Genomic DNA, 55732 nt, shown 5'->3' with positions numbered 1-55732 from the left:
CGCGTAAACGAGGATCGTCACCAGCGCCCAGGTCTCTTTCGGGTCCCAGCCCCAGTAGCGGCCCCAGCTCTCGTTGGCCCAGACCCCACCGAGGAAGTTCCCGACCGTCAGTGTTGCCAGACCGACCATGAGGCTCATCTCGTTGATGGCGTTGAGCTCCCTGATGGAGAGCGAAATGCTCTTGGAACGTTTACCCGAGTTGAACATGAAGAGGATCAGCGTAATGAAGCCCAGCAGCGCCCCCAGCCCCAGGAAGCCGTAGCTGCCGGTAATCATGGAGACGTGGATGCTCAGCCAGTACGACTGCAGGACCGGGACGAGGTTCGTCACCTGCGGGTCCATCCAGTTGAGGTGGGCGACAAAAAGGATCAGCCCGGCAAGGATGGAGGTTGCCGCCAGGGTGATCGGCGAATTGCGCGAGAAGATGAAGCCCGCCAGCACCGACGCCCAGCCGATATAGATCATCGACTCGTAGCCGTTGGACCACGGCGCGTGCCCGGAGATGTACCAGCGGATCGCCAGGCCGACCGTATGGGCGAGGAAAAAGAGTACGAGCAGACCGTAGGCCCCCTTGGCCATCAGCCCCAGCTTGACACGCGGGTTGATGATGTGCGCGAAGGCGAAGACCAGCAGCACGAAACCGACGAGGAAGTAGAGCGGCCAGAGGCGCTCGAAGATGTTGGCGTGGTTGTACCAGATCTCCAGCTTCATCTTGCTCTCGTCCGGGTAGACGAGTGCACCCGCTTTTTTCTGGTGCCCGGTGATCTGGACCAGGGCGGCATCCGCCTTGCTCCAGTCGCCGCTCTTGACCGCGTCGTCGATGGCGGAGAAGTACTGCGCCGCGAGGTAGCGGACCACCATGCTCTCCTGCGGCGTGAAGCCGTTGATCGCGTCGATGGTGGCCACCCATTTATGGTTCGTGTCCGCCGCATCCGGCCAGAGGCGCAGCAGCGCGCCCGTATAGACCATGTAGGCGACGTTCACGCGTTCGTCGACCTTGATGACGGCCTTGTCGAACTTGTCGCGTTTGCCCGGGGCCTTGCGGATGGCCTCTTCGACGTACTTGTTGAGTTTGTAGCCGGCCAGCTCCTCGGGGTATTCGAAAAACTGGTTGAAGGCGAGCGTTTTCTCACCGGCGTCGATTCCCAACTCCTTGTTGACGAGCTTGTCGCTGCGGATCATCTTGATGTCGCGCCACGCTTCGGGCATCAGCATCATCGACAGCAGGATCTGGTTGGGGTTGAGCCCCAGAATGGTGTCGCCGCGGTTGATCTTGTGCAGGATCTCCGTACTGAGCGTATCCACCGGCTTCATCCGCCCGTTGCTGTCCTGGACGACCAGCGCCCCGAACATATCGGCATGGGTTTTGTCGAACGAGGTGATCTCCTTGATCATCGGGTTCGTGTCGGCCTTGGCGTTTTGCGGAGCAAAAGCGATCAGCACTGCCGCGACAAAGGCGGCGGCCAGCTTCTCTTTCGCTTCAGCGGCACGCTTGGCGATCTTGCCCAGCTGACGGAAACGCCCTCCTTTGGCGAAGAGCGCACCGAACATTCCCACGGCCAGCAGGAAGTAGCCGAGATAGGTCGGCAGGGTTCCCGGGTCGTGGTTGACGGAGAGGACGGTCCCTTTTTCGTCACGGTCGTACGAGGACTGGAAGAAACGGTAGTTGCGGTGGTCAAGCACGTGGTTCATAAAGATGCGATACGGCATTTCGATGTTCTGCTCCTTGTCGATGAGGACGACCTCGCTCGCATAGGACATCGGCGACTGCGAGCCCGGGTAGCGGTCGAGTTCGAAGTCCGTCAGTTTCAGGGCGAACGGCAGGCGGATCAGTTCGGCGCCGTAGCTGACCGACATCGGGATGCCCGAAAGCGTCAGCGGTGCCGGGACGCCGACCTGGCCGGACGTACCCATCACGACGATCTCTTTGGTCTCGCTGCCGTCGCTGAACTGCAGGCGCATCGCGTCCTGCGTGGCGCTGCGCATCATCGGGCCGCTCTTTTTCGCCTCCTGGGAGACGACGGTCTTCTTCCCTTTGGCCAGGAAGCTGCGGACGACGAAGTTCGCGCCGTTCTCCGTCGTATAGAGCGTACGCGTCGACGCGTCGTTCTCCAGGGACGGGGCGACCGCGCCGCTGCTCTGGTCGTCCATCTTGAGGTAGGTCATCGGGAAACCGTTGGCCATCTTGAGGCTGTCGCCTTCCATATAGAGGCGGACCACCGGTTTGCCGTCATGCAGCGGCTTGCCGGAGTCGAAATCGATGATGAGCTTCTCGTTCTCGTACTGTTCGCCCAGGGAGAGCTGGATCTGGTCGGGGGCACCGCCGCCCGTGATCATCATGTTGGCAATCGGCTTGCCGTCGGGGGCTTCGACAACGCTGTAAACGGCGTCGGGGATGTATTCGAGCAGCTTGACGGTGACATGCTTGCCCGCAGCGTCGAACGCCGTATCGACGTCGTTGCCGCCGAGCTTGGAGAGGTAGAGCCCCTGCTTGTACTCACCGACGTTTCCGTTGTCGTCATAGACGATTTTGAGGTAGCTGGACGAGCTGGTGATCTTGTCTTCGATCTCCCCCTCGCGGATGTGCATCATTCCCTCGTAACCGACGTATCGGGTGATCGCCGCGCCCAAGAGGATGACGAGGAAAGCGAAGTGGAACAGGAACACCAGCCCTTTGCCCTTCTTCCACATCTTGAAGCGGACAATGTTGAGTACGAGGTTCACCGCCAGGAGGCCCAGCAGCACCTCGAACCAGCGGGCGTTGTAGATCATCGCCTTTGCCGTCGGAGTACCGAAATCGTTTTCGACAAAGGTCGCGTATCCGACCGAGACGGCAAAGACCATCATAAGCACGGCCATGGTTTTCATGGAGCCGATAATGGAGAGGAGGTATTTCATCTCATTCCTTTTCATGCAGTCGGGAGCGCGCAGCCCCCAAAGTGCGTAATTGTAGTCATTTTCGGTTAACGAAGGCTTTCAATGCAAGAGCGCGTTTGAATAAGTGCTGCTTATTCAGAACCTATTTCAGTTCGCCCCAGTGCGTACCGATGTTCAGCGACGCCCGCAGGGGGATGTGGAGGGGGAAGATCTCTTCCATGATGGACTGGAAACGCGCCCCCAGCGCATCGGCCTGCGCCGCATCCACCTCGAAGATCAGTTCGTCGTGAATCTGCAGCAGCATGGTAGCAGGGAGGCGTTCCTTTTTTATCACATCGTCGATGTGATTCATCGCCATCTTGATCAGGTCGGCCGCGGAGCCCTGGAAGACGGTATTGACCGATTCGCGCTCATAGGCGGCTTTGAGCATCGGGGTCGCCTTGTCGTAGTCGAAATAGCGGCGGCGCCCCAGCAGGGTCTCGACGTACCCCTGCTCCTTGGAGCGCTCGACGATGGAGGCGAAGTAGGATTTGACCGTCGGGAAGGTCTCGAAGTAGCGGGTAATGATGTCGCGCGCCTCCTTCGTCGGAATTTTCAGGGTGTCGGAGAGCTTCTTCTGCCCCATCCCGTAAAGCAGGCCGAAGTTGACGGTCTTGGCAATGCCGCGCTTCTTCGGGGCCTCCTCTTCGCCGAACAGGGCGGTCGCCGTGCTCAGGTGGATATCCCTGTCATGTTTGAAGGCGTCGACGAGGGTCGGGTCCTCGCTGAAGTGCGCCAGCAGCCGCAGCTCGATCTGCGAATAGTCGATACCGATAAGCTTCTTGCCCGGTTCGGCGACGAAAGCCTCGCGGATGCGCGCCCCCAACGGGGTGCGGGTCGGGATGTTCTGCAGGTTCGGGTTTTTCGAGCTGAGCCGCCCCGTCGCCGTCCCCGTCTGTACGTAGGAGGTGTGGATGCGCCCGTCGGGACGCTGCGCGCCCAGCTGCAGGAGCGGGTCGAGGTAGGTGGAGACGAGCTTGTGCAGCTCGCGGTACTCCAGCAGTTTCTCGATGACCGGGTGGGCGTCCAGCAGGGAGCTCAGCACCTTCTCGTCCGTCGAGTAGCCCGTCTTCGTCTTCTTGGCCGCCGGCAGTTCCAGCTTCTCGAAGAGCACCTCCCCCAGCTGCTTCGTGGAGTTGATGTTGAACTCGCTGCCCGTGAGCTCGTAGATGCTCTGCGTCAGCTCGGAAAGACGCGTTTTCGCCTCCTCCAGGAAGGTCGCGAGAACCTTTGTATCGACCTTGATCCCCGCCTCTTCCATCGCGGTCAGCGTCAGGGAAAAGGGGAACTCCACCTCCGCGGCCTCTTCGAGCAGGTGCTCGCCGCCCTGCAGTTTCAGCAGTTCCGAAAGTTTGGCGTAGAGCCTGAAGGTCGCCCAGGCATCCTCCGCGGCGTACCCGCAGGCATCGGCGAGATCCACCCCGGAAAAATTCTCCCCCTTCTTGACCGTCTCCTTGAAGCTGATCATCGTATGGTTCAGGTGCGACTGCGCCAGCTTGTCCAGGGAGAGCGCGCTCTCGGGGGCGGCGAGCCATGCCATGATCATCGTATCGGCGTAGAGTGAGGGTTCGAACCCCTCCAGGTAATGGTTGACGAAGTGGAGGTCGAATTTGAGGTTATGCCCGACGACCCGGCCCGAAAAGATCTGCCGCAGCGCCGCTTCGGCCGCGGCTTTGCCGACCTGCTGCGGTACGCCGAGGTAGCTGTGCGCGACGGGGACGTAGTAGGCCTCCTCGTCATTGAGGCAGAAGCTGAAACCGACCAGGGTATCGTCGAGGTAATCCAGTCCCGTCGTCTCCGTATCGAAAGCGACAAGGGTCTCTGCGGTGATCGCGCCGGTGATCGCGGCGAGCTCTGCTTCGTCTATTACCAGTTTCGCGGTGAAACCGGCATTGGCCGGCAGCGGGCACTCCTCGGTCTGCACGGCGCTCTCGGCGGCGATCTCTTCCTCGCCGATCAGTTTCTTCGCCTTGAGCTTCCGGATGATCCCGTGCATCTCGTAGCGCAGCAGCTCCGGCACGATCGGCACGAAGGGGTTGCGGTCGTCCATGTCGAATTCGTGCCACTCCACCGTCTCGAAGAGGTCGTCGCGCAGGGTGACGAGCTTCTTGGACATCCAGGCGTTCGCTTCGTTTTCGCGCAGCTTCTTCTGGACCCCGGCCGGCTTGACGGCGTCGATGTTCGCGTAGACATTTTCGAGGGTCTCGTACTCGTTGAGCAGCTTCTGCGCCGTCACCTTGCCTATGCCCTTGACCCCCGGCACGTTGTCGGCGCTGTCGCCAAGCAGCGCCTGGTAGTCGGTGAACTGTTCGGGGCGGATGCCGTACTTCTCCAGGCACTCCGTTTCGTTGACGTCCCTGCGCTTGATGGCGTCGACAAGGACGACACGGTCATCATCGATGAGCTGGTAGAGGTCCTTGTCGTGCGAGACGATCCGCACGACCATCCCCGCTTCGACCGCCTTTTTCGTAATGGAGGCGATCATGTCGTCGGCCTCGAACCCGCTCTGCATCAGGGTTTTGAAGCCCATCTTCTCGATCCACTCGATGGCGATGGGGAGCTGCGCCTTGAGCTCGTCGGGCGGCGGCGGGCGGTGCGCCTTGTACTCGGGGTCGATCTCGTTCCTGAAGGTAGGCCCCTTCGCGTCGAGGGCGAAAACGATGTAGTCGCTGGAGTGGTCCTGGTGCAGGCGGTCGATAAAGTTGACGAAGCCGGTCAGCAGCCCGGTCGGGAACCCCTCTTTGTTCGTGAGCGGCGGCAGCGCGTAGAAGCTGCGGAAGAAGAAGCCGAAGGTATCGATAACGGTAATGGTCTTGGACATAATGGTAAATCTTTCGTTGGTGTTAAAAATGCACTTACGGTGATATGAGCAGTACCCTTAAGCTTTAAACGGAGCCATTTTAACGAAAACGGGATTAATCGGGCTGCGCTATAATCCCGTCAAAAAATTTATATAAGGTAGTGATTGATCCATGTTCAGAACTAAAGAGCTGATTCTCTTCGATTTCGACGGTACCCTTATCGACAGTGTCCCGGATCTCGCGGCGGCGATCAACCACATGCTTTCCGGGTTGGGAAAACCCGCCTTTGAAGAGTCACTTGTCCGTGGCTGGGTCGGCAACGGTGCTCGGACCCTCGTCGAGCGGGCCCTGCGCGCCGCCTACGGCGAGCACGGTTACCCCGCCCCGGCTGACGTCGACGCGGCGCTGGACGTATTCCTGCACCACTATGCCGAAAACCTGGCCGTCCATACCGCCGCCTTCCCGCACGTACCCGAAGTGCTGCAGCAGCTGCATGCGCAGGGCTACCGCCTGGCCATCATTACCAACAAACCCTACGCATTCATAGAACCCATCTTGCAAAGCATGGGCATGGACACGCTTTTCGAACTCACCCTCGGCGGCGACTCGCTGCTGCAGAAGAAACCCGATCCCCAGCCCCTGCTGCACGCCTGTGAAACCCTCGGAGTCGCCCCGGACAAATGCATCATGGTCGGCGACTCGAAAAACGACATCCTCGCGGCCAAAGCGGCGGGGATGCAGAGCATCGGCGTCGGCTACGGCTACAACTACGACGAAGCCATCAGCGCCTACGACCCGGACCTGGTCTGCGAAACCTTCTGCGCCCTCGCCGCGCCGTTCGGGGTCTCCTGTGGCTAGGGTCGCGATCATCGGCGGCGGCATCGCCGGGGCGACGGCGGCACTGACGCTGGGGCGGCTCGGCCTGGACGTCACCCTCTTCGAAAAGGGAAAGAGCCTCGTCTCCGGCCCTCCCTTTTGCCACCTGCACGCCGGCGGCAATCTCTACCGCGAGATCTCCGACGAGCAGTGCGTCACCCTGCTGCGCCAATCCATCGACCTCCTGCGATTCTACCCCTACGCCGTCGATTTCCGCCCGACCGTCATCGCCGTGCCGCATACCGATTCGGGTGCCCCCGAAGCGCTCTATCCCCGGCTGCGCAGACTCCAGGACGAATACCGCCGCTTTATCGCCGAGGACGGGCGCAACCGCGTCCTGGGCGATCCGGAGACCTACTTCCGCATCTACGACCGCGAAAGCGTCGAAGCCCTCCGCACACGCGAACCCGTCAAGATGCCGCAGACGCCCGACGAGTGGATGATCCCCGTCGCCCGCGAGGTCGACCTCTCCACGGTCAAGTTCCCGCTCATCATGGTCCAGGAGTACGGGCTGAACCTTTTCCGCCTCGGCGCAGGCGCCACGCTGTCGCTGCAGGGCCTGACCAACTGCGACCTCCTGCTTGAGACAACCGTGACGGCGGCACAGCGGACCGAGGACGGCAGCGGCTTCCTCATTACCGCCGCATCCGGCGGAGAGAGCGAGACGCAGCGTTTCGACTACCTCGTCAATGCGGCCGGTTTCCGTACCGGGGAGATCGACGACATGCTGGGCTACAGGCGCGAGCGGATGGTCGAATTCAAAGCGGCCTACGTCACCCAGTGGAAAGAGGCAACCGTCTGGCCCGAAGTAATCTTCCACGGCGAGCGCGGCACCCCCAACGGCATGGCCCAGTTCACCCCCTACCCCTGCGGGCTGATCCAGCTGCACGGTATGACGAACGACATCACCCTCTTCGACGAGGGGCTCGTCGGCAGCACGCCGTCGAGTGCGCAGCCCAACCTCGACGAGCGCTTCATCGAGATGATCGACCGGGAGTGGGAGTGGTCCTGCGTCGAAAAACGCAGCCGCCGCGCCATTGAGCACATGGCCCGCTATATCCCCGCCTTCATCAATGCCGAGGTCGCCTCCAAACCGCTTTTCGGCGCCCAGCAGATCCCCGGCGACGACCCGACCCTGCGCGCCGCGGACGTCTCCTTCGTCGGCGAGCGCTATGCCCGTTGCGAGGTCGTCAAGGCCTCGTCGGTGCTCAGTATGAGCGACGCCATTGCCGCCCAGCTCGCGGCGCTCGGCTATGTCGCCCCGCCGGTCCATGGCATACGCCGTTTCCAGGAGCGCCCCGCCCCGTCCGAGTCGCAGATCCAGTCCGAGGCCTCCTCCATCTGCGAGGCGCGCTCCTACCCCTCCTGCCTCTCCCGCCGCACGGTACGCGGCGACATCCCTGCCGGCTGAGCCGCGCATTTCTTACAACCCGCTAGAGCATTTCTTAAGTTTTTCTGCCTTATCATAGGTTATTCCAAGAGCGAAGGAGCCTAAGATGATCGACAAGAAAAAAGTCAGCAAGTACGTCAAGAAAGAGCTCAAGAATATCCTGAAAAAAGAGCTGAAGCAGGAAGTCAAGAAGCACATCAAAGACTATAAAGTCAAAGAGCGTGCCGACAAAAAACTGAAAGCGAAGTAGTAGGGATGATGCGTTCTTAGAGAGGAGAACAGATGCATACTTATATCTTCAATACAGACCTGGGGACGTTCGAGATTACGAACAGCCGCCACCACCGCATGTATGAACTCTGGCTGGAGTATGAGAAGCTCGGCGAATATGCGACGGCGCGGGATGCGGCGGATGACGTCGCATCATTCAATACAGGTCATATCGAATGGGACAACCTGGAGAGCGAAGCCGTGCGGGTCCCTGCCGGCATCGAGGCGTGGACGGAAGTGGGAGACTCGGCGGTGCAATCCGCTGTCGACCTGCGCCAGCGCGCCGAACTGAACAACCCCTACCTCGTCGGCGAAGAGGGGTGAAAAAGCGGCGGCGAAAACGGATCGCCGCGTCCCATTGCGCTTTTAGAACATAAAATGTACAAAGTCCGTATGACTTTGGATGCTTTGACCCTCGACACCCCCTACCTTGCACTCGATCCCCTGTTTTACGATCCCACCGAACCGGACCCGCTGAAAAATCCCTATCTCATCAGTTTCAACCCCGATGCGGCCGAACTGATCGGCCTCTCCCCGGACACCGAGACGGATGACAAACTCGTCGGCCTGCTCAACGGCACCTTCATCCCCGAAGGCGCCAAACCCTTTGCCATGTGCTACGCCGGCCACCAGTTCGGGATGTTCGTCCCGCGCCTCGGCGACGGGCGGGCCGTCAACCTCGGTAAAACCGGGGAGTGGAACCTGCAGCTCAAAGGGAGCGGCGAGACCCTCTACTCGCGCATGGGCGACGGGCGGGCCGTCCTGCGCTCTTCCGTGCGCGAGTACCTCATGAGCGAGGCGATGCACCACCTCGGCATCCCGACGACCCGCGCACTTGCGCTGATCGGATCGGAGACAAAGGTCGTGCGCGAACGCCTCGAGCGCGGGGCGGTCGTGTTACGGATGTCGCCGACCTGGGTCCGTATCGGCACGTTCGAGTACTTCTACTACACTAAGGAGCACGACAAACTCGAACCCCTCGCCGACTACGTCATCGCCGAGAGCTATCCGCACCTGAAAGGCGAGGAGGATGCCTACTTCCTGATGTTCGCCGAGGTCGTCGAGCGCACCGCCCGCCTGCTGGCACAATGGCAGAGCGTCGGGTTCAACCACGGCGTCATGAACACCGACAATATGTCCATGGGCGGCCTCACCATCGACTACGGCCCCTACGCCATGCTCGACGACTACGACATCTCTTTCATCTGCAACCACACCGACACCCACGGCCGCTACGGCTTCGGGCAGCAGCCCCATGTCGCCTACTGGAACCTCTCGATGCTGGCCGAAGCCCTCTCCCCCATCGTTTCAAAGGAGCGGATGGAGAAGAAGCTCGAGGATTACGGCCCCGTCTACACCCAAACCTACGTCGAGATCATGTGCGCGAAAATGGGCCTGGCGACGGTGCAGGAGGATGACATCATCCTGCTCAAAAAACTTCTGAGCGCGCTGCAGAAGTCGCAGGCGGACTACACCCTCTTTTTCCGCACGCTCAGCCGCTACGACGGCGACGGCAGAGCACTGCTCGACATCTGCGTCGACCGCGAACCCGTCCGCGAATGGCTGAAGGAGTACGACGCCCGGCTGCAGCAGGAGCCACGCAGCAAGGAGGAGCGCCACACTGCCATGCTGCGGACGAACCCGAAATACGTGCTGAAAAACTATATGCTGCAGGAGGCAATCGCAAAAGCGGAGAAGTTCGACAACAGCGGGGTCGCCGACCTGCTGACAATCGCCCGCAACCCCTTCGACGAGCTGCCGCAGTTCGAGCGCTACGCCAAAGCGACGCCGAACGAACACAAGAACCTCAAGCTCTCCTGCTCCTCTTAGGAAGGAACCAGAAATTACGCTTCTCATTCTTTTCTTTTTCATAAGAAAAGAACCAAAAGAAAATCGGTCTTTCGCGAATCGCTCGCCCTTCTCGTCTTTATGCCTTCAGGGCGGCTTTCAAGGAGCACTCAAGGCCAACTTCAGATTTATTTGATTGCGCTTTGTCGATACAAAGCGCTTGATACGAGCTTCGACACGTCGAAGCGCATAAAATCAATAGGCGACCTGTCGTTAAGCGTGCCTTGAAAGCCGCTGCGGAGGCCCAAAGCCGGGAGCGGCGTGCGATTCGCGCAACGACGATTTTCTTTGGTTTCGTTTCTTTGTAAAAAGAAAGGAAAAGGAAAAACTCTTTGCCACTTTTTTAGAAAAAGTAGCGCAAAAAGCGGCCTTTCGCGAATCGCTCATCCCTCCCGGCTTTATGCCTCCGGGATGGCTTTCAAGGTGCGCTCAAGGCCAATTTTCAATTCAATTGAATGCGCTTCGGGAACCGAAGCTATTATAATTTTATAGGAAGAGCCAGACGAGGAAGGCGAAGCCGATGCCCAGGTTCACCCAGCTGCCGCCCTCCTCAAAGAGCATGACCAGCAGCTCGTACCAGGTGGCCAGCGGTTCGGCGGGGACGTCGAGCATCTGCGCGTGGGCGTAGGCGGTGATGTCGGCACCCCAGATAAATGCAACAATCTCGGGGACAAAGAAGAAGAGTACTATTCCCAACAAGCCCCACACCGTTTTTTTCGGCTTCATCTGCGCGAGGCTGCGGCGAAGGGCGGGACTGTGTTTCAGGCGGTAGGCGGCGGTTGCGATTTTTTCTCGGATCATTAGGATAGAATTTTACCAAAAAGGCAAAAACAATGTCGAAAACGAAACTCCTGATCGTCTGGACGAACGGCGACAAAGAGGTCGCTATGAAGCTCCCTCTGCTCTACGGCTCCGTGATTTTGGAACGGGGCTACTGGGAGGAGGCACACCTCATGATCTGGGGCCCCTCCATCAAACTGGCCGCCGCCGATGAAGAAGTACAGGCACGCCTGAAGCAGATGAAAGCGAGCGGCGTCGCCATGAGCGCCTGCATCGTCTGCACGGAGGATTATGCGGCGACGGATGTCCTCGCGGCACTGGGGGTTGAGAACACCCACACCGGCGAGATGCTCACCGCGTGTCTCAAAGATGACAGCTGGGCCATAATGACGGTATAATCTTCCTTATTGGCACCAAGGAGGAGCAGATGAGGAACTATCTTTTCAACACGGACATCGGGACCTTCGAGATACGACAGGCCGGCCATGAGCGCTACGAGCTCTGGATCGAGGAGGAGATGCTCGGCGAGTACGAGAGCCCTGAAAAAGCGGCCGAGGACGTCGCCGCGTTCAATACCGACTATCCCGAGTGGGACCGGCTGGAAAACGAGTACAGCAACGTCCCTGCCGGCCTGGACGACTGGAGCAGCGTCACCGAGACGATCCCCGAGGCATGATGGGCAGTACGCTTCAAGACGGTACGCACCGTTTTATCGCGGACTGCCACCTGGGCAGGCTCGCCAAGTACCTTCGTTTCATGGGCTACGACACCCTCTTCTTCCCGACCATCCCCGACACCGAAATGATCAAAATCGCCCGCGATGAAGAACGCACCGTTCTCACCCGGGACACTGCCCTCGCCCGCCGAAAAAATGTGCCCGTATACCTGCTGGAAGCCCTCGGGCTCCATGACCAGTTGCGCGAACTGGCGGTGCATTTCGGGTTGAACCCAGGTGATGATGCGCATCGGCGCTGCCTCATCTGCAATGCCCCGCTCGTGCGTGTCTGCGCCGTTGCTATCCGCAACGCCGTGCCAGAACAGGTCTATGCGACCTTCGACACCTTCAGGCAGTGCCCCGAATGCGGCCGTATCTACTGGCACGGCGATCACTACCGCAAGATGCTCCGTTTCCTGAAGACGGCCCTGGAGCAGACTGCTCGCAGCTAAACCCTAGCTCTTTTCCTGCACCTAAAAGGTGTCTCAGGCGGCTTCTGCCCGTTCCTTGTACTTTGCCAACCGGTAAGCCTGATCGAGGTTAGCGCCGATCATTTCCACGACGGCTTTGTCGATCTTCCCGGCGTCGGCCATCTCCCGCAGGATGGCGAAAGCCGCATCAGGTTCCATCGCTTCGCGGTAGGGGCGTGTCTGTACCAGCGCCTGGAAGATGTCGGCAACGGTCACGATCCGTGCCTCGAGGGGGATCTCCTCCTTCTCAAGGCTGTAGGGGTACCCTTTGCCGTCGAGCATTTCGTGGTGCAGCGAGGCGATACGGGCGATCTCCCGGAAACCGTGGATGCGCCGAAGGATCATGTTCGAATCGAACCCATGCCGGTTCATGAGCATCTTCTCCCCGTGGTTGAGCTGACCCTTCTTGTTCAGGATGTCATCATCGACCCGCAGTTTTCCGAGGTCATGCAGCAGGGCGCCTATCTCCACCGTCTCGCGGGTATGTTCGTCCAGCCCGAATCCCCGGGCCAAGAAGTTGGAGAGCGCTGCAACCCCGAAGGAGTGTTCGAAAGTGAAGGGGCTTTTGGCATCGACGACGTCGGCGAACATCTGGGCCACCTCTCTTATTTCCGTAAAGGGCAGATGCAAGACATCCCCCCGACCGACCCACTCGAGCAGCTGTTCCTCCAGCGGCTCGTCCGCCAGGTAGAACCAGAACGAGTTCCGACGTGCGGCGGCCACAAATGCATCGACCAGCTCCGGGGCGAAAAAGTTTCCCTTGTGCTCCAGGATGATCCGCTCGATCTCGTCGCTTTGCTCCAGGTCGGAACCCTCAAGCTGTACCCGCAGCGCATCGATCCGGTCGGCGAGGTAGATCAGGTTCGCCTTCTGTTTGACACGCGCGTCGACCGGCAGGTGTTCCAGGATATCCCAGTGCGTATGGTGATAGTAGATCGGCTGGGAGAAACGTGCGAAAAGTTTTACCTTTCCCAGCAGGATGGCGCCGCGCTCGCAGTGGAACTGCTCATCCTTCCACTCCAGCTGTGTCACCAGGCTGCGGTGCGTTTCGGTCTTTGAAACACCGCAGTCGTGCAGCATGCCTATACTGATGATTTCATCGATAAAGTCATCATCGAAACCGGCCTCTTTCGCACAGGCGGCTGCCATGAAGGCCACCCGTTTGCCGTGGCGCGTATCGTCGATGCCGACAAGGTCTAAGGCTTCTGAGAGGGCGTAGATGACTTCGCGAATATTGAGTTCATATTCCATCGTTAACACTTTTTGTTAGTACTTTTCTATTAACAAGATCATAACACACCCACGGACAAAATGTATGGACACGGACGAAATTTTGATGATTTTATCCGTGGTGCCGGATAGGATATAATGCCTCCATGCCTGCATGCTTCCCGAGCCGTATCCTTTTTGCCCCCGCCAAGGCGTTCTGCCGATGACCGAGCGCTACAGTATCGACAGCAGCCGTTTCGAAGAGGATGAAGAACCGCTGTGGCAGCGCCGGCAGCGCGAAGATGCCGAACGCGCCGCGGCACTGGCCATGCGAAATGAAAAAACCGTCTACCGTGAAGGCGACCAGGTCGGCAATTTCCTGTTTGTGCGCTATATGAAGGCCAAAAACCGTGCCGTTTTTGCCTGCCCCGACTGCGGCAAGAAGTTTCAGTACAACATCTATACCATCAAGCAGAAAAAACGCTGCAAGTGGTATAAGGGGCACGCGGCCCTGAAAGGAAAAAGATGACCGACGAAGAGAAACTGTTCGAGATGGTGGAGCGCTGCGTCGCCGACGCCGTGCTGGCCCTGGAAAACGACTGCCCGCTCGTTCCCTTTGCCAAGCTGCTGATCCAGGACGGCACCGTCCGCGATATGGCCTGCGACGACGGGGAAGAGAAGCAGTGCTACGAAACCCTGCTCGAACGTCTCCGGGGCGAGGTGAAGATGGGCGATATCGACGCCGTCGCCCTCGTCGCGCGCGTCACCATTCCCGAGCAGTACAACGCCCCTTCCCCCCAGGGGATCCGCATCCACCTCGAAGAGAAGGCCCAGGCGCAAAAGAAGATCTCGGCCCGTCTCCTCTACGTCCCCTACGACCTCTTCGTCGCCGACGGCGACGCCAGACGCAGTGTCATGCTGCACAACCCCATCGCCATCGGGATGCCGATGGAAATCTACGCCGCGGTAAGCTGACCGGGCACGCCGCATGGCAAAAGCGATCCTCCTCACCACCTTCGCCCCGTGGCTGCCGCACCATACCTCCAATGCCTCGGACGACCTGCTGCAGCATTTCATCGATGCCAGAGGCGACGCCTGCGACTACCTGCGGCATCTCCCCGTCGACCCGGTAGCGGCACCCAGGATGGTGCTGGACGCCTTCGAACGGTTACGGCCGAAGGTGCTCGTCTGCTGCGGCATGGCCGAAACGCGCAGCCGGCTCGAGCTGGAAACGCAGGCCGTCCTGGATGGAAGCGTCCTGCACAGCGACCTCAATCTTCCCCGCCTCGCCGACGGGCTGACGCTGACGGCCGTCAGCGACGACGCGGGAGACTTTGTCTGTAACGCCCTTTACTACCGCTGCCTGGAGCATGTGCAGGCTACCGCGGGAGAGCATCACTGCCTCTTTGTCCATGTCCCCGTGCTGACCGCCGAAAATACGGCAGCGCTGACGCAATCCTTCGCCGCCATAATCAACCGACTGACGGCAGAGATCTGATTCTCACTGCCGTAGTGCCGGGCGTCACAGCTTCTCGGGCTTGCAGAGCGCACCCTTCTCCGCCGCCGCACGCAAACACTTCCGGCAGTAATATTTCGGCGAAGCCAGCAGTTTCCGGAGGCTTTTATCCGGCTTTTCATCCGGACCCAGCCTGATCTTGCACAGCGTTTTCATCCTCTCTCTCCTTTCCGTACCGTCCCTGTTTTGACCCTCTTCACACTTTGTTCCATTATAGCACCGCCGGCAATGATCAGCGGGAAAACCGCAATAATAGGTATGAAATTAGTATAAATATTTATTATGAATGAAAGCGAAGTTTCTGCTAGAATATAGAAAACGGCGTGCAAAAAGGAGTCCCTATGACAACGACGGTCAACGGTATCGAAATCAGCTATGATGACCTGGGGCCCATTGACAAACCCGCACTGATCTTTCTGCACGGTTTCCCCCTCAACCGTTCCATGTGGAAACGGCAGGTGGAAGCGTGCCGGGGAGCGTGCCGGGTCATTGCCTACGACTTGCGGGGGCACGGGGAGAGTGAAAGCGGAGAGGAGCCCTTCTCCATCCCCCTCTTCGTCCAGGACCTGCTCGGGCTGATGGACGCCCTCCGGATCGACAAAGCGATCCTCTGCGCCCTCTCCATGGGCGGATACGTCGCCCTGAAAGCGGCAGAGGAGCATCCCGAACGTTTCCGTGCTCTTGTGCTCTGCGACACGCAGTGCGCTGCCGATACGGATGAAGGTCGTGCCAACCGTCTTAAAGCCATCCATGCCATCGAAACGGACGGCGTCGCCCCCTTTGCCGAGGGGCTGCTGGGCAAACTCCTGGCCGAACAGACCTTTGAACAGCAGCCCGGGACGGTGGATGCGGTCAGGGAGATGATCACCTCAATGCCTCCGCACACCCTCGTACGCTCCCTGCGCGCCATGCGCGAGCGCGACGAGACCTGCAGCGAGCTTTTCCAGCTTACCCTCCCCGTCCTTATCCTCGTCGGCGAAGCGGACAGGATCGCCCCGCCGGACGCCTCCGTCTACATGCATAACGCTCTCCCCCATGCCGAACTCGTCGTCATCGAGGGTGCAGGGCACCTGAGCAACCTCGAGAACCCTGATGCGTTCAACACGGCCCTGCTGCGCTTTTTGGAAACGCACTGCGCCTAGGGGCCGTACTCAGCCCGAGATCATCTTCGAGGTGATCCCCTTCTGGTCGCGGTTGTCGGCGACGAAGACCCCGACGATGTGCAGTGCGACAAAGGCGACGATGGCCCAGGCGACAAGTTCGTGCAGCTCCTTGACGGAGCCCGCAATGTCCTTGGCCAGACCGATATCCTTGTAAAAGTGGATAACGAGCCCGCTGACGGCCATGAACGCCATCACGGCATAGATCACTTTGTAGCCTCTGTAGACCCACGCCATGTGGCTGTTCTCCGGCGCGTAGCCAAACCCCTCTTTGACAATCATCACCAGCCGCCACAGGACAAGAACGGCGAAAACGTAGCCGAGGATGATGTGCCACTCCCACATCGGCGCCCGCACCGCCTTGGCAAGGGCGGCCGCCTGGTCCGTCGTCACCGTGATGCCGAACCCGGCCAGCTTGTCGAGTAGGATCTGCGAATTCGTATGCCAGCTCAGAAAGGTCTTGCGCAGGAAAAAGGTCCCGAGCAGCCCCAAAACCACGACGGCGTTGGCCCAGTGCCAGACACGCAGTTGCAATGAATAGTTTTTCATGTTCTCCCTCCCGGTTAAATAGGAATATTATACGTCAGATTTCTCAAACCTGTGTATCCGCGGCGTAAATGAATGTAAACCGGAAAGAGCGAAAGAGGAAGGGTCAGCACGCTTCCGCGGCTGCGGGGATGCGGATCGTAAAATGGGCTCCGTGCTCGTCATTTGTCACCGAGATCGAGCCGTTGAATTTCTGCTCGATGATCTGCTTCGTCATGTAGAGCCCCAGCCCGGTCCCCTGGCTCTTATGCCCGGTCGTAAAATAGGGGTCGAACACCTTGTCAATGATCGTTTTGTCGATGCCGCCGCCGTTGTCGCAGACCTCGATGACGTAGTTGCCTCCTTCGACAAAGCCGCGGCACCGGATGACGCCCGCTTCGACCCCGTGGTTCTTTATGGCGTTTGCCGCGTTTGAATAGAGGTTGATGAGCGCCTGCTTGAGGTTGTTCAGGTAGCCGTTTATCCGGACATTTGCAAGGTCGGTTTCGTAGCGGATGCGGTTACCCATGATGGAGCTTTTGACGAGATTCTGCAGCGATGTTTCCAGGTCTTTCATACAAAACGTGTTGTCGCCGTCTTCCCCCCGGTAGTAAAAACGGAAATCGTCGATGGTGTCCGAGAGGTACTGGATGATCTCGCTGCAGTTCGACTGGAAGAGTTCAAAATCGCCCTCAAGCGCTTCACCTCTGTTCACCATCATCTTGACCGACATATCGGTCATCAGCAGCCCGAGGGTGTTCAAAGGCTGCCGCCACTGGTGGGCGATGTTGCTGATCATCTCCCCCATCGCGGCGAACTTGTTCTGCTGGTAGAGCATATTGTCTTTTTGTCGGCTCGCCTCGATCTCCTCCGAGATCCGCGCCTCGAGGTTCTTGTTGATCGCTTCGAGCTTGCGTTCCGCTTCGAGCTTTTCGGTCATATCGAGACTGATGCCGACCAGGCCCATGACAGCGTGCGTTTCATCCTCGACCCGGGTTTTGACGATCAGGACGTCGTGCACCTTGCCGTCGGTAAAAGGGATCTTCTCATAGCTCAGGTGGGGATCGCCATGCTGCAGGGCCGCGGCGTCCGAAGACATGCAGCTCTGCGCGATTTCCGGCGGGTAGAGCGATTCATAATGGGGGACGGAGAGAAAACGTTCCTCGCTGATGCCGATGGCGTCGCAGAAGGCCTTGTTGACGAACTGCAGCCGCCCGTTCACATCCTGGGACCAGATCCCGATGGGCGCCGTATCGAGGATGGTCCTGAAGGTGAGGCGCTCGTTCGGGGCCATGATCTCCCTTGCGCGCTCCTCCTGCACGCCCATGCAGCGCGAAACGATGTGCCCGCTGGAGAGCCGGTAGAGGTACCCCTCCTGCCAGAGACTGGTCTGCCCGAAACAGGGGACCAGTGTGATCTCCTGCGGATTGCCCGTGCGGTAGACCTCTTTGAAGAAATCGATCAGGGGGCGGGTCGCATTGACCGGGAAGAGCGTGGACAAGGCTTCGGCGACGGGCTCGCCCTTCTCAAAATGGCAGAGGCCCCTCCCCTTTTCATTGATGTAGACGACCTTGAAGTCATCGCCCTGCGCTATCGGTTCAAACACGGTGATCCCGACATCGATCAGGCCGAAAAGCTCTTCAAAATTGAACATGCATCTCCTTAAACAATAGTATATTTTATCGTAAAGGAGGCACGGTGAAGGAACAACCGCCAAAGCATCCATGCAGCCCTGTCACCAGGCGCCACACCCTGCCCTGGCGGAGCCTACAACATCACCTTTTGCACGGTTGGCAGCTGCCCTTCTTGATGGACGGCCATGACAAAAACAGGCGGCAGGCAGGCGGCACAGTAGTCGATATCTTCGGCGTTGAACTCGGGGCGGGCGGGATCGAGGAATTTCACGACCGTCTCGCAGCCGTAGATGCGCCGCCGGACCTCATCGGCATCCATCGTCTCTCCCAGGAGCTGCGAGCGGATATACTCTGCGCAGGCGAAGTCCTCGTCCCCCGTGGGGTGGGAAGCGACGAGGTTTATTTTCGCATCGCTGTCGCCGTAATGCGACTTGAGGTACAGCGCCGTCGCCTCGGCGTTGGAGAAGCCCGTCAGCAGCACCATAGGAGCCCCCAGCGAATGCAGCGCCGCCTTGACGCCGTTCGTCGTCTTCTGCACGATGGTTTTCCCCTCGAGTTTGGCAGCAGCGAAACGGACGGGGGAGTTATCGAGGTCGAAGCCCGCGATGGGCAGGCCGCCGATCTCGCCGGCCAGCAAGACCTCCGGCCTTTGATTCCGCACACTAAAAGCCGTTTCAACGTCGGGGACGAGGAGCATTTCAGCCGCACCTCTCATGAAGGCGTAATGCGCCACGGTAAAGGCCCGCACGACATCGATGACGACGTTGACCTCCGAGGCAGGGAGCGTGAGGTCGTTGCCTCTGAATATCTCGACACGGGGGCTCACTGGTTCTCTCTTCTCCTATAGGTAACTGATGCTCTCCGACTTGATCCGTTTCATATCCTCTTCGTCCAGTTCATCGTAACTGTAGACGAAACAGGCCGGCTTCTCTTTGACCGTTTTATGGACGTCCCAGAATGTCTCCATATCCTTGACGATGATGACCTTCTCGGCGCGCAGCTCCTCCAGCGGAAGTCCGACGAGCCCGTGGGAGAGTGTGATCGTAATAAGCTCCATCATTTCGCTGTTGATGATGATGGGACCGTTGCCTTTGAGAAGAACGACTTTGGGACGCGTTTTGTTTTTCACTGTAGAGAACCTTTTTTTAGTTTCCCTATTACAATAACCGTTCTACCCCAACCCTCAGTTGCCGAAAACCTTCTGCAGGAGCTCTGTCGTCCGTGCAGCGGGATCGGTGCGGATCTTCTTCTCTTCCTCGGCGATGACCGTAAAGAGGCCGTCGACCCCCTTGGCCGTGATGTAGCCGTCGAGGTCGCGCGGGTCGTACGTCGTTGCATTCGATTCACCCGACAGAGAACCAAGCAGTGCAGTCACCCCCGTCTGTTCCAGCACCGGCGCGCCGTAACTGTCGTAGGTATCGACCATTGTTTTGTAGTACTGCGTCACCTCGGTCTCCTGGGTGTACTGCTGCACAATGGGCAGGATCGCCGCCTGCAGCGCCGGGCCGGAGTGCTCGCGGAAATACTCCGTCGCCGCGTTGTCAGGCCCCGTCAGGATCTTCTTCGCATCCTCGATGCTCATTGCGGAGATGGTGTCGGCAAAGATCTTCGCCGTCTCCGGCACCGCCTTCTCCGCCGCCCGGTTCATCGCTGTGACGAAGTCGTCGGCATACTTGCCCATCCCCGCCTTGCGCAGCCCCTTCTCGACCATCATCAGCTTCTCGGGCACGGGGATCTTCACCAGGTTGTTCCCAAGGAAACCGTTCTCCTTCCCCAACTGTTCAATGGCCTGTTTGACACCCTTGTTAAGCGCCTCGCGTAAACCGCCGTCTATGTCCGTGATCGAGAGCCCGGAGGCATCGTTCGTCTGCGTCTCCCCAGAAGTCGTTTTCGTCACCGTTTCGATGATGGAGTCAAACAGCCCGGCATTGAGGGTCTGTGTCGTCAGTACTACAGCCAAAGAAGAGGTCATTAAAAGTTTTGAAATATGCATATGAGTCCTAGGTATTCGTTTATCTAGCAGTATGCCATAAAGATCGCAATACGCAATGATTGGAATGAGAATTGCTCATCAGTGACTAAAAGGAGTGTCATGATCCCGGAGGAGCATTACGATAACCTGCAAAAAAGCGCGCCCAAGGTGGCCGAGAACATCCATGCCATTACCGAGCAGACCTTTAAAATCCTGCTGACAGAGCACCCCGAACTGAAGGTGCTTTTCCAGGGAGCCAAAGCCGACATGCCCCAGCAATTCAGCTTTGCCGTCATTGCACTGACCAGCTTTATCGACCGTCCTGAAAAGATGAAAACGTATGCAGAAAAATTCAAAGCCATGTATCCCAATGCGACACAAGAACAGTTCGAACTCATCTTCGAAGCACTGCTCAAAGGAATGAAACAGGTCCTGGACCGCAAAGCCCCGCCGAAAGCCATCAACGCATGGGATGCTGCACTGACCCATCTGAATCACGACTACCTTCACAGCCAAAATGCCTGATGTATATCTTTAAGATATTCATTCTGTTTGGCCGTAAGCCTTGCCATATCGAAAACAAATTGCTTTTACAACTTTAATGAATAAATACTCACCTCGTAAGCTTTTTATAATCAACCAGGATAAGTTTACTGTTATCTGCATCGTTTAACTTATTGAAAGTATGAAATTTAATTAAATCTGCAATCAAATATTTAATCATTTCGATATTTTTTGAATCCTCTTTTGCAATCGATAAACTGGCAAAAACCATCATTCTACGAAATGCTTTTATCAACATTACAATCCCCGCCCACAAAACTAAAAGCATCAATAACATCAAACCAAAAACAGCCCACAAATTCTTCGTTTCAGTATAGTGCAAAGATTCATATAATGTTTGTAAGTTAGCTCCGGCACCTACCGTCAATACTGTCAATATGGAGCACATCAATACAAATAAGGTCAGTATCCTAGTTTTTGCCTCTTCATTGAACACAAAATGCAAAAATTTATCTATCGGATGCTTACTATCAAAATACTTTTCACTCAGATCCAACATATCTTGGATCACTCTCGCCACTTCCCCAAATTCGTGCTGCTCATGCGACAAATATCTTTTCAACAAAAATATTTTTGCTTCCTGAAAAGTTTTCACCGTAACACCGAATTCTTCTGCTAGTAGTCTAATGACATTCTTATTTCTCAATCTACTTGATTCCATAAGAAACCCTAGCCCTAAAATTTCCAACGATCCCAACACAAATGGAAAGACTAAACCTGATAAATTGTGTATAAACCATAAATGAATACTTCTAAAATTAAATAGAATCAGCACTCCTACTATAGCAGTTACGAGAAAAAGCCAAATATATATGTTTTTTATTCCCCCATATGCAGAAAAAGATTCCAAACGTTTATAATAGCTTGCTGAGATTTTATAAACTTCCTCCATTATCAATCACACTCCCCTATTTTGAATTTTACTTTGAGTTTATTTATTCCACGGAAAACGAAAGGATGGCACTTTCGCAATTTTTTACCACTACCGCACAAACATCTACTCTGTCTGTTCGTAAGTAGAGCCTGAGCCAGTTCTTTTTTCTCCAAAAGTTCAAGCAATCTTTCTAGGTCTATACCACCCTCAGCAAACAACTCAAGATGACCGAGATAACCATGTGCATACTCACCCCAAGGAAGCCGACCTTCTTTGTCGAAATAACTCATCGCGAATAAAAAGGGCTCAAGGGCCTTTTTCATAAATTCTTGAATGGTGAATTTATCTTCAAAAAGCTCATGCTCTCTGTCTTGAATGACTGTGCAAAATGACCTATCGGTGTTGATATGCAAATCTATCAACTCCATCTTGTAGCGCTTGGCCATTTCAGCTATTTTGTTAGAAAGCTCATGGACCTTCGGAAGCATTGAGTTTCCAGATGCTTCCAGAATAATTTGAATAGTGTAGCTGTCAGATATTTCATAACCTTCATAGCTTCTTGTAAAGTCAATATCCCCAGTAATGGTTTTAGCAAATGTGTCGATTTGAAGTTTAGGATATTGAGTTATTAACCACTCAATATCCTCTGCGCTTAATTTGATCTCCATGGTTTTTGCGGGGCGATGATCTCATTTGACGCACATGCCGCTGCTGCGCGTGCAGATTTTTCGATTTTTTCCTTGAAGAAATCGTCTTTGAAAAATGAGCTCCAGGCTTTCAATGCCTGTTCACGAGTACAGTCAGCTCGTTCCAGGACAGCAAGAGTGTTTTTCAAGGCATAATCCAGCTCGTCGTACAGCTTTTGAACCTGTGCCTCTTTCCCTTCGCTGATTAAATCTCCAGTTATAGGGTGATGGATTCGTTTATCCCAGACCAACCGATCCCTGATAGCTTTGAGCGTTTTGTAAAGCGATTCGTCATCTCTGTCTTTGACATCGATATACTTTTCATCTACCAGAACCGTGAGTAAGAACCCACTCGGCATATTCCAAGACGCTCTACTGTTGGACCACTTCTTTTGAAGTCGGGTCACACGCCGCATTTGACGGCCGTTGTTTGTATCGGGACTTTTCTCGATGACGGCGTCGTTGAACCATGTCGTTATCTCTTCGGGATTTGACTCTTTCCAATCACTGCTGGCAAGTTCTTGAATAGTTTTCCCATCTTTCTCGTATGTGCGATACACCGGCATATCTACATGGTGCCCTTCGTTGTAGTAAACACGCACACAGTTTTTCCGTACTTCCGACTTGCGGCTGAATCTGTCGTCCTGCATAGCATCGCAGACCATCTTTCTGGCATTCAGTGCAGACTTATCACCGCCATTTCTGCCATTGAGGTCGTCTTTAGTGAAGACAATGCCAACATCGATGTCGTAATCATTGTCCGGATGCTGATTGATGGTATTCATGGCATAAGAACCCTGGTTGATAGACTTGCTGTACATCGGGTCATCATTTTTCTTCAAACCGTTTTCAAGCCGCGTCAGATTTTTGTCGCGATACTCTTTCAACTTGGTTTGCTCAGCAGCAGGAAGACGGACTTTTTGGTTCAAGTATTCCATCATTTCTTTCGAACAGTCATAGATCATTTTGAAGCTCCTAATAGCATTTTTTCTAAACTTGAAAGATGTTCCTCAATTGATGTAAATCTATCCAATTTATACATATTTTGAACATCATCAAGTTCCATATATTCATTTAACTTTGGGTTAATTCGTTTGTAAAAAACTCCTTCTGTCTCTGACAACAATCGGACTTTATTTTCTTCCATCTCTTCTTGTGCAGTGAAGAGGACCTCTTTAACAGGGGAGTTTCTCTTGGCAAGGTTTATTGCCCAATCCCATTTAGGTGAATTCTTCAGACCCCTAATGTCTAGTTTCTTCTTAAAGTCACCAGTGCCTATTGATAATAAACAAACATCAGATAAAGTTTCAGGAGGAAGAGTGTTTTTCTTACTCTTTCGATCAAAATGTCTTGCATCAATGAGAGCTATTAATGAAGGGTTGTTTGCAGACATGCCCCCATCAATTAATACTCCTCCCGCCTTCGAATCACTATAAGCAGGGAAATAGGTTGGTGCAGCCGTCGAAGCCATGATTGCATCTGATACACAAAATTTTTTGTCATTTTTCTTAGAGTAGTCTGACTTAAAGACTTTTGGTTTGAACTCATCTAAGTCAAATGCAGTAATTATTAAGTCTCTCTCTAACTCATTGAAAACCAATTGTTGTTGAGTCGCGCTATCCTTCAAGGTATCAAAGACAATATTTTTTAGCTCTTGAGAACAATATTTACTTTGAAATAAACGCTCCAGTAAGCTTCTCTTTTTAAAAACTTTGCTCATGCTTTTTTCATAAATTTCTCTTGCCTCCTTTGCAAACATTCCTTTAGCTAACAGTGCGGCTATGATTGACCCCGTAGAGGTTCCTGCGATTAAATCAAATCTCAGACCTATTGGTACCTCATTTCCATCTTTATCATTTAGGTGCTTTTCTACATTTTCTAAAATTTTTATTGAGAGGTATCCACGGACACCGCCGCCATCAAGGCTCAAAATTTTGAATTTATTATTTGTCATAAAGTATTTACTCCTATATCGTTTTATTCAATGAATCTTTTGGGGATTCATACGATAGAAGTATGGCACGAGCAAAAGCGGAGTAATTCGCTTTGGAATTAGTCGAGGTCGATTTTGGAGTAGTTTGAAATGTTCGCTTCGATTTGTTGGTGAAGCGATTGTGGGGAAAGTACTTTTATATAGGGGAGATATTGTTGGATCGTGGGGATAATTTCCATTTCATCAGTTATGGGGATATACATCCTTTTATAGTTTTCATCATAATCAAAGATCCGTTGGTGTTTTGATAGAGGCTGCCTTTCAAAATATTTACTCACTCTTTTATGCACCAACAGCTCAACATCTGTAGGAGGTTTATCTTTGAAATAAGCATTCACAGCACCATCAAGCTTGTTAATTACGTCTGAATGGGGATCGTCAAAATGTTCTTTTGTAAGTTCCAAAGATTGAATGCTTTTCAAATGAAACTTTTTAATCATCTTATCATTCACATCCCAATGAAACAGATACCAATAACCTTCCAACATCACGATCTTCAGGGGGTGGAATGTTCTAGCCTTTTGACTATACTTACAGTTCAACACTGTTTTTGATTTAATAGCGCTTTTGATGATCGCTAGTTTAATTTCATCATCCCGATCAAGATGTTCCATGTTGATTTTTTTGTAAATCGAGAGGGAAGCTCTTCTTTTGAAACGATTAAATAGCCTTTGAGTCGCCAGTATAAACCTTCTTCCATATTTTTCGCTAGCAGAATCCAGCACTGACATACAAATTAGCTCATCTGGACTCAGCAGTGTTTCTGACAAGAAGTTCCTACGTGCAGTCCACTTCCGTGTCGTATGGTCATGTTGAATGTCGGCAAAATCAAGAGGAAGCAGATATTTTTTGATGTTATCTTGTAGGGTTTTTTCAGGTATGTCGAGTTCTTTACTCAAGGTAGGAATGTGTAAACCTTCACCATTCGATAGACGCTTCAACAATCTAGGTAAAGCGTCTATCATTTTTTGATTCATTGGGGTTTCCCGTACTCTTGGTTAGGTTCGGCTACAAGCAGTTCAGGGATTTTGTCAAATTTATCTTGCACTTTTACTTGTCCATTCATTAGCATGGGGAGAAGCCAATCACGTAGCCTTGCAAGCTGTTGGTTCTCTTGATTGTTGGTCAATATTTTTTCGAACAAAGGTGACACTTTTTCTCCATATAGCTTAATAATTTCCAATGAAGGAATCACAAGTGTAGTAAACTTTATATCGTTCGTAACAATAGAGTCAAAAACAGAGCCTGATGCTTTGACTTTCAAATAATGAACCAATTCTGATGCAGCGAAATAGAGGTATGGATAGTTAATTTTTTGCAAGGGCTTAAATGCATAGCATGATTGATTCATTGCCATCTGTTGTGCCGCGATCATAGTTTTACCAACTGATCCTCTGGCAGTAATAAAAATAGTGCCTTTTTCAAATAAACTACTACTACAGTGACTCAATCCCTCTTCAGTAATTGAATCAAACGTTGTTAATATAAAAGCTCCATTGTCGGCATCCGTAGGAGTGAAAAAAGGAATGTTTCCATCCCAATAGGTCTTGTTTTTTTTGCTTGGAGTGCCTCCACCCATTAGCTGGGAGACTCTTAAAATACTATCGGCTTCCCAGCCTTTGGGAATTTCTCGTTTTAATGTTTCACTATAAACCATTTGCCCACCTAGAGATTTATAGGGCTTGCCGTTTTCATCGGGGAAGTCAAACTGGATAAACCAGTAATCGTAGAGAGTTTTTGCCATAGCTTCCAACTCAGTATTGATTTGGTTGTTGAGTTCAATTTTTGTATCAAGTTTTGATAAAAGATTCGCAATATTTTGTAATGTTTCTGGAGTCTTCGGGATGCTGATAAGAAGATTGAAAAGTCTTACTTTATCAAGTTCTCCCTGGCCTGTACTTCCATCCATGAAGGCTTGAATATCTTTTTCAAATGAGTACAATACATAGTTTAGACATCTAGCTTCATAATAACTCTTGCATCTAAGAACTAGCATATGAGAATCAGTAACTACTTTCAGACTCTCTGGAAGCTTGTCAACAAAAGCACAGCGTCCAGCAGTACCTTGGCCAGTTGAATTAAAAAGTATATCACCGACTTTTAATACTTTTTCTTCAGAAACATTTTTTGTGTCATCCGTGTATTGTGCGAAGGAATAATCTATTATATTGTGCCGAACACATTTTTGATTCAGAACCATTAATTGACTTTTTTTTACATAGTTAGGTGTGATGCCCTTTGCAGAGTAAATAACATAATCTTCAACTCTTTTCCAATCACTCATACTTTAGGCCTGCTAATTGCGCTGAAATTTCTTCTTCTAATTTTCTTGATGTTTCAAAAAGCTGATTGATTGTCTTTGAGAAGGATTGTAATGTTTCTGAAAACTCTACTTCACTGATTTCTTCATATTGAATTTTCACCTCGAAATACTGTCCTGCACTAAGTGAATAATTTCTAGCAGCTATATCACCATATGGGACAACGACAGAAAAACTTTCTTGAACTTTTTTGTTGTTGAAAACGTCAATGATACGATCTTCTTCCGCTTCGCACAAAACAGTCCTTTGGTTTTTTCCATCTTTGACAGTTGTACCCAAGCCTGAAGCATCGATTAGTACAACATCATTCTTATTGCTTTTATCGATAAAAATAATAGAAACATTGGTACCGGTTGTTGCAAAGATATTGCTAGGCATCGAGACGACACCGGCCAGCATCTTTTCATCAACAAGTTTCTGACGGATTTTTTTATCTATACCAGTCTGAGCAGTAATAAAGCCCGTCGGTACAACCACGGCAGCTTTACCATTCTCTTTTAATGAATAGATGATGTGCTGTAAAAAGAGCACATAAATTTTCATCTTATCGATATCTTTTTTGGGAACAGTTGGAATACCTGCAAAAAAACGCTCATTGTTTGCTTTGGTATCGAGGTCATCACGGAAGTCACTAAAGTCCATTTTGAAAGGTGGATTGGAGACGATATAGTCAAATTTTCGTAACGCGTTCCCCTCTTTGTGGTAGGGGTGCAGCATCGTGTTACCCTGAACGATGTTCTGAATGGAATGCACAAGATTATTTAGAATGAGATTGAGACGTAGTAGGTTCGATGATTTTTGCGAAATATCCTGGGAATAGATGGAACAGCGATCTTCACCGATGGCATGGGCGATGTTCATCAACAATGTACCTGATCCGGCTGATGGATCGTAGCAGTTAACGTTTTGTACTTTGCCCTGCTGCTCTCTTGGAACCAAGATAGCAGCCATGATCTTGGCAACGGCATGTGGCGTGTAATACTCGGCATATTTACCACCGCTGTCTCTATTGTAGTCTTTGATAAGGTATTCGAAAATGGTGGCATAGAAGTCATACTTTTGGTTAAAAATATGCTCGAAACTAAACCCTACGACCTTGTTGATGAGTGCCTTACAGAATGCATCACGTTTCGATGGATCAGCGATGAATTCACTCACTCTGTCAAAAAGAACCACTTTTGCTCCACCGTCCGTTTTAACTGCAAAGATGTCATTATTATCAATAGCAATATCTCTCAGCGTATCATCGAAAGTTTGGGCAAAGTCCGCGTCATTTTGATGATCATAAAGATAAGAGATCAAATGCTCCGGTTTGAGGTTAGCAGTGTCACCCCCTAACTGCATTAGCAGTAACTCTCGATCGTCGTCTTTCAGGTCGCCATAGGCTTTTTCCCAGCGCTCAGCTTTTCCTATCTTTTCATTCAGCTTTTTGACTTCATAGGCAAACTTGTCATTTAAAAACTTGTACAGAAATACCTGCGTAATAATCTTGTATTCATTACCGTCATTACCAAGTCCATACGTCGCACATACAGCTTTTAGGCTGTCGATAATCTGCTTGGTTTGTCGTTCAAAATCTATGGTTACCAATTAACTACTCCGTTATATTCATTCAAATATTCATTGATGGCTAAAGTATTGATGTATTTAGCTGTATCAGGTTTTATTTCTATCTTGTTCGCCTTGAACTGTTCGATGACAATCGGCAATATCGTTTTACTGAAATAGCTCTCATTATCCAGAATGCTATGGTTACGCAATACTTTTTCATCTGCTTGGGATTTCACGCCTTGCAGCGCTTCAAAGATCAATCGCTCTTTTGGCGTAATATCGCCACGTTCCAAAAGGCGCTTGTGCATGCGCGTATATTTTTTATCATTTTGATATTTGGCATTCAACAAGTCGTTTTGCCGGTTCAACTCTTTAATTTTCTCGTGAATCTTTTGCAGGCTGTGGATGTTCTCATTCATCTCGTCCTGACTGACTTCACTAAGTTTTTTCTGTTTAAAGAGACGTTCCAACTCTTCTTTTAGCGAAATGAATTCCGGATCTTTCTGGTCAAAATTACTTGCGAGTGCCTCTCTGGTTTGTCGCAACGTATTTTTCAGCTTGTCAGCGAGCACCAGTTCTTCTTCCGAAACTTTCTTGAATATGAAAATGACATCTTCCAACGCCTCGTTTAGAAGATTGCTTGTATCTGTACCCTCTTCAACCCGTTTTTTCAGGTGCAATAGCTCCAGATGATTTTTGGCTTCACGGTAAAGCAGATTGAGCTTATGGAAATCGATCTTTTCCAAAAGTTCAGTGTGTCCAAAAAGGCGGATGAGATTATATAAATCCTTAGCATTGCCTAAGCTTTTGACGATCTCCTGCATCTGTTTGATGTCGTCAATCTGATTGATTTGTTGAGAAAAAAGCTCGGCATTGGCAGTCTCAAAATGGAAGAGGACATCTTTAATATCTTCAATTTCCTCTTCGATCTCCTCTTTTGATTTGAAGAGATTAGAATAGTGTTCCATTTCATCGCCAAGCTCCGACTGCAACTCTTCAAAATAAGCTTTATTGGTGGCATCGAACTCTTTGCTGATATCTGCAAAATCAACCACATACCCGTATTTGAAATCTTTGTAAGTCCGGTTGACCCTGGTTAGAGCCTGAAGCAAATTATGCTGGCGGATGACGCGCCCGAGATAGAGTTTTTTCAACCGTTTTGCATCAAAGCCGGTCAAGAGCATATTGTAGACAAAGAGAAAATCGATTTTACCCTCTTTGAAAGCTTCTACTTTTTCTTTCCTTTCTTGTTTAGTGCCGATATCGTGCAAAATGAGCGCCGCTGATTTGACACTTCTTCTCTGAAGACTCATATTTGTATCCCACTCAAACCCTTCAGCAGCCAAGTCCACACCATATTCTTCATTGTTAGCCACATTGTATTGCGCTTCCGAATATTTTTCTTCAAAGAGCTCAAACATCTTTTTGGCTTGTTCTGAGCTTTCACAAACAACCATACCACCGATGGTTGGATCATCAAACATCATACGACTCTTTTCAAAGTCATTCACAATATACTCAAGCATAGGTTCTACGAAACGTGTATGTGCAAAGAGATCCCTCTTATTGATATCGCCTTTGAGTACTTCAATATCCTCAAGTGCTTGTTTCAGCTTTAACTTGTAATCGGTTGCAATCTCTTCGCGGATTAAGCGCAGTGTATAACCATCTGCAATAGAGGCGTTGTAATAGTACTTGTGAATATACTTTCCAAAAAGTGTCTTGGAGTTGTAGTCATTGCCCAGCAGCGGCGTACCCGTTAGACCTATTTTAATGGCATCTGGATCAGAGTCATTCAAGTTGGCTAAGAAACTCCCTTTTGGGTTGTAGCTTCGGTGGACCTCATCCAGAAAATAGATACGTTGCATAGAGACATCGTAATCTTTACTGGTTATGACATTTGGATCATCCTCGAACTTTTGGATGTTTACCACCGTAATCTCTGCTCGACCACTTTGGTTATGAATAGCACTCGTCGATTTAATATCTTTGGCAAAATCTTCTTTTGAACTAATGGTATGGACAATAAGCCCACGGCTTGCAAATTCTCTATGTGCTTGAGTCAACAAGTCAAGTCTGTCTACAATGAAATAAAATTTCGGGATGATGGAACGCTTTTGAAAATAATCGGTCAAATGTTTGACATTGTAGTAAGTGAGTGCCGTTTTGCCACTCCCCTGGGTATGCCAAATGATCCCTTTTTTAATGCCCTCATCAAGTTTTTTTTCAATAGCTTTGGTCGCAAAAAGCTGAGGATAGCGCATGATGTGCTTTTCCATACCTCGGCTTTCATTGACGTAGGCTATGGCATATTGCAGCACAAACGCCAGACGGTCTTTACTCAAAAGTGACGTGCAGATACGGTTTGTCGGTCTATTCGGATCTTTATTGGTTTTAAACTCAGGATTGTGTTTGATAACGCTGAGATTATTGTCACGTAGAACATAATCTTCTACCTCATCATCCTCTTTTTTCAAGATCAACGAAAGATTGAATAGCTCTTCTTCTCTGAAGTAATTGAAAGTCGGATTTTCATATGAAGGTGTGGCATAAAAAGCGCCTTCAATTGGTTCGCAAGATTCATCATCATATTCCATGTTATTGGAAAAGATCATCAGCTGAGTGAGATTGACAAATTTTCTGAATTTCTTGTTTTGGAAACGAGTGGCGATTCGCTTCCTTTCAGCTAATACTCCTTCTTTGTTATTTGGCTTTTTCACTTCAATAAAGACCAAAGGCATGCCGTTAATGAGAAGGATGATGTCGGGCCTGAACTCTTCATCATTGTTCTGATAAGTCAATTCCGTAACGACATGAAAAGTGTTGTTTTTGAAGTTTGCGAAGTCAATCAGTTTCGTACCGGATCGCGCTGTCAACATCTCATAAAATGCCTTGCCAAGATCCTCATTATCCAAAGCAAGTTTGACGTCTTCCAGTAACCTGTCTAGGTCATTTTCATCAATGTCCTGATTGATTCGTTTAATGCTATCTCTGAAGATGTCCGCAAATATATTTGTGTCCATATCCCAAGTAGCATCTTTCAGTGAGAGATACTGATAGCCAAGACGGGTCAGATGCAGAATCGTAGGTATTTTTACTCTCGAATCTTCGTTGAATTTCATAATCGAATGCAGGCCTTCATTGAATTACTTTGCAGGTTATTGATTATATTCAAATAGTGCTGATGTCTATGTACTGTATGATTCATTATTTTTTTCCTAAAAAATCACTATGTATCTTTTTAATTTTATGTTCAATCTCTTCAATTTTTTTATAGTAATCAATTTCCTCATGAAACTTTTCATTTAATTGGATCAATTCCTCTTTAGACAACAAGGGTACTTTTAGTTTTTTGATATCCGTAGTTGAGATTTGAGGCATGGCAACACCTGCAACTAGCTGTTTTAACATGGATTGGGCGAGATCTGATTTTAAATACATATACAACTCAATCGCGTTAAAATGTTTATCATTCTTTAATCGAATCACTTGCATTGCTTGTGAGGCAATAACATGAGTGTAATTGCATAACACAATACCAACTTTTCCAATAGTCCCTTTTGTACTTAAAACAATATCATGTGATTGTAGGGCATAAGTTTCTAACTTGTTCAGTTGCTTGTATAAACGCTTGGTTTTTCCTGTAGGTACTGTCATCCCAGCTCGTGCAACGTCTGAAGGTCCGATTTCTATTACATCAAGACCATTTTCTTCATCTTCATCTTGAAAGAGCTGAGATCTTCTTACGTCTGCGATGCTTTGAAGTTCAACCAGTTTATATCCACTTAACTGTGTTTGTAATGATATAGCTTCTTCAGAAATAATATATCGATCCACAACACATGAATAGCTTTGACTTGCAATAGTGTCATTTGCTACTAAAGCAGTAACACTTTCTAAGGATTTTCTTTCTTCATATAATCTAATGATGGAATCGATATCTTTGAATTCCACTTTTCGACCGTTTCGTTCGATAAATTGATCATCTTTAAGCGATACAAAGAGAACATTCTTATCATCTTTCTGTTTGTTAATTACAATATATGTCGTTTCGATTGACGAACCTGTATCAATATTCGTTGGCAACTGGATTATCCCTTCTAACCAGTTCTGTTCAATTAAATATTTTCTAAATTCCTCATCAGCTCCTGCTCTATAAGTAAAGCCGACCGGCATTAATACAACGGCTTTCTTTTTCGTCTGTGCCAAGATGTGCTCAAAATGTGCAATATTTAGATTGGTTCCTCTTTGGATTTTAAAACGGTTATATGAGTCATCGGATAGGTCCATTTTTGTCTTTTGGTTGAATGGAGGGAACGCAATAACCGTATCAAATTGCTTCAAAAGATGTGATGCTTTTTCCTCACGATAAGTGGGTGCTACCAATGGATTTGATACGTTGTAGACAATATCTTTTTCATCAATTATCTTGATCAGTTCACAGACTAAAGAATTGCTTTTTGCCTCACCTTCTACATAGATTTTTTTGTCTGTATAGTCAGCTATTGTGAAGTCATTTGCAAATGGAGCATAGATGCTTTCAGTAGAATTTCCCAGCAATTTAACTCCAAGTTCCACCACTTGATGGGAAACAGGCTTTTCTTTTCCACTTCCGTAATGGAAAAAGGCATCATTCACGTTTTTTAAATTATCAAAATGTAAGGCAAAGTATATGTGACCTAATGCTTTTACATCCAATTTGTCTAATTGAGTAATTTGTTCAAGAAACAATTGAAATACATTGAACTCTTTTGCTAATAATGTAATAATCTGCTTCAACTTCTTGCTATCTATTTCTTGATTGAAAAAATACTCATATTTGAGTGCTTCATTTTTAATAATCCCATCGTTAGAAAATTTTTTCCAAACTTGCATCAAAAATATATATGCAGTACTTTCATACTGGCTTAGTCCTAAAAGTCTTTCTTGAATAGATAAAAAATGACGAGATTGAAAAAAATTTTCTTGATTCAAAATATGCTCCTAATATTTGTTATGGCTATTTGTATTATAGGTAGTAATCAGTAAGTCATCTTCTATTACAACAGTTACTCCACCTTTATCTTTGATCTTGAGTAAAACCTTTTTTAATTGCTCCATCTCATTGATCATCTCTTGTGCCAGCTTTTTATTAATCGTAAACTTATCCCCGCTGGATGATCCCCATTCAATGACTGTGTCCATCATCTTTCGAGTGATACCTCTTTGTGACATTCTGACCAAGTTATGCTTAGTAGTTACCATCATATGTCCTTTTAGTTTGGTATGTACTATAGATAAAGAGCATTTTAACTAGTTTGAAATATTTTGTCAAGTAGTTTGCTTCAAACTACTTGACAAAACTAGAATATATTACTGTAACGATCCGCTAGTGTAAAGAGGAAAAAAATCTCAACAAAGTGAATATCGATAAGTTGATAGATGCCTACTTCTTCGACGGCAGACTGCCGCTAAAAGGCGACATCACCAATACGCTCAACGTTAAGTCGAAACTGTTCGAACGCAAAAAGATCGTACCGAGGGTGCTAGATAAGATTATGGGCTTTATAGAGAAGTTCTATGACGGTGGAGGGAGTCTTGGTTCTTCTACGGAGAAAGCGGCTAATTCTTCGAATTATGCCAATGCTATTTCCGGCAATGCCATGATGGCGGTGGAAGAAAGTGAAGAGTATATGGAGAAATCACCAAAACAGTAATCTGCTAGTAGATCTCCTTCACCCGCCCTACTTCACCGCTCATGAGACGCACTTTGATGCCGTGCGGGTGCGTGGCGCTTTTGGTGAGGATGTCACGGACGACGCCGTCAGTAAGTCGACCGGTGTCCTGGTCCTGCTTCAAAACGATGGCGACGCTCAATCCGAAGCGTATGTTCTTTCGCTGTCTGGGGTCCGGCATTGTGCTCATATCAGCTTCACTTCGACTTTTTTCCCAAACGCCTTGGCCACACGTTCAAGAAAATCAATCCCGATGTTAACATTGCCGTTTTCAATGCGGGAGATGACCGCCTGTGTCGTTCCGACCTTTTCCGCAAACTGCTTCTGCGTCAGGTCATACTTGATGCGGAGTTTCAGCAGTTGTCTAATGACTTGATAACGAGGTTCAAGCCGGTCCCATTCACGTTTAAACTCTTCATTTTCCAACTGCTCTTTGATCAATGCCTGGAGTTCACTCATGTTTTCATCTCCTTCATGCGCTGTTTGGCAATATCAATCTCTTTTCTGGGTGTCTTCTGCGTCTTTTTCACAAAACCATGTAGTAAGACAAATCGTCTACCGGTGTGTGCAAAATAGATAATCCGGTAGATACCGTTATGATCTTTCGCCCTGACTTCGTACAGTTTCTCTTCCAGATGTTTTACATATGGCTCTCGGATACCTGTACCTAACTGCTCCAAGAAATCCAAATTTCTCAATATAACTGTTTTGGTCTTTTCTTCCAGAGAGAATCCACTCATAAACCGGTTTTGAGCCATTCTCATCTGTAAAAAACACCACTTCCCATTTCATGATTATGCCTTTTAGGATATAAATAATATCTTATTAGATATATTTAGATTGATCACAACATCCCTTCTTCCCGCAGACTCAGAAACCCCTCTTTGGTCAAAATAACATGATCCAGCAGCTCTATCCCCAACAATGTCCCCGCCTCCTTGAGGCGCCGGGTAACCGCGACGTCCTCCCGGCTCGAGGCGAGCTGGCCACCGGGGTGGTTGTGGGCAACGATGATGCCTGCCGCGCGGTCCGCAACGGCGTCCGCGAAGACCTCGCGGGGGTGCACGAGGGACTGGTTGAGGGTCCCGATGGAGACGACGCGCTTCTCGATAAGGTGCGAAGCCCCGTCCAGGGCCAGGGCAATGAAATACTCCTGCTTTTTGGAACCGTATTCGCGCAGCAGTTCGTAGACATCCGCGGCTGACGTTATTTTGACATGCTGCTTGATGAGATAGCGCCGGGAGAGCTCGACGGCGGCGAGGATCTGCGCAGCTTTTGCCTCGCCCATGCCGTGGACGGAAGTAAGATCTTCGAGCGTCAGCGTCTCGAATGAGGCGTCAAAGATGCCTACGATCTCTTTGGAGAGCTTCAGCACATCCTTTCCCGGCACACCGCTGCCGAGCAGCACCGCCATCAGCTCATACGCCTTAAGGGCAGAGGGACCTTTTGCCAGCAGTTTTTCGCGGGGCTTATCACTTTTGTAGAGTTCCTGGAGCTTTTTCATGCAATAATTCTATCGTAATATAACTATATATGTTATATTAAGTTTTAGGGAAACCAAGCCAAGCTTCTGCCTATTGATTAACGTGCTTCAGGGGCTGAAGCTTTGTATTTTCATATTAGCTTCGACACGTTGAAGCGCGTCCAAACAATTGGGGCTTGGCCTTGAGCGTTCCTTATAAGCCATCCCGGAGGCCTATGAGCGATTTGTGAAAGGCCGCTTTTTGCGCTACTTTTTCTAAAAAAGTGGCAAAGAAATATTCCCTTCATTCCTTTCTTTTTACAAAGAAACGAACCCAAAGAAAATCGTCGTGATGTGAATCGCACGTTCCTCCCGTCGTATGGCCTCCGGAACGGCTTATAAGGCACACATCCCGACCTTCTGCCTATTGATTTAAATACGCTTCGGGAACCAAAGCTAACTGAAAAATATTGAGCTTCGACACGTCGAAGCGCGTTCAACTAAATCAAGGATTGGCCTTGAACGCTCCTTATAAGCCATCCCGGAGGCATAAAGCCGGGAGGGATGAGCGTTTCGAGAAAGGCCGCTTTTTGCGCTACTATTTCTAAAAAAGTGGCAAAGAGTTTTTCCTTTTCCTTTCTTTTTACAAAGAAACGAAACCAAAGAAAATCGTCGTTGCGCGAATCGCACGCTGCTCCCGGCTTTATGCCTCCGCAACGGCTTTCAAGGAGCGCAGAACGACAGGTGGCCTATCGATTTGTTGCGCTTCGGGGACCGAAGCTATTATTGAGGATATATAGCTTTGTCGCCACATGAAGCTACATTGTTCGTATTCTCTTCATCAAAGGTCGCTTTTGCGCACTGTTTTTCGCCTTTTCTACAGCATATCCTACCCTGAAACAGCCTAGGAAGGGGGCGTTTCCATTTGCGGGTGCCATTTCCCCTCTTCGGTTATAATGCCTCGACCAATCAAAAGGAGTCCCCATTATGAAACTGATTCCGGTGGCCGCGATGGCGGCAATGATGTTGCTCAGTTCCGGCTGTGTTATGAAGAGTACGCACGAAGCGACGCTGCAGGAGCTGAACCAGACCCGCACGCAGCTCGGTTCCGCGCAGCAGACCATCAAGGAGCAGCGCGACGAGATTGAGCGCAACCAGGCGCAGATCGCCAAGGACCGCGAGGAGATCGCCAAGGGCAAGTCGCAGATCGAGTTCAACAACGTCGAGCTGAGCGAGATGGAGATGCGCAAGCTGCAGCTCCAGCAGGACCTCGAGGCGGCCCGCAAAGAGCTGGGGGCGTCCCGCGAACAGCTTGAGACCATGAAGCAGATCGAGGCCGAGACGCAGAAGCGCAACGAGATCTACGCGCAGTTCGTCAAAGAGCTGCAGAAGATGATCGACGGCGGGCAGCTGACCGTCTCCATCGAGAAGGGGCGCATCGTCATCAACCTCCCCGATGAAGTCCTCTTCGCCAGCGGCAGCGCGACGGTGAACAAGGCGGGCCAGGAGGCGCTGGCGCAGATCGCCAAGGCCCTCGCCGCCTTCCCCGACCGCCGCTTCCAGGTCGAGGGGCACACGGACAACGTGCCCATCAAGAGCGCGCGCTTCCCGAGCAACTGGGAGCTCTCCACCGCGCGCGCCCTTAGCGTCGTGCACCTCATGGTCGACGAGGGCGTCTCCGCCGACAACGTCTCCGCCGCCGGCTTCGGCGAGTTCCACCCGCGCGCGACGAACGAGACGCCGGAGGGGCGCGCCCTCAACCGCCGCATCGAGATCATCATGTTGCCGAACCTGGAGATCCTCTCCAACGAGCTTCCGAAGCTCGCAGAGTAACGCCTCCGCGGGCACACTTTGCCCGCGAACTCCGCGTATCACCTTTTTATCTCCTCCCGAAACGACCTTCTTCATTTAATTTTGCTTTTATTTTTTAGGAGTTATCATGACTCTTGTACGTACGAAAGATCTTTAAAAAGGTACCGCAAAGGAAGCCAATGAATCAAATGAATTTATTGGCGGTTTTGGGTCCATCGTTGCAAGAGGATGCCGCCCCTAATACAGAGTTGGGGTATGGGCTGAAACGCGACGAGGGATCGGGTAAACGAAGTAAGATGCTTTTCTGCAAAAGGTGAAGCCGGGTCGAAGCAGCCAATAGAGCTCGGCGCGCATGACAGTGCAGCGCCACCACATGGGACCGCGGGCGCTTTACCTTTCACAGACAAGATGCCGGGTAACCTCGCTCCAGAGATTGGAACCGTCGCGCCGCTTGAATCGGCTCGCGACACTCACTAGAGGTCATATGCCCCTTCGGGAGTTCGGCATCTTACAAAGGGTGCGCCGTATGCACCGCCTGGGCCAACAAACCGCCCACGGGAGCACAGAGGCTCCCAGCGCTGCCGCGTGAAGCGGGAGCGGCACTTCATAAAAGACTCCCTGTTCCCGCGCTTTTAAAATAGAATGCGATTGGCGCGATGATGGAAGTTCAGTCTGCGACTTTGCCGCGCAGCTTTTTCTTTTCTCCCTGTTTCTTTTTCGACTGCAACCTTTTTTTGACAGAACCCTTCGTCGGTTTCGTTGCAATTCGCTTCTTTTTGGAGACGTTGACGCTTTTGATCAGCTCGACAAGCCGCTCCAGTGCCTCCTCTTTGTTCTGTTCGCGGCTGCGGTGCTGCTGGGACTTGATGACGATGATCCCCTCCTTCGTTATACGGCTGTCCTTGAGGGCCAGCAGGCGCTCTTTGTAAAACTCGGGCAGCGAGGAGGCAGCGATGTCAAAGCGCAGGTGGATGGCCGCGGAGGTCTTGTTGACCTTCTGCCCGCCGGAGCCCTGGGCCCGGATGGACTCGATCTCGATCTCATCCTCGTCCAGGCTCACGTTGTTGGAGATAGTGAGCATCGCTCTTAGAAGGAGGACATCAGGATATTGTAGAGCAGGTAAACGATGATCGCGATGGCGAAGGCGCTGAGAATCCAGGTGCGCTTGTTCGAAGAGAGCGGTTTTTCATAGTCGCTGGATTCATCCAGCTCTGGTTCGCGTTCGTCGAGTTCGGAGAGCGGTTTGTCGGCCATGGTCGTATCCTTTGGTGATCTTTTAGCTTCCATTATAGCAGGAGACTACAACTCTTCATACTCCAGGGTGTAGTGAAGCTCGGGGAAGTGGCGTTCGAGCATCTGTTCCATGGCATCGCGGTACTGGGCGGCACTACGGGCGTCCGGCGAAAGGAAGATCAGGGCGATGTCGGCCTCTTTAGGGTATTCGCCGCTGACGTCCATCACGGAGACATTGAAGGCTTTCAGCCGCTCCTTGATGCCGTTTACGATGCTGCGGCGCCCTTTTAGGGAGTGTGCATAGGGGAGTTCAAAATGAAGATCGCAGTGGCAGATAAGCATTATCACCTTTTTGTATATTTGTAAATTTAAACATCTTTTGTGTGTAAATAGTAACATTATTTTAATATTGCTGCGCTAGAATCCGCGTAACATGAATCGCCGGTGAGAGAGTGATCCCTGTCAGAGGAAAAAAATGAAATCGTTCAAAAAGAGGGTCTGTCCCCAGTGCGGTTCAGAACATGCAAAGCGGCGCAAGCGTACCTTTGTGGAGAAATACCTGCGCTTTAAAAAAAGAAAATACGAGTGTTACGACTGCGGCCGCATCTACTACACCTGACGCCATCTTAATTCCCCCTTCCCGCCATGCACTCCCTTTTACGGAGGCAGGCTATAATGGCGCCATGAAAAAATCGATCCTTATCACCGGCTGCTCCAGCGGCATCGGCCATGCAACGGCCCTGGCGCTTTTCAGGCAGGGTTACGACGTCTTTGCCACGGCGCGCCGCCCCGACGATGTCCTCCGTCTCATCGACGAGGGCCTCAACGCCCACCAGCTCGACGTCACCGACCCCGACAGTATCGACGCGGCCCTGAAGTGGGTGCTGGAGCAGACGGGCGGCACCCTCTATGCCCTCTTCAACAACGCCGGGTACGGCCAGCCCGGCGCCCTCGAGGACGTCCCGACGTTCGCCCTGCGCGAACAGTTCGAGACAAACGTCCTGGGACTGCACGAACTGACGCGCCGCGTCCTCCCCGTCATGCTTACGCAGGGGTACGGGCGCATCCTGCAGCACAGTTCCGTACTGGGGCTCGTTTCACTGCGTTTCCGCGGGGCGTACAACGCCAGCAAATACGCCATCGAGGGGCTCTGCGACACCCTGCGCCTGGAGCTGGAGGGTACGGGCGTCCACGTCGTCACCCTCAATACGGGCCCGATCCGCTCCAAGTTCCGTGACAACGCCATCAAGATGTTCGAGAAGAATATCGACACGGCGCAGAGCCGTTTTGCGGAGGTGTACGACGAAGAGGTCTACAAACGGAAACAGAAAAAAGAGGAGAAGGACCGCTTTACCCGCGATGCGGATGCCGTCATCGAAAAAGTCATCAGGGCCCTGGAAGCAAAACGCCCCGCCCCGCGCTACCACATTACCGGTGCGACACAGCTGCTGGCCCTGTTCAAACGCCTCCTCCCCACCCGGGGACTCGACGCCCTGCTACGCAAGATCCAGTAACCCCTTTTCCAGCGCCGCTTCCGCCTCACGCCGCCCCGCGTCAAAGGCCTCATCGAGTTTCGTGGTATCGAAGATGTTCATCTCCGCACACCCCTGCACTTCCAAATACGCATCGGCAAAATGTTTTGACGCCTCGACGTTCGCCGCCATCATCAGAATGAGGGCACGGTAGGTCGTCTGCATGACGTTTTTCGGCTCCTGCGGCAAGATGGCGTTGACGTTGATGCCCAGGATCGGCAGGCCCAAACCTTTGAGTGCGCGCACCGGCATGTTGTCCATGAATCCGCCGTCGCCGAGGCGCATCCCCTCGTAAGATACAGGGGCGAAGAAGGGGATGAGCGACGAGGAAGCCGCGGCCAGTTTGGCGATGGGGCCGCGGTCGAAATAGCGGATCGTCCCCGCCGTCAGGTCCGTCGCGGCGATGATGCAGGGAATTTGGAGTGCTTCGAGATCGGTCACTGAGAGGTGATGGGAAAGCAGCCGTTCGATCCCCTTGAGAGCGAACACCCCGCCCTGGCGGAAGTGGCGCACAAGGTCGATGCGCCGGAGTTCGCGGTAGATCTCCAGGACCTCCCGCGGGGGACGGCCGTCGCAGAGCAGCACCCCGGCGAGCGCCCCGCCGCTGCTGCCGGCAACGGCACCGATCTCGTAGCCCTGCTGCTGCAGGACCTCGACGACGCCGAGGTGGGCCACGGCGCGTACGCCGCCGCCCGAAAGCGCCAGTGCGATCTTTTTCGGCGAATGCTTTGGCATGGGGTCACCTCTGTTTTTAGCGTTAAGCGCTAAGGATTGAGCGTTAAGGATATCACTTTATTCTCAACGGAAACACTGAGCACATATTGCTTAACGCTTAGCGCTTACTGCTTATGCCCCGCCCTCTGCCGCGGGAAGCTCCTTTTTCAGGTACTCGCCCGTGTAGCTGCCGGTCTCGTCGGCCTTTGATGCCACCGTCTCCGGGTCGCCGACGGCGATGATACGGCCGCCCTTGCTGCCGCCCTCGGGGCCCATGTCGAGGATGTAGTCGGCGTTCTTGACCATGTCGAGGTTGTGCTCGATGACGAGGACGGAGTTGCCCAGCTCGACGAGGTGGTGCAGTACCTGGGTGAGGCGGTCGACGTCGGCGAAGTGGAGGCCCGTCGTCGGTTCGTCGAGGATGTAGAGGGTGTTGCCCGTATCTTTGCGGCTGAGCTCCTTGGAGAGCTTGATGCGCTGCGCCTCCCCGCCCGAGAGGGTGACAGCGTTCTGCCCCAGGGTGATGTAGCCCAGTCCCACGTCATTCAGCGTCTTGAGGATCGCCTTGATCTTCGGGATGGCGTCGAAGAAGGTCAGCGCCTCCTGGACGCTCATGTTGAGGACGTCGGCAATGGATTTGCCCTTGTACTCTATTTCCAGCGTCTGCGGGTTGTAGCGGCTGCCGTGACAGGCGTCGCACTTGACCATGATGTCGGGGAGGAAGTGCATCTCGATCTTGAGCTCCCCTTCCCCCTGGCACTTCTCGCAGCGGCCACCCTTGACGTTGAAGCTGTAGCGGCTGGCGGTGTACCCGCGGATCTGCGAGAGCTTCGTTTTCGCAAAGAGGTTGCGGATCTCGTCCATGAGGCCCGTGTAGGTCGCCGGGTTCGAGCGCGGGGTACGGCCGATGGGGCTCTGGTCGAGGTAGATCACCTTGTCGAGCTGCTCCAGCCCGGTGATCTCGACGCCGGCGACGGTGTGGACCTTGCGCGCGCGGTTGAGAAGCTCCCTTGCTGTCGGCAGCAGGGTCTGCAGGATCAGCGAGCTCTTGCCGCTGCCGCTCACGCCGGTGACGCAGACGAGGTTCTGCAGCGGAATGCGTGCGGAGAGGTCCTCGATATTGTTGATGGTGACGTTCTTGATCTCGATCCACTCTTTCTGCTCGCGGCGGTAGAAGTACTCGATTTTCTTCTTGCCCGTCATGTAGGCCGCCGTCTCCGTCTTCGCTTTCATGAGCTGGTTGAGGGTCCCGGAGAAGACGACCTCACCCCCGAACTGCCCCGCCCCGGGACCGATGTCGATGATGTAGTCGGCATGTTCAATTGTCTCTTTGTCGTGCTCGACGACGATGACCGTGTTGCCCTTCTCCTGCAAGGAGCGCAGGGTGCGGATGAGTTTCAGGGTGTCGCGTTCGTGCAGGCCGATGGAGGGTTCGTCGAGGACGTACATGACCCCCGTCAGGCCGCTGCCGATCTGGCTGGCGATCCGGATGCGCTGCGCCTCGCCCCCGCTGATGGTCCGCGCGTCGCGGCTGAGGGTCAGGTAGCCCAGGCCAACGTCGAAGAGGAAAAAGAGACGCTCTTTGATCTCGTTGAGGATGGGCTGGGCGATCATGCTGTCCTGCTCGCCGAGGAAGGCAAAGGTCTCCTCGGACGTGAACCAGCGGTAGGTCTCTTCGATGGGCATCGAGATGACGCCGCTGATCTTCTGGCCCGCCACGTCGACAGCGAGGCTTTCGCGGCGCAGGCGGTGGCCGCCGCAGACGTTGCACACCTTCTCGCTCATGTAATCCTGGATATCCTTTTCGTCCTTGAACATGTCGTAGGCGATCCGGATGATCCCCGGCCAGATCCGTGTGACGGGGTGGTTCTTCCACTTGAAGGTCACCTCGTTGATGCTGCCGTGTAAAATAGCCTTTTTCTGGTGCTCCTCGAGGTCGCGGAACGGGATCGTGATGTCGATCCCCTCGGTCTCGCATAAGCCTTTGAGGAAGGTGAAGTAGTACCCCTTGTTGAACCCGTAGACGATCTTGACCGCCCCCTTCTCGATGGAGAGGTCCCCGTCGATGATCTTGTCATGGTCCAGGGCGTAGCGGATGCCGAGACCGTCACACTCGGGACAGGCCCCCTTGGGGGAGTTGAAGGAGAAGCTGAGCGGCTCGAGGGGTTCGAAGCTCACCTTGCAGTCGAAACAGGCGTTGTGCTCGCTGTAGTGGATGATGTTCGCGGTCAGGTCCATCTCGGTATGGTTCATGATCTCGACCTCGACCTCGCCGTAGCTCTCCTTGAGCGCCTTTTCGACGTCCTGGGCGATACGGTCGCGGTTCTCTTCCTTGATGACGACGCGGTCGATGACGACCTTGATGGTGTGCTTCTTCGTCTTGGAGAGTTCGATCTCCTCGTCCAGGCGCACCATGACGCCGTCGACCATCGCCCGTACGAACCCTTTGTGGCGCAACCCCTCGATCAGGTCGGCGAAGGTCCCCTTCTTCTCGCGGATCAGCGGGGCGAGGATGACGGCCTTGGAGCCTTCGGGGAGTTTCTGCACCTGGTCGATGATGTCCGCGGCGGACATCTGCGAGATCTCCTTGCCGCAGAGGTGGCAGTGCTGCACGCCGATGCGGGCAAAGAGGAGGCGGAGGTAGTCGTAGATCTCCGTGATGGTACCGACGGTCGAACGGGGGTTCTTCGAGGTCGTCTTCTGGTCAATGGCGATGGCGGGGGTCAGGCCGTCGATCTTGTCGACGTCTGGCTTGCCGATACGGTCGAGGAACTGGCGGGCGTAGCTGGAGAGGCTCTCGATGTAGCGGCGCTGCCCCTCGGCGTAGAGGGTGTCAAACGCAAGCGTCGATTTGCCCGAGCCCGAAAGGCCCGTACAGACGACGAGCTTGTTCTTGGGCACCTCGAGCGAGATATCCTTGAGGTTGTGTTCCCGCGCGCCCGTGATCGTAATCTTATCCATGCTTTACCACCAATCTGTAGAAGAAGTATCCGATGACCACCAGGTAGAAGGCGATCATCAGGAGTTTGTGCTGTTTGACGGGGACGACGTGCTTGAGCCAGATCCCGCCGAAGACGCCCGCCATCGAGGCGATCCCGATGATGACGCCGTGATAGTAGTCGACATACCCCCCTGCCGAGAGGCTCACGAGCCCGGAGATGGAGGAGAAGACGACGAAGAAAAGGCCGGCGGAGATGGCGTTTTTGAGCGGCACATGCAAGAAGCCTGCCAGGATCGGTACGAGGAGGATGGAGCCCCCGACCCCGATGGAGATGGAGAAGGCCCCCAGCAGCAGACCGATGACGAAGAGCAGCGCCGGATGAACCTTTTTGATCTCCGTCTCATGCTCAACGGTCTTAAAAAAGAGACGCCCCAGCGCAAAGAGGACGAAGCCCATAAAGATCCACTCGAGCGTCCGCCCCGAAAGCGCACTGACAATAAACGAGCTTCCCAGCGCACCCACGGCGCCGCCGATGCCGATGGCCAGGACCATCTTTACATCCAGGGTCCCCTTTTTCAGGTTCAGATAGCTGCCGTAGATGGAGCTGAAGACCATCTGGACGACGGAGATACCGACGGCGCTCTTCATGTCAAAGCCGATAAAGAGCAGTGCCGGGACCAGGATCGTCCCGCCGCCGATGCCGAAAAAGCCCGACAGCGCGCCGACGCCGATACCCAAAAATATAAGTTCGATAATCTCTGCCATCTGCCACCCCGTGTGTTAATTCGCGCGATTATACAGGAGGCTCGGTAAAGTGGGGGTTACGTCTGTAAAGGAGTTCGCAGAGCCAATCTGCAGTGAAGCGACGGCAGCGCGCCGCCGGAAGGGGTGCGTTACTGCACGGTAAGGTTGAGATCGCTCGCTTGGACAGCCGCGTCGACGATGAGGCGGAGGTCCCCGAAGACGACTTCGGCCAGCGTACTGTACTCGATGACCTCCTCCTTGGTGATGTCGCCGGCGGCGTACGCCCGCTCCACCGCCCCTTCGAACATCGTGCCGAACATGAAATTCGGGTTGAGAAAGCTGATGACCATCGTTTTGTTCGACTCGTCCGTCTCGTCGATATAGGCCGCGATCTCGCACGGCAGCGCCGTGATGTACTCGTTGCCGAGCTTCGTCGCCTTGGTCGCGTATTTCGGCGAACACGCCTCGACGACCTGGACCCCCGGGATGGCCAGCGGTTCCGGACGGCCGCTGCGCCAGGCGGAGCCGCTGGAGAGGCCAGGGACGTTCAGGTCGGCCGTGGCGATATCGGTCCCCAGTTTGGCGATAATCTCCGCGGCCAGCGTGCGGTCGTCCCCCGGGACGAATGCGGCGCCGTCTTGGCGCTCGTATTTGTAGACGAGATAAGGCGTCGTGAAGGAGAGCTCCTCCATCCCCGTCTTGTCAAAGACCGGGCCCATTTTCAGGTGCGACTCCGCCGGGCTCCGGTCGGCAAGGGCCGCCAGGACGATGCCGCGGATCTCGCGCTTGACATCGGATGCCACCCCTTCGAGTACGCCGTCCGTGTCGTTGATATCCGTAAAAAAGATGGAGAAGATCGCATCGGCGTTGAGCATGTCGATATAGATGTTCTCCCCGTCGCTGTGGACGGAGACTTCGCACGGCAGCGCAGGCCCGTGGAAACGCCCCGTCGCCATCGCCTTGGTCGCATACGCGCTGTTGCAGAGTTCGACGACCCGGCTCTTGCCGCCGATGGCGGGGATGGGCAGCAGGTCGGTCGTATTGTACTCCTCTCCGAGCTTGGGGTTGGCCCCGGCGACGATCCAGTTTGTCGGGTAGCCGAGTGCAGTACTCTCATCCGTCGTATCGACGTAGGATGCGATCTGATCCGCCACCGTCAGTACATCGGCCCAGGTGCCGGGGATGACCGCGACGCGCTCATAGGGGGTGATCGTTTCCGCAGTGTTCTCATCCGAACCGCAGCCGACAAATCCCAGCGCCATCAGGGTACCGAGTGCCGCAGGGGCAAGCCATTTCTTACAGGTCATCATTACTTCTCCTTATTTCGTAGCCTTACGAATATAGGGAAAATTTTAATGCGACGCGATGAAAAAAACATGACGGAACCGCGCTGCTTTTTTCATGATTTTTTCAGACGGGGTCATCCCCGCTCAAGCGGGCACTGCTCCTCCTGCGCATCGAAAGTGATCACGGTCGTGAAGGTGCCGTCGTGCAGACGGGTCTCGTAGCGGTAGCCCAGCTTGTCGGAGAGCCGGTCGATCATCTTCGAACCGATATGCGAACTGAAAAGCGTCTCGTCGCTCTTGGAGCCGACCTCGTTGACGATCTCGAGGCGCCGCCGCTCGGGATCGACGGTCGTACGGATCACGGAGTGGTTCTTCGTATGCATGAAGATATTCTCGAAAACGGCCTGCATCACCTTCTGCATTGCGGCTTTGTGGATATGGAGGGTGAAATCCTGCTCGAAATTCGTCACAATGGTCAGCCCCTTCTTCTCCAATATCGGCTGGAAGGCCTGCTGCATCGCCTTACACTGCTCCTGCATCGGGACGTCCTCCCTCGCCTCGCGCATATCCCACTCGATCTCCTTGAGAAAGATGAGTTCCTTGAGCTTGCTGCTGATCGTTGCGATATCGGCTTCGCTCTCGCCGACGAAGCGCGCTTTGGGGTAAGCGTCATCCTCGGAAAAGAGCGACAGGCGCGCTTTGAGCACCGCGATGGGGGCTTTGATCTCGTGCGCGGCCTCCTTGAAGATATTCTGTTTCTCCCGGCAGAGCGACCGGTTTGCATGCTGCAGGTCAATGATCGCGTTTTTGAGTTCGTTCACTTCCGTCGAACCGCTGCAGACCGGTGACGCCTGTTCATCCACGGCACTCATACGGCAGAACCGCACCAGGCAGCGCAGCGGATGGAGCAGCCGCGTCAGGAAGAGCGAGAAAACCAGCACGAACAGCAGCAGGATCGCTCCGAACACCACTGCCAGGTGCATCGCCAGGTCACGGGTCTTCTGTTCGATCCGCACCGTATTCGAGTGGACCTTCAGGTAGCGCCCGTCAGGCAGCACGGCAACAATGGAAACCTCTTCCGGCGGCGGCATGCTGTCGCCGATGTCGAAGGTCAGATCATCGAAGAGGGCAACGAAGGGCGCACTGTGATACGCTTCAAGAAGATGGAAATTCTGCCGAATCGTTTTGGCATCGTTCGTATAGAGCCGGTGGCGTACCACATCCTCGGCAAGGACTTTCAGCGAGAGGCGGAGGTTACTTTTGAGCTCGGCATGATAGCGGTAGACGACGTAGCTCCCCAGCAGCGTAAATGTAATGACGCTGCTGAGCAGAAAAAAGGAGATCACCAGCTGCTGCAGGCTTTTAGGCCTTTTCAATCACGTACCCCCGCGTTTTGACGGTCTTGATGATCCCTTCGGGGAGTTTTTTGCGGAGATTCTTCACCGTCGCGTCGATCGTGTTGGAGGCGATGTTCTGCGGGTTGATATAAAGCGCGTCGAGCAGTTCGTCCTTGGAGATGATCTGCCCCTGCTTTGAGAGCAGGTAGAAGAAGAGATCGTTCTCCTTGCGGCTGAGCAGAATCTCCTCCTCCGCACTCCGGACCGAACGCCCAAGCGTGTCACATGTGAGGCCGCTTACTTCCACGCTGGGCAGCCCCTGGTTGCGGCGCGCCAGGGCGTGGATACGCGCCAGCAGCTCCGCGTTGTCGAAGGGTTTGTCGAGGTAGTCGTCCGCGCCGAGGTTGAGGCCGGCGATCTTGTCCGCGATGGTGTCGTAGGCACTGATGACGATCACCCCCGTCTCGCTACTGTGCTGCTTGATCTTTGCAATCAGCGACATGCCGACGTCGACGCCGTTGATGTTACGGTCAAGCAGGACGACGCTGTACCGATAGCGCTCGATATAAGCCACGGCTTCGCCCAGCTCTGAAACGGCGTCAATACGGAAATGGCGGGAGAGATAACCGCCGACCAGTTCGGCCAGGACGGTATCGTCTTCAAGCATCAGGATTCGCATATACAGTGCTCCTCACGTTTGCGAAGAGTGTAGCATGCAAGTGTTAGCGGAGTGTTAGGGGAAGGACGGCAGCGTGCCGCTTAGTCGTAGGCACAGGCGATCGGTGCCGTCTCCGTCGCCTCGCCGACATAGCGGCTCTCTTTGAAGAAGCCGTCGATGAGGCTCCTAAACGCCGCGACGTCATCGATACGGTTGACGCCGTCGCGCAGGGCGGAGGCTCCGGCATAGCCTTTGGAGTAGGTGTGGATATGCTTTCGAAACATCGGCACGCCACGCGGCCCGTAGAAGTCGATCATCCGGTCATAATGCTCCATGATGATCTCGTAGCGGATCATGGGGTCGATCGTCGCGCTGCCGGTTTTGAGCTGGTGGAAGATCCACGGTGCCCCGACGGCACCGCGGCCGATCATCACGCCGTCGGCTTTCGTGTGTTCGAGGACCCACTGCGCCTTTTCATAGCTGTCGATGTCCCCGTTGGCGATAACGGGGATGGAGACAGCCTGCTTGATCTCGGCAATGGCGTCATAATCGACCTCCGCCTTGAACTTGCCGGCACGGGTGCGGCCGTGGACCGCCAGGAAATCCGCCCCGCTCTCTTCGACCAGTTTCGCGATCTCGAGGTGGTTCTTTTCCGCGAAGCCCAGCCGTATTTTGACGGAGGTAAGCGGCTTGTTCGACGTCGTTTTGATCGTCTCGATGATGCGGCCCATCTGCGGCAGGTCCTTGAGCAGGGAGCTGCCAGACCCGTGGCTGACGACCTTGGGAACGGGGCAGCCGCAGTTGAGGTCGATGATGTCGATGTCATCCTGTGCGTTGAGGATCTCGACGGCGCGGCGGACGATCTCCGTGTCGGCCCCGGCGATCTGGACCGAATAGGGGTCCTCGTTGGGGCTGCGCTCGAGCATCTTGAAGGTCTTCTGCGAGCCGTAGGCCAATGCATTGGAGCTGAGCATCTCGCTGACGGTCAGGTCCGCGCCGAACTTTTTGACGACGCTGCGAAACGGCAGGTCCGTGTAGCCCGCCAGGGGTGCGAGGACATATAGAGGTTTGGAAAAATCAAGAATGTCTTTTAAAATCATGCGCGTATTTTAGCAAAAAACGGGGAGATTAGAGGGACACCCTGAGTGGTACGCGGAAGATGTGAACCTTTAAGCACGGTTTACCTGTGCGCGGGCCTGCTGCCGAAGCAAACCCAGTGTTAACGTAGGTAGCCGGGCTTCGCTCGGCTGCCGTACAAGTTCCGAAGGCCTGTCAGGCCTTCGGAGAATAGTTCTGCAGCATCATGTTCGCGAAACGTTTCACGTCGTAATGCTTGTTGCACGCTTTCAGGTCAGCGTAGGCTTTGAAGAGGACATACTCGTTCTCTGCGGTCATGTGCAGCAGCTCTTTGGCGCGGTCGACCATTTCGAGGTCGAAGAGTGTAAAGAGGTAACCGTCGAGCGCTTTTTCGTCATTGTCGGAGAGCAGCTCGCAGACGGCGATGCGCTGCTCGGGGAGCATATGCTCGCCCATAACGACGCCGAGGTAGAGATAATCCAGCGAAGAGAGCCCCTCGATGCGGGTAATGAAATCCACGACCGTCGCATTGGGGACGGAAAGGGTGTTCTCCTCCGCATTGATACGGTTCACGATGGACAGCGCCGCTTTGAACGTCATGAACGCGCGGTATTTCTCGAGTACATGCAGCGGTGCGAAGACGCTGAGCTGCTCGAAGGCCAGCGCATGGATCGCCGCATCGTAACGTTCCGGTTTGGAGAGGACCGTTTCCGCCTCGAGTTTGCCCTCGCTGAGCTGGTTGATCTGGTTCTGGCGGACCAGCGGGTTCTCGCTGGGCAGGTTGAAACGCTTGAGATCGGCGCTCTCGCCTTTTTCGATCGCAAGGATCGCCTGGACGATGGCGGCGAGCTTGGGGTGGTCGAGTCCGTCGAGTTCCGCTTCGGGGAGCATACGCGTATGGTCGGCGATCTCGCCCATCAGTGCATAGCGCTCCGTTTTGAACACGTGCTGGCGCGCCTCTTTCTGCAAGAAGGCATCCGCCACCGCGTCGAGCAGGTGGGCATAATCCTTCTCATACTTGCGCAGGCGCACGCTGCCGACAACGGAGTAGAAGAGCATGTGGACGAGGGTCCCGGCATACAGCAGCAGCATCGCCAGCGCCACCCAGACGGCAGCCGGGAGTGAAGGGAGCATAATGCCCATCAGCTCGATGTGTATGCTCTCTTTTGAAACGAACCCGTAGACGAACCAGCCGATTACGAAGATCAGCAGCAGTGCGGCGATACTGTAGCGTTTAATATACATGCGTCCCCCTTACTTTGCGTTGTTCTTCTCGGCAATCTCCCTGCAGTCAATGCAAAAACGCGCATGCGGCTTTACTTTGAGACGCGCAAAACTGATCGGTTCCTCGCACATTTCGCAGATACCGTAGGTGCCGGCAGTGATCTTGCTCAGCGCCAGTTCGATCTCGAGCAGTTCCGTTCCCTGCTGGGTCCCGATCGCGGTATCGACCATGTTTTCGTTACTGATGGCGGCGTAGTCGCCCTCATCATTCATCTCAATGTCACTCAGACCGTTCAATTCCGCTTCAACGCCGGAAATGTTCTTCATGATCTGCGCTTTGCGGGCACGCAGGATCTCCTCGAAATATGAGAGTTCACTGTTTTGCACGGGTGTCCTTATTTGTGGTAGGGGTGGTTGTTCAGGATCGTGAATCCGCGGTAGATCTGTTCCAGCAGGACCGCCTTGGCGATCTTGTGGCTCATCGTCAGCGGCGACAGGCTGATCACCTTGTCGCAGCGCCGAAGAAACGCGTCTTCGAATCCGAACGCCCCTCCGATATAAAATTGCACCGACATTTTATCACTAAGGAGCTTACTGAATTCGAAACTGTCGATTAATTTTCCATCAGGATGCAACGCAATCGAATATCCACGGTTCAAATAGGGCTCAAGACTCTCCGTATAGGCCTGTTTTGCGGCCTCTTCGCCGATGGTGTGTGCTTTGGTGACGTTTTTGCCGAAAATTTCGACGTCATTGACGTTGGCGAAGCGCGAGCTCATCTTTATAAGTTCTTTGTATAAAGGGTCGTAAATCGACCGCTCCTTCTTTGCAATGGAGTAGAGGGTCACTTCCATCGTAAAGCCTCCCGCACGATCGCGCTTCCCATGACCCGCATCCGGGCATGGGCGAAACGGTCATCAAGCCCTACCCCGCCGATGGCCGCTACCGGGTGAACGGAGGCCGAAGCCAGCATGTCCAGGTCCTCGCCCAGGACCGCCGCGTCCGTCTTGGTCCCCGTCGCCCGGAAGGCTCCCAGCCCGATATAATCGATCCCAAGGCCGTTGGCCGCCGCGATCTCTTCGGCATTGTGGGTCGAGAGGCCGATGGCGCAGGCACTGCCCACTTCCCCGCGCAGGGCAGCGCACGCCGCAGCGGCATCCTCCCCGAAACCGCGCAGATCGTCCTGGCCCACATGGACCCCGTCGCACAGCGCATGAAGCTGCCAGCGGTCGTTGATGATCAGCATCCCGTCCCAAAGGCCCCGAAGCCGTTCCAGGTTCGCTTTTACCGTCTCGGTATCGGAATCCTTGTTACGGTACTGGATCACGGCAACGTCCAACCGACGGCAGGCGTCAACAAAGGGTTCCAGGGCAAGGGCGTGGGAGTCGAGCAACGCCTGGTCGCACAGAGCGTAGATGGCGTTGGACGGGAGGGTGGAAAAAAAGGTCTCTATCTCACTGCGCGTCATGGTCGGCCGATGAGGGCAGCATCATGCGCAGCAGGTCCGCGATGGTCGCTTTGAGCTCGTTGCGGTTGACGACCATATCGATGGAGCCGTGCTCCAGCAGGAATTCCGAACGCTGGAACCCCTCCGGCAGGTCCGAACCGATCGTCTGTTTGATGACACGCTGACCGGCGAAACCGATCAGTGATCCCGGTTCGGCGATGATGACGTCGCCCAGGGTCGCAAACGAGGCGCTGACCCCGCCCATCGTCGGGTCGGTCAGTACGGAGATGAAAGGGAGCTTGTGCTCGCCCAGGCGCGCCAGGGCCGCGGAGGTCTTGCTCATCTGCATCAAGGAGTAGGTACTCTCCTGCATGCGCGCCCCGCCCGAGGCGCTGACGATGACGACGCCCTGCTTCTTCTCGATGGCGCGGTGGATGGCACGCGTGATCTTCTCCCCCTCGACGGACCCCAGCGATCCCCCCATAAAGGCGAAATCGAAAACGCAGAGCTGTACGTTCACACCGTTCATCTTACACTCGCCGCTGACGACGGAGGAGCGGCGTCCCGTCTTCTTCTCTCCCTCTTCGAGGCGCTTGACGTAGCTCTTTTTGTCCACGAACTTCAGCGGGTCGATCGGCGCGAGTTCGGCATCGAACTCGACAAAGCTTCCTTCGTCGGCGAGCAGCGCAATGCGCTTGTCGACGTTGATACGCATGTGGTGGCCGCACTTGGGACAGACGTAGTTCTGGTTCTCAACCTCTTTATAGTACATCAGGGAGTTGCATGAGGGGCATTTTACCCAGTGTGCCGGTGCCTCGCTCTTGGTAGGCTGCTGTCGGGACGTGCCGCCGAAAAGGTTGAAAAGGTTCATCACGTATCCTTCGGGGTTCGGAAATAGTTTTGATTGATTGGGGGAATTGTAGCGAAAAAGTGCCCAGACTTCCCCTAAACGCTTAGGGGAAGCGGCATGGAAACGGCGCCGAAACGCGCAATTATTTCAGCAGGCTTTTGACGATGGAGCGCGCCGCTTCACGGCCGTCGTAGACGGCGTTGACAACGAGGTCGGCCCCGCGGTAGCAGTCGCCGCCGGCATAGATGCCCGCCGTGGAGGTCTGGTGGTTGTCGTCGATGACGATCCCGCCCCAGGCGTTGGTCTCGATGCCGTTCTCCGCCAGGAAGGACGGTACCGACGGATCAAAACCGAGCGCGAGGATGACGACGTCGGCATTGACCGTAAAGTCGCTGCCCTTGACCTCTTCCATGCGCTGGCGGCCGCTCTCGTCCTTGGCACCCAGAACGGTTTTCACCATCTCGACGCCGACGGCGCGGCCGTTCTCGTCGACCAGGATCTGCTTCGGTGAGGCCTGGAACTGGAAGTCCACCCCCTCTTCCATCGCGTTTTTGTACTCTTTCTGGCTGCCCGGCATGTTGTAGGCGTCACGGCGGTAGAGGCACTTGACGCTGCGCGCGCCCTCGCGCTTGGCGGTACGGACACAGTCCATCGCCGTATCCCCGCCCCCGATGACAACGACGTCGAGGTCTTTGAACTCGAACTGCTTGTCGTAGGCGCGTTTGAAGTTCTTCTTCTGGATCGCGGTCAGGTACTGCATCGCCATATAGACGTTCGGCGCTTTCTCGCCGGTGATACGCGCGGTTTTGCCCTTCGTCGCGCCGATGCCGATAAAGATGGCATCGTGACCGTCAACGATCTCTTCGAACGTCACGTCTTTGCCGACTTCGCAGTCGAGGACGAGTTTCATCCCCGCTTCTTCGAGCAGCTTGACGCGGCGGTCGACGATCTTCTTGTCGAGCTTGAAGTTCGGGATCCCGTAGGTCATCAGTCCGCCGGCGCGGTCGGCACGTTCGTACATCGTGACGGCGATCCCGGAGCGCAGCAGGTAGGTGGCAGCCGAAAGGCCGGCAGGACCGGAACCGATGATCGCCACTTTCTTGTCCGTCGTAATCCCCGGGAACTGCGGTTTGAGTCCCGCTTTGAAACCCTCTTCGTTGATGAACGCCTCGACCGCACCGATCGTAATGGCGCCGTGGCCGTCATTGAGGGTACAGTCACCCTCGCACAGGCGGTCCTGCGGGCAGACGCGCCCCATGACCTCCGGAAAAGGCGACGGCTCGTTGGAGAGTTTGAAGGCAAACTCCAGGTCGTTCTCCGCGACGGCTTTGAGCCACTGCGGAATATAGTTGTGCAGCGGGCACTTGTTCAGACAGTAGGGGTCCCCGCACTGGACACAGCGGTCGCTCTGCGCGCCGGCCTCGTTTTTGGAAAATACTTCGTAGATCTCTTTAAAGTCTTTGACACGGTCGACAACCAGGCGTTTACTGGGATCGATCCGGCCGATGGTCAAAAATTCTCTCATTTTTAGTCTCCCTTTTCCTGGTTGAGCGGCAGCTTGGTCAGGTTTTTCGGACGGACAAGCCAGAAGTTGCGGATCTCCGTACGGAAGTTCTCCAGGATCACACGCGCTTTCGAGCTGCCCGTTTCATTGATATAGTCTTTAAGGAGGCGCTTCAGGTAGTGGCGCGCCTCGTCTCCGTCGTCGGTATCGATGCGGATCGCTTCGACGAGTTCGCGGTTGACGTTCTCGATGAAGTTATGATCTTCATCGAAGACAAAGGCGATCCCGCCCGTCATCCCCGCACCGAAGTTGACACCGGTCTTGCCGAGGATCACGATGATACCGCCGGTCATGTATTCACACGGGCTGTCACCGGTGCCTTCAACGATCGCGAGCGCACCGGAGTTACGGACGGCGAAACGTTCGCCGACAGCGGCGTTGACGTAGAGCTTACCGCCAGTCGCACCGTACAGACAGGTGTTACCGCCGCCGCTGAAGTTGCCGCCTTCGTGCGCGGACTTGATGACGATCTTACCGCCGTGCATCCCTTTGCCGATGTAGTCGTTCGCTACGCCTTCAAGGGTCAGGTTGACGCCGTTGATCAGGAAGGCACCGAATGCCTGTCCCGCCACCCCTTTGAGGCGGATGTCGATCGTACCGTCCGCGAGGCCGGCGTCGCCGTAATAACGGGCGACTTCACCGGAAACGCGGGCACCGAAACTGCGGTTGAGGTTACAGATGTCGCGGACGATGCGGACCGGGTGTTCCGGATGCTTGATCGCGCTGCGGACCTCTTCGAGGACCTCTTTTTCAAAAGCGTTGTCGTCGAACGGCTCGTTGGACGCCACCTGGCAGGTGTCGACGCCCGGTTCGCGGTGCAGAACGTTGCTGAAATCAAACTTCTTCGCGAACTCGTCGTCGATCACCTTGAGCAGGTCGCTGCGGCCGATAAGCTCGTCGAGTTTCTTGTACCCCATCTGCGCCATGTAACCGCGGATATCCTCGGCCAGCAGTTTGAAGTAGTTGACGATCTGCGCGACGGTACCTTTGTAGTACTCTTTACGCAGTTTCTCATTCTGCGTTGCGATCCCGACGGAACATTTATTGACGTGGCAGATCCGCAGCATCTTACAGCCGACGATCGCCAGGACACCCGTACCGAAGGCGTAGGATTCCGCACCGAGCAGCGCTGCCTTGATGACGTCGAGCCCGGTCTTGAGCCCGCCGTCCGTCTGGACGTGGACCATCTTGCGCAGGTCGTTGGCTTTGAGCGCGTTGTGCGCTTCGGAGAGGCCGAGCTCCCACGGGTTACCGGCGAATTTGATCGAGGTGAGCGGAGCCGCCCCGGTACCGCCGTCGCCTCCGGAGATGATGATTTTGTCCGCATAGGCTTTGGCGACACCCGCGGCGATCGTACCGACGCCCGCCGTGGAGACGAGCTTGACGGAAATCATCGCATCCGGGTTGACCTGTTTGAGGTCGTAGATGAGCTGCGCCAGGTCCTCGATGGAGTAGATATCGTGGTGCGGCGGCGGCGAGATCAGGGTCACGCCCGGCACGGTGTGGCGCAGGCGCGCGATGAGTGCCGAGACCTTGTGGCCCGGCAGCTGACCGCCCTCGCCCGGTTTCGCACCCTGGGCGACCTTGATCTGGATCTCTTCGGCCGAACGGAGGTAGGCCGGCGTCACACCGAAGCGGCCCGATGCGACCTGTTTGATCTTGGAGTTGAGCACGGTTTTGAAACGCGCAGCGTCTTCCCCGCCCTCACCGGAGTTGGACTGGCCGCCGATGGTGTTCATCGCCTCGGCGATGCACTGGTGCGCCTCGGGAGAGATGGAACCGAGGCTCATCGCCGCGGAGCTGAAGCGCTTCGTGATCGCTTCGACCGATTCGACCTCGCTGATGTCAATCGGCGCACGGTCGGATTTGAGTTCAAAGAAGTCACGGATGAACTTCTGGCCGCGGGTATTGACGACGTTTTTGAGGCGTTCGAAATCCTTCGGATCGCCCGACTTGCTCAGCGCATGGATGGCGTGGATGACCTGTGGACCGAAGTCATGGTACTCCTGGCCGTTGTAGAACTTGTAGAACCCCCCGATCTTGAGCGGGAAGATGCTGTTGAAGCC

Annotated in this window: 58 protein-coding genes (2 of these 58 only partly in view); 17 read left to right on the top strand and 41 right to left on the bottom strand. The window is 53.5% G+C overall.

The features are described from left to right. Positions 1-2898: the 5' portion of a cytochrome c biogenesis protein CcsA gene (gene ccsA, locus WCX49_RS05855; protein ID WP_345986647.1), read on the bottom strand. 252 nt of this gene lie to the left of the window's left edge; only the first 2898 of its 3150 coding nucleotides appear in the window; it begins with the start codon at positions 2896-2898; the stop codon falls past the left edge of the window. A 121-nt stretch (positions 2899-3019) separates the two neighbouring features. Beyond that, on the bottom strand, positions 3020-5737 hold the full coding sequence (polA, locus tag WCX49_RS05850; RefSeq protein WP_345986646.1) for a DNA polymerase I: 2718 nt from the start codon (positions 5735-5737) through the stop codon (positions 3020-3022). A 151-nt stretch (positions 5738-5888) separates the two neighbouring features. Between polA and WCX49_RS05845 the strand changes: the two genes are divergently transcribed. The 5 genes from WCX49_RS05845 (at position 5889) to WCX49_RS05825 (ending at position 10083) form a co-directional block, all read left to right on the top strand. Then, the gene (locus WCX49_RS05845; protein WP_345986645.1) at positions 5889-6575 is read left to right on the top strand and encodes a phosphoglycolate phosphatase; all 687 of its coding nucleotides are present in this window, start codon (positions 5889-5891) and stop codon (positions 6573-6575) included. After that, a complete protein-coding gene (locus WCX49_RS05840) occupies positions 6568-8004 on the top strand; it encodes an FAD-dependent oxidoreductase (protein WP_345986644.1) in 1437 nt (478 codons plus the stop codon). Before WCX49_RS05845 ends, WCX49_RS05840 begins: the two co-directional genes overlap by 8 nt. A gap of 85 nt (positions 8005-8089) precedes the next feature. Further along, positions 8090-8233 (top strand): hypothetical protein, encoded by a 144-nt coding sequence (locus tag WCX49_RS05835; RefSeq protein ID WP_345986643.1) that lies wholly within the window; start codon positions 8090-8092, stop codon positions 8231-8233. 32 nt (positions 8234-8265) lie between these two features. Continuing rightward, on the top strand, positions 8266-8577 hold the full coding sequence (locus WCX49_RS05830; protein ID WP_345986642.1) for a hypothetical protein: 312 nt from the start codon (positions 8266-8268) through the stop codon (positions 8575-8577). Between the two features lie 69 nt (positions 8578-8646). Continuing rightward, positions 8647-10083 (top strand): protein adenylyltransferase SelO, encoded by a 1437-nt coding sequence (locus tag WCX49_RS05825; RefSeq protein WP_345986641.1) that lies wholly within the window; start codon positions 8647-8649, stop codon positions 10081-10083. A 504-nt stretch (positions 10084-10587) separates the two neighbouring features. On the opposite strand, the gene WCX49_RS05820 is transcribed toward WCX49_RS05825, so the two are convergent. Continuing rightward, positions 10588-10902 carry a hypothetical protein gene (locus tag WCX49_RS05820; RefSeq protein ID WP_345986640.1) on the bottom strand — a complete coding sequence of 105 codons (315 nt, stop codon included), beginning with the start codon at positions 10900-10902 and terminating at the stop codon, positions 10588-10590. A 32-nt stretch (positions 10903-10934) separates the two neighbouring features. On the opposite strand from WCX49_RS05820, the gene WCX49_RS05815 reads away from it, so the two are divergent. The 3 genes from WCX49_RS05815 to WCX49_RS05805 are packed head-to-tail and all read left to right on the top strand — an operon-like array spanning position 10935 to position 12048. After that, complete coding sequence (locus WCX49_RS05815; RefSeq protein WP_345986639.1) at positions 10935-11279, top strand: DsrE family protein; 345 nt, start codon at positions 10935-10937, stop codon at positions 11277-11279. A gap of 29 nt (positions 11280-11308) precedes the next feature. After that, positions 11309-11557, top strand: a complete 249-nt coding sequence (locus tag WCX49_RS05810) for a hypothetical protein (protein WP_345986638.1) — start codon at positions 11309-11311, stop codon at positions 11555-11557. Beyond that, positions 11554-12048, top strand: a complete 495-nt coding sequence (locus WCX49_RS05805) for a Mut7-C RNAse domain-containing protein (protein WP_345986637.1) — start codon at positions 11554-11556, stop codon at positions 12046-12048. The genes WCX49_RS05810 and WCX49_RS05805 overlap by 4 nt, the downstream gene beginning before the upstream one ends. Positions 12049-12081: 33 nt before the next feature. On the opposite strand, the gene WCX49_RS05800 is transcribed toward WCX49_RS05805, so the two are convergent. Next, positions 12082-13317: an HD domain-containing phosphohydrolase gene (locus tag WCX49_RS05800; protein ID WP_345986636.1), complete on the bottom strand. Its 1236-nt coding sequence runs from the start codon at positions 13315-13317 to the stop codon at positions 12082-12084. Between the two features lie 181 nt (positions 13318-13498). On the opposite strand from WCX49_RS05800, the gene WCX49_RS05795 reads away from it, so the two are divergent. Genes WCX49_RS05795 through WCX49_RS05785 form a run of 3 tightly spaced genes read left to right on the top strand, consistent with a single transcriptional unit; the run spans position 13499 to position 14773 of the window. Next, a complete protein-coding gene (locus WCX49_RS05795) occupies positions 13499-13804 on the top strand; it encodes a hypothetical protein (protein WP_345986635.1) in 306 nt (101 codons plus the stop codon). Continuing rightward, on the top strand, positions 13801-14250 hold the full coding sequence (locus WCX49_RS05790; protein ID WP_345986634.1) for a hypothetical protein: 450 nt from the start codon (positions 13801-13803) through the stop codon (positions 14248-14250). The genes WCX49_RS05795 and WCX49_RS05790 overlap by 4 nt, the downstream gene beginning before the upstream one ends. Before the next feature lie 13 nt (positions 14251-14263). After that, positions 14264-14773, top strand: a complete 510-nt coding sequence (locus WCX49_RS05785) for a peptidase C15 (protein WP_345986633.1) — start codon at positions 14264-14266, stop codon at positions 14771-14773. A 24-nt stretch (positions 14774-14797) separates the two neighbouring features. Here WCX49_RS05785 and WCX49_RS05780 read toward each other — a convergent pair whose 3' ends face one another. Beyond that, entirely contained in the window at positions 14798-14947 is a 150-nt protein-coding gene (locus WCX49_RS05780) for a hypothetical protein (RefSeq protein ID WP_345986632.1), read from the bottom strand. A gap of 185 nt (positions 14948-15132) precedes the next feature. On the opposite strand from WCX49_RS05780, the gene WCX49_RS05775 reads away from it, so the two are divergent. Further along, entirely contained in the window at positions 15133-15933 is an 801-nt protein-coding gene (locus tag WCX49_RS05775) for an alpha/beta fold hydrolase (protein ID WP_345986631.1), read from the top strand. A gap of 9 nt (positions 15934-15942) precedes the next feature. Here WCX49_RS05775 and WCX49_RS05770 read toward each other — a convergent pair whose 3' ends face one another. The 5 genes from WCX49_RS05770 to WCX49_RS05750 form a co-directional block, all read right to left on the bottom strand. Further along, positions 15943-16500, bottom strand: coding sequence for a cytochrome b/b6 domain-containing protein (locus WCX49_RS05770; protein WP_345986630.1), 558 nt, complete (start codon positions 16498-16500; stop codon positions 15943-15945). Between the two features lie 103 nt (positions 16501-16603). Beyond that, the gene (locus WCX49_RS05765) at positions 16604-18130 is read right to left on the bottom strand and encodes a PAS domain-containing sensor histidine kinase (protein WP_345986629.1); all 1527 of its coding nucleotides are present in this window, start codon (positions 18128-18130) and stop codon (positions 16604-16606) included. 113 nt (positions 18131-18243) lie between these two features. Next, positions 18244-18936 (bottom strand): 2-phosphosulfolactate phosphatase, encoded by a 693-nt coding sequence (locus tag WCX49_RS05760; protein WP_345986628.1) that lies wholly within the window; start codon positions 18934-18936, stop codon positions 18244-18246. A 15-nt stretch (positions 18937-18951) separates the two neighbouring features. Next, positions 18952-19239, bottom strand: coding sequence for a hypothetical protein (locus tag WCX49_RS05755; RefSeq protein WP_345986627.1), 288 nt, complete (start codon positions 19237-19239; stop codon positions 18952-18954). 54 nt (positions 19240-19293) lie between these two features. Continuing rightward, on the bottom strand, positions 19294-20070 hold the full coding sequence (locus WCX49_RS05750) for a DUF4197 domain-containing protein (RefSeq protein ID WP_345986626.1): 777 nt from the start codon (positions 20068-20070) through the stop codon (positions 19294-19296). Between the two features lie 132 nt (positions 20071-20202). On the opposite strand from WCX49_RS05750, the gene WCX49_RS05745 reads away from it, so the two are divergent. Further along, entirely contained in the window at positions 20203-20607 is a 405-nt protein-coding gene (locus WCX49_RS05745) for a hypothetical protein (protein WP_345986625.1), read from the top strand. An 88-nt stretch (positions 20608-20695) separates the two neighbouring features. Here the strand turns inward: WCX49_RS05745 and WCX49_RS05740 are convergent, their stop codons facing one another. From WCX49_RS05740 to WCX49_RS05695, 10 genes are all read right to left on the bottom strand, one after another. Further along, a complete protein-coding gene (locus WCX49_RS05740; protein WP_345986624.1) occupies positions 20696-21538 on the bottom strand; it encodes a hypothetical protein in 843 nt (280 codons plus the stop codon). 2 nt (positions 21539-21540) lie between these two features. Next, positions 21541-22188 carry an SEC-C domain-containing protein gene (locus tag WCX49_RS05735; protein ID WP_345986623.1) on the bottom strand — a complete coding sequence of 216 codons (648 nt, stop codon included), beginning with the start codon at positions 22186-22188 and terminating at the stop codon, positions 21541-21543. Beyond that, entirely contained in the window at positions 22173-23171 is a 999-nt protein-coding gene (locus tag WCX49_RS05730; protein WP_345986622.1) for a cyclic GMP-AMP synthase DncV-like nucleotidyltransferase, read from the bottom strand. The genes WCX49_RS05735 and WCX49_RS05730 overlap by 16 nt, the downstream gene beginning before the upstream one ends. After that, on the bottom strand, positions 23168-24160 hold the full coding sequence (locus tag WCX49_RS05725; protein ID WP_345986621.1) for a patatin-like phospholipase family protein: 993 nt from the start codon (positions 24158-24160) through the stop codon (positions 23168-23170). Before WCX49_RS05725 ends, WCX49_RS05730 begins: the two co-directional genes overlap by 4 nt. A 98-nt stretch (positions 24161-24258) precedes the next feature. Beyond that, positions 24259-25176 (bottom strand): WYL domain-containing protein, encoded by a 918-nt coding sequence (locus WCX49_RS05720; protein ID WP_345986620.1) that lies wholly within the window; start codon positions 25174-25176, stop codon positions 24259-24261. Further along, positions 25173-26483, bottom strand: coding sequence for a restriction endonuclease subunit S (locus WCX49_RS05715; protein ID WP_345986619.1), 1311 nt, complete (start codon positions 26481-26483; stop codon positions 25173-25175). Before WCX49_RS05715 ends, WCX49_RS05720 begins: the two co-directional genes overlap by 4 nt. Then, positions 26476-28110, bottom strand: a complete 1635-nt coding sequence (locus tag WCX49_RS05710) for a class I SAM-dependent DNA methyltransferase (protein WP_345986618.1) — start codon at positions 28108-28110, stop codon at positions 26476-26478. Before WCX49_RS05710 ends, WCX49_RS05715 begins: the two co-directional genes overlap by 8 nt. Continuing rightward, positions 28104-31193 carry a type I restriction endonuclease gene (locus WCX49_RS05705; protein WP_345986617.1) on the bottom strand — a complete coding sequence of 1030 codons (3090 nt, stop codon included), beginning with the start codon at positions 31191-31193 and terminating at the stop codon, positions 28104-28106. The genes WCX49_RS05710 and WCX49_RS05705 overlap by 7 nt, the downstream gene beginning before the upstream one ends. A gap of 85 nt (positions 31194-31278) precedes the next feature. Continuing rightward, positions 31279-33045 (bottom strand): N-6 DNA methylase, encoded by a 1767-nt coding sequence (locus WCX49_RS05700; RefSeq protein WP_345986616.1) that lies wholly within the window; start codon positions 33043-33045, stop codon positions 31279-31281. A 9-nt stretch (positions 33046-33054) separates the two neighbouring features. After that, complete coding sequence (locus tag WCX49_RS05695) at positions 33055-33315, bottom strand: hypothetical protein (protein ID WP_345986615.1); 261 nt, start codon at positions 33313-33315, stop codon at positions 33055-33057. 155 nt (positions 33316-33470) lie between these two features. Between WCX49_RS05695 and WCX49_RS05690 the strand changes: the two genes are divergently transcribed. Next, a complete protein-coding gene (locus tag WCX49_RS05690; RefSeq protein WP_345986614.1) occupies positions 33471-33767 on the top strand; it encodes a hypothetical protein in 297 nt (98 codons plus the stop codon). A 4-nt stretch (positions 33768-33771) separates the two neighbouring features. Here WCX49_RS05690 and WCX49_RS05685 read toward each other — a convergent pair whose 3' ends face one another. From WCX49_RS05685 to radC, 4 genes are all read right to left on the bottom strand, one after another. Then, positions 33772-33966, bottom strand: coding sequence for a YwbE family protein (locus tag WCX49_RS05685; protein WP_345986791.1), 195 nt, complete (start codon positions 33964-33966; stop codon positions 33772-33774). Between the two features lie 5 nt (positions 33967-33971). After that, the gene (locus WCX49_RS05680; protein WP_345986613.1) at positions 33972-34244 is read right to left on the bottom strand and encodes a helix-turn-helix transcriptional regulator; all 273 of its coding nucleotides are present in this window, start codon (positions 34242-34244) and stop codon (positions 33972-33974) included. Continuing rightward, positions 34241-34543: a type II toxin-antitoxin system RelE/ParE family toxin gene (locus tag WCX49_RS05675; protein ID WP_345986612.1), complete on the bottom strand. Its 303-nt coding sequence runs from the start codon at positions 34541-34543 to the stop codon at positions 34241-34243. The genes WCX49_RS05680 and WCX49_RS05675 overlap by 4 nt, the downstream gene beginning before the upstream one ends. Positions 34544-34629: 86 nt before the next feature. Further along, a complete protein-coding gene (radC, locus tag WCX49_RS05670) occupies positions 34630-35289 on the bottom strand; it encodes a DNA repair protein RadC (RefSeq protein WP_345986611.1) in 660 nt (219 codons plus the stop codon). 945 nt (positions 35290-36234) lie between these two features. On the opposite strand from radC, the gene WCX49_RS05665 reads away from it, so the two are divergent. Continuing rightward, positions 36235-37080, top strand: a complete 846-nt coding sequence (locus WCX49_RS05665; protein ID WP_345986610.1) for an OmpA family protein — start codon at positions 36235-36237, stop codon at positions 37078-37080. A gap of 646 nt (positions 37081-37726) precedes the next feature. Here WCX49_RS05665 and arfB read toward each other — a convergent pair. The 3 genes from arfB to WCX49_RS05650 are packed head-to-tail and all read right to left on the bottom strand — an operon-like array spanning position 37727 to position 38634. Then, positions 37727-38140, bottom strand: coding sequence for an alternative ribosome rescue aminoacyl-tRNA hydrolase ArfB (gene arfB, locus WCX49_RS05660; RefSeq protein ID WP_345986609.1), 414 nt, complete (start codon positions 38138-38140; stop codon positions 37727-37729). Positions 38141-38145: 5 nt separating this feature from the next. Next, complete coding sequence (locus tag WCX49_RS05655; protein WP_231021079.1) at positions 38146-38313, bottom strand: hypothetical protein; 168 nt, start codon at positions 38311-38313, stop codon at positions 38146-38148. A gap of 45 nt (positions 38314-38358) precedes the next feature. After that, a complete protein-coding gene (locus WCX49_RS05650; RefSeq protein ID WP_345986790.1) occupies positions 38359-38634 on the bottom strand; it encodes a DUF503 domain-containing protein in 276 nt (91 codons plus the stop codon). 133 nt (positions 38635-38767) lie between these two features. On the opposite strand from WCX49_RS05650, the gene WCX49_RS05645 reads away from it, so the two are divergent. Both WCX49_RS05645 and WCX49_RS05640 read left to right on the top strand, forming a co-directional pair. After that, positions 38768-38911 carry a hypothetical protein gene (locus WCX49_RS05645; protein WP_345986608.1) on the top strand — a complete coding sequence of 48 codons (144 nt, stop codon included), beginning with the start codon at positions 38768-38770 and terminating at the stop codon, positions 38909-38911. Between the two features lie 64 nt (positions 38912-38975). Then, positions 38976-39806, top strand: coding sequence for an SDR family NAD(P)-dependent oxidoreductase (locus tag WCX49_RS05640; RefSeq protein WP_345986607.1), 831 nt, complete (start codon positions 38976-38978; stop codon positions 39804-39806). On the opposite strand, the gene WCX49_RS05635 is transcribed toward WCX49_RS05640, so the two are convergent. From WCX49_RS05635 to gltB, 14 genes are all read right to left on the bottom strand, one after another. Next, the gene (locus WCX49_RS05635; protein WP_345986606.1) at positions 39789-40559 is read right to left on the bottom strand and encodes a patatin-like phospholipase family protein; all 771 of its coding nucleotides are present in this window, start codon (positions 40557-40559) and stop codon (positions 39789-39791) included. The two genes, WCX49_RS05640 and WCX49_RS05635, sit on opposite strands and share 18 nt — an antisense overlap. Before the next feature lie 111 nt (positions 40560-40670). Further along, a complete protein-coding gene (gene uvrA, locus WCX49_RS05630; protein ID WP_345986605.1) occupies positions 40671-43499 on the bottom strand; it encodes an excinuclease ABC subunit UvrA in 2829 nt (942 codons plus the stop codon). Beyond that, complete coding sequence (locus tag WCX49_RS05625; protein WP_345986604.1) at positions 43492-44244, bottom strand: sulfite exporter TauE/SafE family protein; 753 nt, start codon at positions 44242-44244, stop codon at positions 43492-43494. Before WCX49_RS05625 ends, uvrA begins: the two co-directional genes overlap by 8 nt. A 128-nt stretch (positions 44245-44372) precedes the next feature. Next, positions 44373-45533 carry a DUF302 domain-containing protein gene (locus WCX49_RS05620; protein WP_345986603.1) on the bottom strand — a complete coding sequence of 387 codons (1161 nt, stop codon included), beginning with the start codon at positions 45531-45533 and terminating at the stop codon, positions 44373-44375. Positions 45534-45643: 110 nt separating this feature from the next. Beyond that, complete coding sequence (locus WCX49_RS05615) at positions 45644-46885, bottom strand: HAMP domain-containing sensor histidine kinase (RefSeq protein ID WP_345986602.1); 1242 nt, start codon at positions 46883-46885, stop codon at positions 45644-45646. Next, positions 46872-47525: a response regulator transcription factor gene (locus tag WCX49_RS05610; protein WP_345986601.1), complete on the bottom strand. Its 654-nt coding sequence runs from the start codon at positions 47523-47525 to the stop codon at positions 46872-46874. Before WCX49_RS05610 ends, WCX49_RS05615 begins: the two co-directional genes overlap by 14 nt. An 80-nt stretch (positions 47526-47605) precedes the next feature. Continuing rightward, positions 47606-48604, bottom strand: a complete 999-nt coding sequence (gene dusB, locus WCX49_RS05605) for a tRNA dihydrouridine synthase DusB (protein WP_345986600.1) — start codon at positions 48602-48604, stop codon at positions 47606-47608. A 172-nt stretch (positions 48605-48776) separates the two neighbouring features. Further along, entirely contained in the window at positions 48777-49826 is a 1050-nt protein-coding gene (locus tag WCX49_RS05600) for a hypothetical protein (RefSeq protein ID WP_345986599.1), read from the bottom strand. 9 nt (positions 49827-49835) lie between these two features. Then, entirely contained in the window at positions 49836-50192 is a 357-nt protein-coding gene (dksA, locus tag WCX49_RS05595) for an RNA polymerase-binding protein DksA (protein WP_345986598.1), read from the bottom strand. Positions 50193-50200: 8 nt separating this feature from the next. After that, entirely contained in the window at positions 50201-50659 is a 459-nt protein-coding gene (locus WCX49_RS05590; RefSeq protein WP_345986597.1) for a 23S rRNA (pseudouridine(1915)-N(3))-methyltransferase RlmH, read from the bottom strand. Next, complete coding sequence (locus tag WCX49_RS05585) at positions 50650-51273, bottom strand: thiamine phosphate synthase (RefSeq protein WP_345986596.1); 624 nt, start codon at positions 51271-51273, stop codon at positions 50650-50652. Before WCX49_RS05585 ends, WCX49_RS05590 begins: the two co-directional genes overlap by 10 nt. Beyond that, the gene (accD, locus tag WCX49_RS05580; RefSeq protein ID WP_345986595.1) at positions 51260-52123 is read right to left on the bottom strand and encodes an acetyl-CoA carboxylase, carboxyltransferase subunit beta; all 864 of its coding nucleotides are present in this window, start codon (positions 52121-52123) and stop codon (positions 51260-51262) included. The genes WCX49_RS05585 and accD overlap by 14 nt, the downstream gene beginning before the upstream one ends. Positions 52124-52244: 121 nt before the next feature. Continuing rightward, positions 52245-53627, bottom strand: coding sequence for a glutamate synthase subunit beta (locus WCX49_RS05575; RefSeq protein WP_345986594.1), 1383 nt, complete (start codon positions 53625-53627; stop codon positions 52245-52247). Positions 53628-53629: 2 nt separating this feature from the next. Further along, on the bottom strand, positions 53630-55732 hold the final stretch of the coding sequence (gene gltB / locus WCX49_RS05570; protein ID WP_345986593.1) for a glutamate synthase large subunit. Its footprint extends 2358 nt past the window's final position; the window shows 2103 of its 4461 coding nt (coding positions 2359-4461); the start codon falls outside the window, past its right edge — the gene reads right to left on this strand; its stop codon occupies positions 53630-53632.

This window comes from Sulfurimonas sp. HSL-1656, assembly GCF_039645585.1.
GTDB lineage: Bacteria > Campylobacterota > Campylobacteria > Campylobacterales > Sulfurimonadaceae > Thiomicrolovo > Thiomicrolovo subterrani.
The sequence above is the reverse complement of the archived record's forward strand: the minus strand, read 5'-3'. Positions and strand labels throughout refer to the sequence as shown.

Bases quoted from the DNA above. Each gene is read 5' to 3' on its own strand.
- polA (WP_345986646.1), bottom strand. From the start codon at position 5,737: ATGTCCAAGACCATTACCGTTATCGATACCTTCGGCTTCTTCTTCCGC.
- WCX49_RS05845 (WP_345986645.1), top strand. From the start codon at position 5,889: ATGTTCAGAACTAAAGAGCTGATTCTCTTCGATTTCGACGGTACCCTT.
- WCX49_RS05835 (WP_345986643.1), top strand. From the start codon at position 8,090: ATGATCGACAAGAAAAAAGTCAGCAAGTACGTCAAGAAAGAGCTCAAG.
- WCX49_RS05830 (WP_345986642.1), top strand. From the start codon at position 8,266: ATGCATACTTATATCTTCAATACAGACCTGGGGACGTTCGAGATTACG.
- WCX49_RS05825 (WP_345986641.1), top strand. From the start codon at position 8,647: ATGACTTTGGATGCTTTGACCCTCGACACCCCCTACCTTGCACTCGAT.
- WCX49_RS05820 (WP_345986640.1), bottom strand. From the start codon at position 10,902: ATGATCCGAGAAAAAATCGCAACCGCCGCCTACCGCCTGAAACACAGT.
- WCX49_RS05815 (WP_345986639.1), top strand. From the start codon at position 10,935: ATGTCGAAAACGAAACTCCTGATCGTCTGGACGAACGGCGACAAAGAG.
- WCX49_RS05810 (WP_345986638.1), top strand. From the start codon at position 11,309: ATGAGGAACTATCTTTTCAACACGGACATCGGGACCTTCGAGATACGA.
- WCX49_RS05805 (WP_345986637.1), top strand. From the start codon at position 11,554: ATGATGGGCAGTACGCTTCAAGACGGTACGCACCGTTTTATCGCGGAC.
- WCX49_RS05800 (WP_345986636.1), bottom strand. From the start codon at position 13,317: ATGGAATATGAACTCAATATTCGCGAAGTCATCTACGCCCTCTCAGAA.
- WCX49_RS05795 (WP_345986635.1), top strand. From the start codon at position 13,499: ATGACCGAGCGCTACAGTATCGACAGCAGCCGTTTCGAAGAGGATGAA.
- WCX49_RS05790 (WP_345986634.1), top strand. From the start codon at position 13,801: ATGACCGACGAAGAGAAACTGTTCGAGATGGTGGAGCGCTGCGTCGCC.
- WCX49_RS05785 (WP_345986633.1), top strand. From the start codon at position 14,264: ATGGCAAAAGCGATCCTCCTCACCACCTTCGCCCCGTGGCTGCCGCAC.
- WCX49_RS05780 (WP_345986632.1), bottom strand. From the start codon at position 14,947: ATGAAAACGCTGTGCAAGATCAGGCTGGGTCCGGATGAAAAGCCGGAT.
- WCX49_RS05775 (WP_345986631.1), top strand. From the start codon at position 15,133: ATGACAACGACGGTCAACGGTATCGAAATCAGCTATGATGACCTGGGG.
- WCX49_RS05770 (WP_345986630.1), bottom strand. From the start codon at position 16,500: ATGAAAAACTATTCATTGCAACTGCGTGTCTGGCACTGGGCCAACGCC.
- WCX49_RS05765 (WP_345986629.1), bottom strand. From the start codon at position 18,130: ATGTTCAATTTTGAAGAGCTTTTCGGCCTGATCGATGTCGGGATCACC.
- WCX49_RS05745 (WP_345986625.1), top strand. From the start codon at position 20,203: ATGATCCCGGAGGAGCATTACGATAACCTGCAAAAAAGCGCGCCCAAG.
- WCX49_RS05740 (WP_345986624.1), bottom strand. From the start codon at position 21,538: ATGGAGGAAGTTTATAAAATCTCAGCAAGCTATTATAAACGTTTGGAA.
- WCX49_RS05735 (WP_345986623.1), bottom strand. From the start codon at position 22,188: ATGGAGATCAAATTAAGCGCAGAGGATATTGAGTGGTTAATAACTCAA.
- WCX49_RS05730 (WP_345986622.1), bottom strand. From the start codon at position 23,171: ATGATCTATGACTGTTCGAAAGAAATGATGGAATACTTGAACCAAAAA.
- WCX49_RS05725 (WP_345986621.1), bottom strand. From the start codon at position 24,160: ATGACAAATAATAAATTCAAAATTTTGAGCCTTGATGGCGGCGGTGTC.
- WCX49_RS05720 (WP_345986620.1), bottom strand. From the start codon at position 25,176: ATGAATCAAAAAATGATAGACGCTTTACCTAGATTGTTGAAGCGTCTA.
- WCX49_RS05715 (WP_345986619.1), bottom strand. From the start codon at position 26,483: ATGAGTGATTGGAAAAGAGTTGAAGATTATGTTATTTACTCTGCAAAG.
- WCX49_RS05705 (WP_345986617.1), bottom strand. From the start codon at position 31,193: ATGAAATTCAACGAAGATTCGAGAGTAAAAATACCTACGATTCTGCAT.
- WCX49_RS05695 (WP_345986615.1), bottom strand. From the start codon at position 33,315: ATGGTAACTACTAAGCATAACTTGGTCAGAATGTCACAAAGAGGTATC.
- WCX49_RS05685 (WP_345986791.1), bottom strand. From the start codon at position 33,966: ATGCCGGACCCCAGACAGCGAAAGAACATACGCTTCGGATTGAGCGTC.
- WCX49_RS05680 (WP_345986613.1), bottom strand. From the start codon at position 34,244: ATGAGTGAACTCCAGGCATTGATCAAAGAGCAGTTGGAAAATGAAGAG.
- WCX49_RS05675 (WP_345986612.1), bottom strand. From the start codon at position 34,543: ATGGCTCAAAACCGGTTTATGAGTGGATTCTCTCTGGAAGAAAAGACC.
- radC (WP_345986611.1), bottom strand. From the start codon at position 35,289: ATGAAAAAGCTCCAGGAACTCTACAAAAGTGATAAGCCCCGCGAAAAA.
- WCX49_RS05665 (WP_345986610.1), top strand. From the start codon at position 36,235: ATGAAACTGATTCCGGTGGCCGCGATGGCGGCAATGATGTTGCTCAGT.
- arfB (WP_345986609.1), bottom strand. From the start codon at position 38,140: ATGCTCACTATCTCCAACAACGTGAGCCTGGACGAGGATGAGATCGAG.
- WCX49_RS05655 (WP_231021079.1), bottom strand. From the start codon at position 38,313: ATGGCCGACAAACCGCTCTCCGAACTCGACGAACGCGAACCAGAGCTG.
- WCX49_RS05650 (WP_345986790.1), bottom strand. From the start codon at position 38,634: ATGCTTATCTGCCACTGCGATCTTCATTTTGAACTCCCCTATGCACAC.
- WCX49_RS05645 (WP_345986608.1), top strand. From the start codon at position 38,768: ATGAAATCGTTCAAAAAGAGGGTCTGTCCCCAGTGCGGTTCAGAACAT.
- WCX49_RS05640 (WP_345986607.1), top strand. From the start codon at position 38,976: ATGAAAAAATCGATCCTTATCACCGGCTGCTCCAGCGGCATCGGCCAT.
- WCX49_RS05635 (WP_345986606.1), bottom strand. From the start codon at position 40,559: ATGCCAAAGCATTCGCCGAAAAAGATCGCACTGGCGCTTTCGGGCGGC.
- uvrA (WP_345986605.1), bottom strand. From the start codon at position 43,499: ATGGATAAGATTACGATCACGGGCGCGCGGGAACACAACCTCAAGGAT.
- WCX49_RS05625 (WP_345986604.1), bottom strand. From the start codon at position 44,244: ATGGCAGAGATTATCGAACTTATATTTTTGGGTATCGGCGTCGGCGCG.
- WCX49_RS05620 (WP_345986603.1), bottom strand. From the start codon at position 45,533: ATGATGACCTGTAAGAAATGGCTTGCCCCTGCGGCACTCGGTACCCTG.
- WCX49_RS05610 (WP_345986601.1), bottom strand. From the start codon at position 47,525: ATGCGAATCCTGATGCTTGAAGACGATACCGTCCTGGCCGAACTGGTC.
- dusB (WP_345986600.1), bottom strand. From the start codon at position 48,604: ATGATTTTAAAAGACATTCTTGATTTTTCCAAACCTCTATATGTCCTC.
- WCX49_RS05600 (WP_345986599.1), bottom strand. From the start codon at position 49,826: ATGTATATTAAACGCTACAGTATCGCCGCACTGCTGCTGATCTTCGTA.
- WCX49_RS05590 (WP_345986597.1), bottom strand. From the start codon at position 50,659: ATGGAAGTGACCCTCTACTCCATTGCAAAGAAGGAGCGGTCGATTTAC.
- WCX49_RS05585 (WP_345986596.1), bottom strand. From the start codon at position 51,273: ATGACGCGCAGTGAGATAGAGACCTTTTTTTCCACCCTCCCGTCCAAC.
- accD (WP_345986595.1), bottom strand. From the start codon at position 52,123: ATGAACCTTTTCAACCTTTTCGGCGGCACGTCCCGACAGCAGCCTACC.
- WCX49_RS05575 (WP_345986594.1), bottom strand. From the start codon at position 53,627: ATGAGAGAATTTTTGACCATCGGCCGGATCGATCCCAGTAAACGCCTG.